This window comes from Stenotrophomonas sp., assembly GCF_032099025.1.
Lineage (GTDB): Bacteria > Pseudomonadota > Gammaproteobacteria > Xanthomonadales > Xanthomonadaceae > Stenotrophomonas.
This window is the reverse complement of record NZ_DAMCID010000003.1, coordinates 71248-125730: the sequence shown is the minus strand read 5'-3', so window position 1 is coordinate 125730 and position 54483 is coordinate 71248. Positions and strand designations below refer to the sequence as shown.

Sequence of the window (54483 nt, the reverse complement as noted above, 5' to 3'; positions counted from 1 at the left end):
CTTGCCGTTGCCCTTGCCGTTGCCCTTGCCGTTGCCCTTGCCGTTGCCCTTGCCGTTGCCCTTGCCGCTGCCGTTGCCGTTGTTTTATCGAATCGAACCGTTCAAGGCAGCGCGCAGCGCGGCCACGGTGTCGGCGTCGGTCTGCGTCCAATCGTTTTCCAGGCCACGCAGGTTGGCATTGCGGTACCGCATGCCAGAGGCGCGAACCGACTTCGCCGACGCGTGCAGCTCGTGGCAACCCGTGACTGTTGCGATATTGGCAATGTTGCCTGGCGTGATGCCCGCGCCAGCCATCACCGACAGGCGCTGCCCGGCCTGCGCGACCAGCTGCGCCAGCATCGCACTGCCCGCCTCCGCACTGGCCTGGCCGCCGGAGCTCAGCACGCGCTCGCAACCGAGTGCGATCACCTGCTCCAGTGCGGCCGGCAGGTCACGCGCCGCGTCGAAGGCGCGGTGGAAGGTGATGCCCAACGGGCCCGCGGCGGAAACCAGTTGCTGGCAGAGCGGGATGTCGATCTCGCCATGCGCGTCCAGCGCACCGATCACCACCCCATCGCAGCCCAGCTGCCGGCAGTTCTGGATGTCGCGCAGCATCAGCTCCGCTTCCAGCGTGTCGTAGTGGAAATCCCCCGGCCGCGGCCGGATCAGCACGAACAGCGGAATGCGCAGCCGCTCGCGCGCCACCGCGATGCTTGCGTATGAAGGCGTCGTACCGCCTTCAGCGAGGTTGTCGAACAGTTCGATCCGGTTCGCACCGCCCTGCTGTGCGGCAAGGGCCGAGGCGACCGAGTTCGATGCGATTTCCAGCACGTGGCGTGACGCGCTCATGTCTGTTCGCTGGTGTAGACCGACGCCGAATCGCGCAGGTCGTCCTGGCGGTCCTTGTCGCATACCGCGTACACGAAGCCACGGTGCAGCGCGTAGGCGCCGACCTCGCCATTGCGGTCCAGCGCCAGGAAGCAGACCTGCAGGGTCCTGCTCGCCTCGGGCCGCTTGCGCACGACCCGCGCGATCGCCTCACGGCAGGCCTCCGCCGGTGAGCGCCCCTGGCGCATCAGCTCCACCACCAGGAACGACGCCGCGTTGCGGATCATCTCCTCGCCCACGCCGGATGCGGTCGCCGCGCCCACTTCGTTGTCCACGTAGAGACCCGCACCGATGATCGGGCTGTCGCCCACCCGTCCGTGCAGTTTCCAGGCCATGCCGCTGGTGGTGCACGCACCGGCCAGCCGGCCCTGCGTGTCGATGGCGAGCATGCCCAGCGTGTCGTGGTTGGTGCTGTCGCCGGGCCGACCGCGTCGCTCTGCGTTGATCTCGGGCGTGTACTGCGCGGTCTTCAGCCATTCCCGCCAGGCCTTCTCGGCGGCGGGGGTGAGCAGCTTCTCGCGCGGGAAGCCCTGCTGCTTCGCGAACTGCCGGGCGCCCTCGCCCACCAGCATCACGTGCGGTGTCTTTTCCATCACCTTCCGTGCCACCGACACCGGGTGCAGGATGTCGGTCAGCGCCGCGACGGAGCCGCAGCGGCCGTCGCCATCCATGATGCTGGCATCCAGGCTCAGCACGCCATCGCGGTCCGGGTTGCCGCAGCGCCCCACCGTGGGATTGCACAGCTCGCTTTCCGCCCAGCGTGCCCCGGCTTCCACTGCATCCAGCGCGGTGCCGCCGCTGCCCAATACGCTCCACGCGGCCTGGTTGGCGCCGACGCCGAAGTCCCAGGTCGAGACCACCCGCGCGTGCGCATCACCGCGCGCCTGCAGCCGTGGAAACGCCATCACTCCGGCGGCCAGCGCACCGGCCTGGAGGAACTGCCTGCGATCACTCACTCGTTGCTCTCCCAACGCCATGAACCGGCCCCGGGAGGGCCGGGAAAAGAATGCCTATGCGGCCGCGCGCCGGTGCTCGGCGTACCACACCGCCGCGCCGATCACGCCCAGCTCGCCATGCTCCACGCGCCACACCGGCACCTGCTCCAGCACGCGTCGCATGACGCCCTTGGCCAGGAAGCGCGTGCGGAAATGACCATCGTCCAGGAACCGCGCGACATGACTGGAAATACCGCCGGCCAGGTACACCGAGCGCGCCCCGAAGGTCACTGCCAGGTCGCCCGCCAGGCTGCCCAACCAGCCACAGAACACCTCCAGCGTTTCAACCGCCAACGCGTCGTCGCCCGCATGGGCCGCGGCGATCAGCGCTTCCGGCGAGCTCCAGCGCGGAGTCACGCCACGGATCGCACACAGCGACGGATACAGGTTCATCAGGCCGCTGCCGGACAGGATGCGTTCGTTGTCCACGTGCTCCCAGCGCTGCAGCATCTGCGCCAGGACCTGCAGCTCCAGCGCGGTGCCCGCGCCCAGCGCGGCATGCCCGGCTTCGCTGGCGAGCACGGCACGCGAGCCCGCCTCGAAACGCAGCGCGCCGCCCAGGCCCGTTCCCGGGCCCAGCACCAGCGCCGGCCAGCGCCCGTCTCCGCGCGTGTCGCCATTCATGGCCACCAGCGTGTCGGGCGCCACATGCGGAATCGCGTAGGCGACCGCCTCGAAGTCGTTGATCAGCTCAAGCGTGGCCAGCTGCGCGTCGCGCCGCGTGGCGTCCACCGAGACGTCCCACGGCAGGTTGGTGTTGACCAGATGGTCGCCTTCCAGCAGTCCGGCAATGGCCACCACCGCTGTCGACGGCGGTGTAGCGAGGGTCGCGCTGAACCCGGCCAGGATCGCGGCCAGGCTGGGGAATTCGGCACAGGCATAGCGACGCAGCGCGCTGATGCGCGGCGGCTGGCCGGCGGACACGTCCGCCAGGGCCAGGCGCGCATAGGTGCCGCCGACGTCGGCGACGATCAGGGTGTCGCCATGAAGACCGGGGCGGGGCGCCGGGGCGCTCGACACGTCAGGGTGGACCGGAACTGCATCCGGAAACGGTGTCGCAACGCTCACTCGAAGGCCTTGGGTTGATTCGATTCCATTGCCGGGGAGTTTGGGTGATCGACCCGGCTTTGCAAAGCAGCGCGTGCCGTACAGGGGCGTACTGCGCCCGCCCACGGCACGCCCCGCATCAGGGTTTGGCGACCTGCAGGCGATAGCTCGTACTGGCCATGGCCGTCGGGCCATCGGCGTGCACCGCGCGCACCTCCACCTTGTGTTCGCCAACAGACAGGTCGGTGGGCAGCGCGCCGCGCCACAGGTGCGGCGACGGGGTGGCTTCCGGCGAACGGTCGAAACCGCGCAGGCGCTCGGCGGTGTCGTCGGCGACGTTCTCCACCACCAGGCGGGGGTCCGGCTGCTCCACGCGCTTCATGGTCTGCCATGCGCCCTCGTCCACGCGGTACTCCACCAGCGTATCGGCCTGGCCCATGAACACGTTGGCGTACACGCCCCACGCCGGATAGGCGTCCTTGCGCAGCACCTTGGGCGCATGCAGCGCGATCTGGTAGTCGTCCGGGGCGCGCGCCACGTAGTAGCGCAACCCGTACTCACCGCCCGGCTGGACCGACAGCACGGCATAGCCATTGGGCGTGCCATCGCTCATGGTCGCGTCCGGAATGCCGGTGCTGTCCTTCACGCCCGACCAGAATGCGCCGCAGGCCGCGCCCACGTTGTACTCGTGCAGCGGCTGCCGGCCCTGCCAGCCCTCGGCCGCACCGTGGTAGTAGTGCTGCTGGGTGTGGCTGTGGCCGCTGAGCACCAGCACGTGCGGGAAGTCCTTGAGCAGCGCGAACAGGCGCGCACGGTCGGCATGGCGGAAGGTCTCGCGGCCAGGCGCGGCGTCGAACAGCGGGATGTGCATGCCCAGCACGAGCAGGCGGTCACGCGGCAGGCCCTTGACGTAGTTGGCCAGGAAGGTGAACTGGTCCGGGCGCAGGCCACCCACGTACTTCGGCTTGGCGGTGGGGTCGTACACCACGTCATCGAGGAACACGAAGCTGGCACCGCCCTCCTCCACCGCGTAGGTGTCCGGCCCGTACACCGCGCGCCAGCTGTCGAGCGAATGGCGGTCATCGCCGGCATCCATGTCCAGGTCGTGGTTGCCCGGTACGTGGAACCACGGCACCTGCAGCTGCGCGGTCGCCTTGTTGATCTCCGGGTACAGCGACAGGTCGTCGTTGACGATGTCGCCCAGCGTGGTGCCCAGCCGCGCCGGGTGCTTGCCGATGATCGGTTCGACGATGGCACGCTGGTAGTAGCCCACGTCCTGGCGGCTGGCGGTCTGCGAGTCGGTGAACACCAGCATGTCGAAGCCCGCGCGCGTGGCATCGGCATTCTGGTCGGGTTCAAGCGCGAAATCCCAGTTGCGCGGGTTGCTGCCCGTCGCCGCGATACCGGCGTACTTCAGCCGCGGCGAGCCCTGCGGTGCGTAGTGCCGCCAGTACGCCGGCAGGCCGTTGGCCGCTGCGGGGAAGCGGTACTCCTCGGGCTTGATCACGAACACCGTCTGGCCCTGGCGTACCGGAAGGCTGTAGCTGCCGTCGGCGGCGGTGCGCACGATGGCCTCGCCATTGGAGACCTGCACACCGGCCAGGCCCGGATCGGTCGGCCCGCGCCCGGGTTTGCCGTCGCGCTCCTGATAGACCTTGCCGGTCACGGTGGCCTCGTTGGCCCAGGCAGGTGCGGACGTCAACAGCAGGCAGGCCAGCCAGGCAGCAGTGCGGCTCATCAGGGGGTTCCGTTCGGGGTAGGCGATTGTAAAGCGGGACATCATCGCCTGCCGCGCGTTTCAGCGACGTTAAACGGAACGCCGCTGCCTCATCCCGCGTGCCGCGCCACCAGCACCCCGACCGCATCCTGCAACGACAGCCCGCGTGCGCGCAGCAGCACGGTCAGGTGGAACAGCAGGTCGGCCGACTCGCCGAGCAATGCCGCGTCGTCCTGTACCACCCCGGCCAGGGCCGTTTCCACGCCTTCCTCGCCGACCTTCTGTGCAATGCGGCGGATGCCCTGTTCGAACAGGCGCGTGGTGTAGCTGTCGTCCGGGCGCTGCTGCTCGCGTTCCCGCACCAGTGCATCCAGCCGGCCCAGAAAGTTGCCCGGCGCCTGCTCGAAGCAGCTTTCGCTGCCGGTATGGCAGGTCGGGCCGGCCGGCCGCGCGCTCACCAGGAGCGTGTCGCGATCGCAGTCGATCCGCACCGCGACCACCGCCAGCACGTTGCCGGACGACTCACCCTTGGTCCACAGCCGCTGCTTGCTGCGGCTGTAGAAGGTCATGTGCCCGGTTTCCAGGGTCCGCGCCAGCGACTCGGCGTTGGCGTAGCCCAGCATCAACACCGCCAGGGTGTCGGTGTCCTGCACCACCACCGGCAACAGACCGTCGCCCTTGGCCCAGTCCAGCTGCGCCAGCGCATCGCGCGATGGAAAGACTTCAATAGACATCTCGTACCTCGATCTGCTGCTCGCGCAGGAACTGCTTGAGCGCGGGAATGGCGATGGCGCCACTGTGGAAGACACTGGCGGCCAACGCACCGTCGACATCGGCCCGGTCGAACACGTCCGCGAAGTGCTGCATCTCGCCGGCACCCCCCGAGGCGATCAACGGCACCTGGCACAGGGCGCGCGCCTGCTGCAGCTGGGTCACGTCATAGCCGCGGCGGACGCCGTCGCTGTCCATGCAGTTGAGCACGATCTCGCCGGCACCCCGGCGCTGCGCCTCGACCAGCCAGTCCAGGGTGCGCACCGGCACCGCCTCGGTCTTGTCCGGATCGCCGCTGAAACGGCGCACGCGCCATTCGCCATCGGCCTCACGCACCGAATCGATGCCGACCACCACGCACTGCACGCCGAAGGCGTCGGCCAGCTCCTCGATCAGCGCCGGGCGGCCGAGCGCCGGCGAATTGATCGAAATCTTGTCGGCCCCGGCGTACAGCACGCGGCGTGCGGTCTCCACGTCGCTGATGCCGCCGGCCACGCAGAAGGGAATGTCGATGAGGCGCGCGATGCGCTCGATCCAGGCCACGTCGACCGCGCGGCCCTCCGGGCTGGCCCCGATGTCGTAGAACACCAGCTCGTCAGCGCCCTGGTCACGGTAGCGCAGCGCCAGGTCAGCGATGTCGCCCATGTCCACGTGGTCGCGGAAGCGCACGCCCTTGACCACGCGGCCGTCGCGCACGTCCAGGCAGGGAATCAGGCGGCGGCTCAGCATGCGAGCGCCTCCTGCAGGGTCATGCGCCCTTCCAGCAGCGCCTTGCCCAGGATCGCCCCGCCGCAGCCCACCGCCTTGGCGTCGGCAACGTCGCCGGCACTGCGCACCCCGCCCGAGGCCTGTACCGCCACGCCGGGCAACAGCGCCGACAGGTGCCGGTACAGGTCGATGTTCGGTCCGGTCAGCATGCCGTCGCGGGCGATGTCGGTGCACAGGAGGTGGCGCATGCCCGCCTCGGCGTAGCGTTGGGCGAGCGCATCCAGTGTCACGTCGGCGGTCTCGGTCCAGCCGTGCACCGGCAGCAGCCAGCGACCATCATCGGACTGTCGGGCGTCCAGGGCGATGGTCAGCCGCTCCGGACCAAACTCGCCCAACCACTCGATCACGGTGTCCGGCGCGCGCACCGAGACCGAGCCGACCACCACACGGGCGGCGCCGGCCTGCAGGATGCGAGCGACATCATCGCGTGAGCGCACGCCGCCGCCGGTCTGTACCTGCAGGCCCGTCTGCGCGGCGATCGCCGACAACAGGGGCGCCAGGGTATAGCCACCGGCACGCGCGGCGTCGAGATCGACCAGGTGCATCCAACGGGCACCCGCGTCGGCAAACGCCTGCGCGCGCGGCAGCGGATCATCGCCATAGGTGGTCTGCTGGTTGTAGTCGCCCTGCAGCAGGCGCACCACGCGGCCGTCGCGGATGTCCAGCGCGGGATAGACGATGAAGCTCATGTGGGTTCGTTCTCGATGAAGTTGCGCAGGATCCGTGCGCCGGTGGCGGCGGATCGCTCGGGATGGAACTGCGCGCCGCTATGGCGGCCGCGCTGCACCACCGCCGCGAACAGGCCGCCGTGGTCACATGCCGCCACGGTGTGTTCGTTCAATGGCGCGGCGTAGCTGTGCACGAAGTAGGCGCTGGCACGGTCGGCCACGCCCTCCATCAATGCCGTGGGGTGCAGCGGCAGCAAGCGGTTCCAGCCCATGTGGGGCACCCGGATGCCGGTCGCCGGACGCAGGTGGCGCACCACCCCGGGCAGCAGCCCCAGGCATTCGACATCGCCTTCCTCCGACCCTTCGAACAGCAGCTGCATGCCCAGGCAGATGCCCAGCAGCGGCACCTCCAGCTCACGCAGGGGTTCCACCAGACCCTGCGCATGCAGGCGCGCCATGCCGTGCGGGGCGGCGCCCACGCCGGGCAGGATCACCCGTGAGACGCCGCGCAGCCCGGCCGCATCGCGCACCAGCCGCACGCGCGCGCCGAGCCGTTCCAACGCGTAGCGCACCGAACCGAGATTGGCACCGCCGGCATCGATCAGCGCGACCTCGCTCACAGCGCCCCCTTGGTACTGGGCAGCGCCGTGCCCTGGCGCGGCAGTGCCTGGCGCAGTGCACGCGCCATCGCCTTGAAGCACGCTTCCACCTTGTGGTGGTCGTTGTCGCCGCGCACGCTGAGGTTGAGGTTCAAGCCGGCCGCATCACACAGCGAACGGAAGAAGTGCGGCACCAGCTCGGTCGGCATGTCGCCCACGCGCTCGCGCTTGAATTCGCCGTCGAACACGAAGTACGGCCGGCCGCTGAAGTCCAGCGCGGCGCTGGCCAGCGTCTCGTCCATGGGCAGGGTGAAACCGTAGCGGCCGATGCCGCGCTTGTCGCCCAGCGCCTCGCGCAACGCCTGGCCCAGCGCCAGGCCGGTGTCTTCGATGGTGTGGTGCTCGTCGATGTGCAGGTCGCCCTCGGCCTGCACGCTCAGCGCGAAGCCGCCGTGCTTGCCGATCTGCTCCAGCATGTGGTCGAAGAACGGGAGGCCGGTGTGGGTCTGCGGTTCGGCGACGCGGTCGAGGTCGACCTCGACGCGGATGCGGGTTTCCTTGGTATTGCGCTGCACGACGGCGCGGCGCGGGGCGTCGGCCAGCTCGTGGGCGATGCCGTTCCAGTCCCACTCGCCGCCGAACTGCGCGGTGCGCAACTGGAAGCCACGGATGTTCATGTTCTGTGCGAACTGGATATCGGTCGGGCGGTCGCCGACCATCGCCGAACGCGCCCAGTCGATGCTGCGATCCTGCAGGTACGGCAGCATCATGCCGATGCCCGGCTTGCGCGTCGGCGCATTGTCATGCGGCCAGGTACCGTCGATCAGCACGTCACGGAAAACGATGCCCTGGCTGGCGAAGATCTGCAGCATCAGGTCGTTCGGCCCATCGAAGGCCGCCTGGGGGTAGCCCTCGCTGCCCAGGCCGTCCTGGTTGCTGACGATGACGAAGTGGTAGCCGGCATCGCGCAGCTTCAGCATGGCCGGGATGACATCGCGCACGAAGCGGATCTTCTCGTACGCGTCGATCTGGAAATCGGCCGGCTCTTCGATCAGGGTGCCGTCGCGGTCGACGAACAGAATGGGGGTCATGCGGCGGCCCTCCGGGCGCTGAGTGCCTGCAGCACGCGGTCGTTCTCCGCCGGGCTGCCAATGGTGATGCGCAGTGCATCGTGCAGTTGCGGCGCGGCACGCTGGTCACGCACCACGACACCGGCCGCCAGCAGCGCATCGAACGCGCCCTGTGCGTCGGCAAACCGCACCAGCAGGTAGTTGCCCTGCGAGGGGTAGGCGCGCAGTACGCCTGGCAGCTGCGGCAGCGCCTGCAGCACGCGTTCGCGTTCGGCCTTGACCTGGGCCACACGGCCTGCGGTCACCGCCAATGCCTCCGGCGCCAGCGCGGCCACCGCCAATGCGGCGCATGGCGCCGGCACCGGATAGGGCGCCTGGCAGCGGCGCAGCACCTGGATCAGGGCAGGATCGGCGATCAGGCTGCCGATCCGGGCGGCGGCAAGTGCATGCGCCTTGGACAAGGTGCGCAGCACGGCGACGTTGTCATACTGCGCAAGCAGCGTGGTGGCCGAGGGCTGATCGGCGAACTCGCCATAGGCTTCGTCCACCACCACCAGCGCCCTGCCCTGCATGGCCTGGGCGACCCGTTCGACGTCGGCCAGTGCGATCACACTGCCGGCCGGGTTCGACGGCGTGCATAGGAACACCAGCTTGGCATTGCCCGCCAGCGCAGCGGCGATGATGGCGTCGATGTCGGCCACCAGCGCAGCGCCGGTGTCGCGCAGCGGAACCTCCAGCAGCGGTGCGTTCTGCAGCCGCGCGCACACGGCGTACATGCCGAACACCGGCGGCGTCACCAGCACGGCATCGCGGCCCGGCTCGCACAATGCACGAACCAGCAGGTCGATGGCTTCATCGCTGCCGCGGCCGATCAGCAGCTGCTGTTCATCGCAGTCATACAGCGCTGCCAGCCTTGCGCGCAGCACTGAAGGCTGCGGTTCGGGATAACGGCGCGCGATACCCTGTGCATCGGCGGGATTGGCCCAGGCCGACTCATTGGCATTGAGCCACACCTCCCCGACCAGCGCGCTGCTGCGCGCCGAGGAATACCCGGCGAATGCGCGAAGATCCTCGCGCACGAGTGATAGCACGGCGGTGGCGCTCATGCGGCCGACCCCATGCGCAGCGCCACGGCATTTTCGTGTGCATCCAGTCCTTCGGCACGCGCCAGCACGCGGGCACAGTGACCGATGGCGGCGATGCCCTGCGCGGTGGCCGCCTGCACGCTGATCTGGTTCTGGAAGCTGGCCACGCTCACGCCGCTGTAGGCGCGCGCCGCGCCCGCGGTAGGCAGCACGTGGTTGGTGCCGCTGCAGTAGTCGCCCAGCGCTTCGGGCGTGTAATCGCCGAGGAACACCGAGCCGGCTGCCTCGACCTGCGCCAGCCAGTCGCGCGGTTCGCGCAGGGCCAGGATCAGGTGCTCGGGCGCGTAGCGGTTGCTGATCTGGAACGCCTGCACCAGCGAATCCACCAGGATCAGGCGCGAGGACTGCAACGCCTGCGCGGCGATATCGGCGCGCGACAACCGCGCCAGCTGCGCCTGCACCTGCGCTTCCACCTGGTCCAGCATCGCCGCATCATCGGTGAGCAGCAGCACCTGCGAATCCGGGCCGTGTTCCGCCTGCGAGAGCAGGTCAGCGGCGACGAAGGCCGGGTTGGCACCGGCATCGGCGATCACCAGCACTTCGGACGGACCGGCCGGCATGTCGATGGCGGCGGCCCCGTCCTGTGCGACCTGCTGCTTGGCCTCGGTCACGTAGCTGTTGCCCGGGCCGTACAACTTGTCGCAGGCCGGCACGCTGGTGGTGCCATAGGCCATGGCGGCAATCGCCTGCGCTCCCCCCAGCTTGAACACCCGGTGCACGCCGGTCAGCCGCGCGGCGACCAGTACCGCTGGATCGGCGCTGCCATCACGGCGCGGCGGCGTGCACAGCACCACTTCGCGGCAGCCGGCCAGCTGCGCCGGCACGCCGAGCATCAGCGCAGTGGACGGCAGCGGCGCGCTGCCCGCAGGCACATATAGACCGACCCGGCCGATGGGCCGCACCATGCGCTCGCAGCGGACGCCGGGCGCGGTTTCCACCGCGTAGCCCTGGCTCATGCCGGCCTTGTGGAACAGGCGGATACGGTCGGCCGCCTCGATCATCGCCTGGCGCAGTTCGGCGGGCACGGCGCGTTCGGCGGCAGCGAATTCCTCATCATTCACTTCAAAGGACGCGGGGGCCACGCCGTCGAAGCGCAGGCTGATTTCACGCAGCGCGGCATCGCCATCATCGCGTACCGCGGTAATCAACGCCGCGACCGATTCGCGCGTGCGCGCCGCCACGGCCTGCACCGGGCGCTGCAACGCCTGGGCCTGGGCGGCGTCATCCAGTTGGGACCATTGCAGACGATTCATGCCAGCGACCGCTCCACGCTCAGGACCATCAACCCCTGGGCGCCAGCGCGCTCCAGCTCTTCAAGGCGCTGCCAGGTCAACGCGCCGTGGCACATGGTCTGCAGGCGCAGGTGGCCACCGTCGTCCGGCAGTTGCACCAGCGGATCGGCATCGGGCAGCAGGCGTGCCAGCTCGGACACGCGATCCAGCGCGGCGCGGAACATCAGCAGCTTGCTGTCCTGCACCTTCACCACCCCGTCGAGGCGACGCAGCAGCATGGCCATCAGGCCGGCACGTGCGTCATCCGGCGTACGCACCGGACCGGCCAGCACCGCTTCGCTTTCCAGCAGGGTTTCCACCGGCTTGAGCTGATTGGCCGCCAATGTGGCGCCGCTGGAGACCAGGTCGCAGATCAGGTCGGCGGTGCCCAGGCGCGGGGCGATCTCGACCGAACCGGACAGTTCCACCACCTGCGCGTCCACACCGCGCTGGGCCAGCCAGTCGGCCAGGATCGCCGGGTAGCTGGTGGCGATACGCTTGCCGGCCAGCTGCTCGATACCCTGCCAGTCCCATTCCTCGGGCACCGCCAGCATGAGCCGGCACTGGCCAAAGTTCAGCCCACGCAACGCCTGGTACGCGTCGGGCAAGCCAAGCCGGCGGCGCGCGGCGCCTTGTTCGTCCAGCTCGTTGCGGCCCACGATGCCGAAGTCGCAGACGCCGTCGGCGATCAAGCCGGGGATGTCATCGTCGCGGACCAGCAGCAGGTCCACCGGCAGCGATTCGCCGTAGCAGAACAGCTTGTCACGGCTCTGCCGCCAGCTCAGTCCGCAGGCGGTGAGCAGGCTGCGCGCCGGCTCGGCCAACCGCCCGCTCTTCTGGATGGCGATACGCAGCCGGTCGCGTGCCGGGGCGGTCTGGGTTGCACTCATGGGGAAAGTCTCTACTCGGATGCGGGGGAGGCAGGCGTGGCGGTCGCGGCAATGGCGGCGGCATAGCCGCCGTGGCCATGGTCCAGCGAGCGCGCCACGCGCCCGGTGGTCGTCACGCTGACACCGGTCAACTCATGGATTTCGCGATACGGCACGCCCTGCCGCAGCAGCGGCACCACCTTCCAACGGTCGGACAGCGCCTCCAGCTCGGCCGGCGTACACAGATCGCGCAGGAACGCGGTGACCTGCTCCGGCGCGGACAGGCCAGCAAAGGCGCCGGCAAGGCTGTCCAAGTCGGCCTGGGGGTCTTTCTCACGGGGGACGGGGCGGATTTTCATCGTATCAATGTAATAGCGTGTTATTACATTAGCGCACAATTGCCTCCATGCCAATTGGGTGAACCTAGTTCGAAGCCTTCGTTCAGGTTAAGGCCGTGGTTCTCCCCGCGAGCGAGCATTCCGGCCTGTCGCCGGGCGTTGCCCGGCTGGCGTTGGTTCGGAGCGAACAGCCGTTGGGCACCACCGAGGTGGGTCGGCGCGTGCGGGCATGCGGGACACGCCGTGAATACGTCCTTGTAGGCTCGTAGAAAACATCCATGTTTTCTACGGTCCCGCATACCCGCCCCCGCCGACCCTCGACGGTGTGTTGGTGGCCATGGAAGTTCAAAGCCGGCTTAGGTGTAGTCCATGCGTTACCGGGCGTTGGGTTGTTCAGAGCAGTCGACTGGGGACCGCGCCTACCCATTCCGATCGCAAATCCCGTTCCGACGCGGATGTCGATACCGGCGTCGACGCACTCCGACACCGGCCCCAAGGCTGCGACCGCTGACAGGTCGGTCGCCAGACGACTGCCGTGAAACCACAAACACGCGTTAACGCATGACCCCATAACGAAAACGCTGTTGCTGTTGCTGTTGATGTTGCTTTCCGTGGAGCCGGCCAGCGGCCGGCACTACGGGGGCGGACGGCCGTCAGAACCCGTGTTGCTTTTACTCATGGCCACCAACCACCTGTCGAAGGTGGGACGGGGTGGGTTTGCGGGACCGTAGAAAACATGGATGTTTTCTACGAGCCCCCATGGACGGGTTCACGGCGTGTCCCGTAAACCCACACCGTCCCGCCAAACCAGGAATCAAGTGCGAAAGGGCTGTTCGCCTGAATGCATGAAGCACCGGGCAACGCCCGGTGCCCAGTGAAAACGTGCAATCAAGCAATCAAGCAATCAAGCAATGAAGCAATGAAGCAACCATAAACAACAACGGCACCCGAAGGTGCCGTTGTAGTCATCCACAGAAGGAAGCGAAACTCACGCCATGGCGCGGGTCTGCTCCAGCTCAACCTGCAACGCACTCGCCAGCTCATCGCGGGCAACTTCGAACTGCTGCTCGCGCAACAGATCCTTGACCGCCACCACGCCGCGCGCCAGCTCGTCTTCACCGGCCAGCACCACGAAGCGGATACCGGCCTTGGCCGCGTACTGGAACTGCTTGCCGATCTTCTTCGGCTCCATCTGCACCTCGGCGTTGATCCCGCCCACGCGCAGGCGACGCGCGATATCGAGCGACTCGGACAGACCGTTGTCATCCATCAGTGCCACCAGCGCATGCACGCTGCTGTCCTCGATACCCGCGATCAGGCCCGCTTCGCGCAGCTGCCAGAACAGACGGGTCAGACCGATCGAAATACCCACGCCCGGCAGCTTGGACTTGCTGTAGTGGCTGGCCAGGTCCTCGTAACGGCCGCCCGAACAGATCGAACCGATCTGCGGGTGGTCCGTCAGCGTGGTTTCGTACACCGTGCCGGTGTAGTAATCCAACCCACGCGCGATCGAGAAGTTCAGGCAGTACGCGTTTTCCGGCACGCCCAGCGCCTTGACCAGCTGCAGCACCTCGCGCAGCTCCGCCACGCCCAGCGTCAACGTCTCGCTCGCCGTGCCGTCGGCCACCAGCGCGTCCAGCTGCGCCAGCGCGTCGGCATGGCTGCTTGAACGCACCGCCACGAACGCCAGGATCCGCTCGACCTGCTCGGCCGGAATGGCGAAGCCTTCCCCGGTCAGCGTCTCGCGCACATAGTCTGGACCGCGCTTGTCGAGCTTGTCGACTTCACGCAGCACCGCCATCTGGCGCTCACCATCGGCCACGCCCAGGCTCTCGAAGAAGCCGCGCATCAGCTTGCGGTTGTTCAACTGTACCGAGAAGTCGCCAATGCGCAGCTCCGCGAACACCGCGTGGATCACCGCAAGCACTTCCGCGTCATACCGCGTGCTCAGCGCATCCTTGCCGATCACGTCGATGTCGCACTGGTAGAACTCACGGAACCGCCCGCGCTGCGCGCGCTCACCGCGGTAGACGCGCTGCATCTGGTAGCGGCGGAACGGGAAGGTCAGGTCGTGCTCGTGCTCGGCCACGTAACGCGCCAGCGGCACCGTGAGGTCGAAACGCAGCGCCAGTTCCGGCAGGCTCTTGTCGCCCGCCTCGGCCGCATTGGCCAGCGCACCGGTGGACTGCACGAAATACACCTGGCGCTCGGTCTCGCCGCCGGACTTGGTCAGCAGCACATCGGACAGCTCGAACACCGGCGTTTCCACCGGCAGGAACCCGAACCGCTCGTAGTTGCGGCGGATGACGTCCAGCATGCGCTGAAACGCGATCTGCTCGCGCGGCAGCAATTCCATGATGCCGGGCGGCGTACGGGGCTTGATCACTTGCGGGACTCCTGCGGAACGGGGGATGAGCGAGCTGCATATTCTAGCCGCAGCCGCGCCGAACGGCCGTAACGGCCGTCGAACGCCGGCCCGCCAGCGGCATTGGCGTATCATAGTCAGGCCCCGCTCCCTGGCACGACATGACCCGGCCCCACCCCGCACTTGCCACTGTAGAGGACCCCGCCCCCGGGTGTTCGCCGCTGCGCGACTGCCTGCACTGCTCGGTGCGTCACCTGGCCGTGTGCTCGGCGCTGTCGCCCGACGAGGTGCAGGCGCTGGAACGCGTCACCGTCTCCCAGCCCCTGGTGCTGGGCGCCACCCTGGCCCGTGCCGGCGAGCCGCGCCAACATGTCTATACCTTGACCCGCGGCGCCCTGCGCCTGGTCCGCACCCTCGCCGACGGGCGTCGCCAGATCAGCGGATTCGTGCTGCCTGGCGACTACCTGGGCTTGAGCGGCAGCGACCACCACCGCTACGACATCGAGGCCATTGCCGACAGTCGCGTGTGCCGCGTGGCCCTGCCCCAGATGAAGGATCTTCGCGCACGTTTCCCGCACCTGGAGCGCAAGCTGCTGCAGCGTGCCTGCCAGGCGCTGGATGACGCAGCCGACGCCGCGATGGCGTTGGGCCGGCTGCAACCGGCCGAGAAACTGGCCGATTTCCTGCTGCGCCTGGCCGCGCGCGAGGCCCGACTGGGCGGCGACGGGCTGCGCGTGACCCTGCCGATGGGCCGCAGTGATATCGCCGATCACCTCGGGCTGACCATGGAAACGGTCAGCCGCACCTTCACCAAGCTGCGCCAGCAGGGCCTGATCGCCCTGCCCCACCTCAGTACCGTCGAGATTCTGGACGAGGCCGGGCTGCAGGTCCTGTCCGCAGCCTGATCGGCGGCGTCGTTCACCGCTGAACGTCGGTCAGGACAGCAGCACCTCACGCAACGCCGCATAGTCCGGCGCGCACGGTTCCGCGTGTGCGGGCCGCTTCAACAGCGCCGCCAGCGCCGGCGGAACGTCGAGGGGACGGCCGATCAGCGGTTCCACCACCGATTCGAATTTGGCCGGATGCGCGGTTGCGGCGACCGCCCAGTCGCCCTGCACGCCCTCGCTTCGCAACTGTTCAAGCAGCTTCACCGCCGTGGCGGTGTGCGGGCAGAACACCTCGCCCGCCTGCGCGTGACGCCGCGCGATGAGCTCGCCGATCGCCGCATCGTCGACGGCCTCCGCGCGGAAGCCCAGGCGCAACGCCGCCTCGTCATCGGCGTACATCCAGCGCAGCCGTTCGAAATTGCTCGGCGCGCCCACATCCATCGCATTGGCCAGCGTCGCCACGCTCTGCGCCGGCTGGTAGGCCTGCCCGTGGAAGAAGCGCGGCAGCACGTCATTGGCATTGGTGGCCAGCGCGATGCGTCCAAGTGGCAGGCCCATCGCCCGCGCCAGCACCGCCGCCATCGCATTCCCGAGGTTGCCGGTGGGTACTACCAGGTTGAGTAACTGGCCGCTGGCCGCCTGATGGGTCAGCGCCGCATGCGCGTAGTAGCTCATCTGCGGCAGCCAACGCCCCAGGCTGATGCTGTTGGCCGAGCTCAATGGCAGCTGCGCCTGCAGCTCGCGATCACCCAGCGCCTGCTTCACCATCGCCTGGCAGTCGTCGAACGAGCCGGCCACGCGCAGCGCCTGGATGTTGTCGCCGAAGCAACCGAGCTGGTGCGCCTGACGAGGAGATACGCGACCGTCCGGGTACAGCACCACCACGCGGATACCCGGCTGCCGATGGAACGCGGCGGCCACCGCCGCACCGGTATCGCCGGAGGTCGCCACCACGATCGTCAGCGGCCGCGCGCGGTCGCGCTGCAGCCGGGCCAGGCTGGCTGCAAGGAAGCGCGCGCCGAAGTCCTTGAAGGCCGCCGTGGGTCCGTGGAACAGCTCCAGCACATGGTCGCCCGGCGTTGACAGCGCCCGCAACGGCGCCGGAAAGTCGAACGCCTCCGCGCACAGCTCGGCCAGGTGAGGCGCCAACGCGTCGCCGGCAAAGAACGGTGCCAGCACCGCTCCCGCGTCGCCGGCCAGGCTGCCACGCCCGGTCCACCGCTGCGGCAGGGGGCGCTGCGCGGGCACGTACAGACCGCCATCGGGCGCCAGGCCGGCGGCGACGGCCGCACTGAGCGACACGGCCGGTGCCGCACCTCGGGTCGAAACGAAATTCATGGAAAGTCCTGGCAGATGAGGGGAAACCGCACTCACAACAATTGCGCGCCGGGCGCATCCAACGGCGACACCCAGGCCTGGCTGTCGAAACCGGCCCGGGCAAAGGCCTGCTGCACACCCGCCTGCGCGGCCTGCGCGGCGGCCTGGCTGTCGAACCACGCGAATACACTGGGCCCGGCGCCGGAAATACTGGCGCCCATCGCGCCGGCCGCGAGCGCGGCGTCGCGCGCCGCATCGAAGCCTACGATCAGCCCGGCGCGACGCGGCTCCACCAGCACGTCGCGCAGACCGGCACGTACCAGCGCCGCATCGCCGCTGAAGCAGCCGCTCAATACCAGCGCCAGGTTCGCGCTCTGCTCGACGAACGCGGACAGCGCGTAGCTGCCCTGCAGTGCGGCTCGGGCGCGCCGCGTTTCCAGCACCGCCTCCGGGTGCACCAGCAGGCTGTGCCAGGCCGACGGTACCGGAATGCGCACCAGCCGGTCGGCGGTGCTCAGGACCAGCCCGCCGAGCAGCATCGGCCCCAGGTTGTCGCCGTGGCGCCCGCCGCTGGCCACGGCCTCGCCGGTCAGCGCGAACGGATACAGCGCCTCACGCGGCAACGGGGTGTCGAGCAGCGCGTTGGCCGCGATCAGTGCGGCCACGCACGACGCCGCCGAACCGCCCATGCCCGAGCCCAGCGCGATGCCCTTGTCGATCTCCAGCTCGAAGCCGAACGGCAACGCCAGTGCCTCGCGGAGCGCGATCAAGGCCGCGCCCGCCGTGTTGTCGGCCGCGTCCAGCGGCAGGTCCACGGTGGTGCCGCGGATCGCCACGATGCGTACCTGCGGCGACGCGATGCGTCGCACCGTGACCGTATCGCCAACACCGGCGATGGCGTGGCCCAGGATGTCGAACCCCACGGCGGCGTTGCCGACCGATGCCGGCGAGAATGCGCGCGCGGCGGTGATATGACCGGCCTCACTCACAGACGCGCTCCCTCACCGGCGGCGACCCGCAGCACATCGGCGAACACGCCGGCGGCCGTCACTTCCGGTCCCGCCCCCGGTCCCTGCACCACCAGCGGATTATCGCAATAGCGGCGCGTGGTGAACTGCACCACGTTGTCGGTGAGGCGCAGATTCGCGAAGGCATGGCTGGCCGGCAACTCGACCAGCCCGACCTGCGCCGCATCCGCCGACAGACGCGCCACGTAGCGCAGCACCGCACCACGCGAACGCGCCTGCGCCAGGCGCTCGGCAAACACCGCATCCACGGCATCCAGGCCGCCCATGAAGTCATCGACACTGGCATCGCGCAGCGCCTCTGGTACCAAGCTCTCCACCGACACCTGCTCCAGGCTCAGCTCGCGCCCGGCCTCACGCGCCAGGATCACCAGCTTGCGCGCGACATCCACGCCCGACAGATCGTCGCGCGGATCCGGCTCGGTATAGCCCATGCCACGCGCCTGCGCGACCAGCTGCGAGAATGGCACCTCACCGTCATATTTGTTGAACAGCCAGGCCAACGTGCCGGAGAAGATGCCGTCGATGGCCAGCACCTCGTCACCGGTATCGACCAGATCGCGCAGGGTGGTGATCACCGGCAGGCCCGCACCCACCGTCGCCTCATAGCGGAAGCGCGCGCCGCTGGCGGCCGCCGCGTCGCGGATCGCGTGGTAGCGCGGCAACGGGCCGGCACCGGCCTGCTTGTTCGGGGTCACCACGTGGATGCCTGCCTGCAACCAGGCCGCGTAGCGGTCGGCCACGTCGGCACTGCCGCTGCAATCCACGATCAGTGCATGCGGCAGATGCGCGGACAGCAGGTGTTCGGTGAATGCATCCAGGTCGGTCGCCTGCGCCTGCCCGGCCAATGCGGCGCGCCAGTCGCCCTGCACGCCGCGTGCATCCAGCCGCATGCGGCTGCGCGATGCGACCGCACGCAGGCGCAGATCCACGTTCGCGCGCGTCAGCAACGTGGGCTGCGCGGCCAGCAGCTGGTCCAGCAGCGCCGCCCCGACATTGCCCGGGCCGATCACCCCAACGGAGAACGTCTGCGGCGACAGCCAGAAGCCGGCATGCGCCGCGCGCAGTGCCTTGGTCGCATGCCCGCTGTCGACCGCCACGGAGATGTTGCGCTCCGATGAACCCTGCGCGATCGCCAGGATGTTCACCTGCGCCCGTCCCAGCGATTCGAACAGCCGCGCGGCCACGCCGGGCTGCCCGGCCATGCCATCGCCCACCGCCGCGAGCACGCTCACGTTGTCGGTGAGTTGCACGCGCTGCACCTGGCCCAGGCCCAGCTCATGCGCGAAGGCCTGCAGCAGGGCATCACGCGCCTGCCGCGCCACGGCCTGCGGCACCACGCAGCAGATCGAATGTTCCGACGAGCCCTGCGAGATCATCACCACCGACACATGCGCGTTGCGCAGCGCCGCGAACACCCGTTCGGCGGTACCGGGCACGCCGATCAGGCCCGTGCCCTCCAGGTTCAGCAGGGCCAGGTCCGGGCTCAGCGTGAGGCCTTTGATGGGGCCGGACGTGGTCCGCTCGGCCGTGATCCGCGTGCCGGGATGATCGGGGCGGAAGGTATTGCGGATGATGATCGGCAGGCCGCGCTCGATGGCCGGTGACATGGTCTGCGGGTGCACGACCTTGGCGCCGAAATACGCCAGCTCGCAGGCTTCGTCATAGCTGAGCGCGTCCAGCTGGACCGCTTCGGGCACCACCCGCGGGTCGGCCGACAGCACACCGTCCACATCGGTCCAGATATGCAGTTCATCGGCATGGAACAGCGCGGCGAAGATCGCACCGGAGTAATCACTGCCGTTGCGGCCCAGCGTGGTCACGCGGTTGCGGCGGTCGCGGGCGACGAACCCGGTGGCGACCACGCGGGCCTGGGGGTGGCGCTCCCGCCACTCCGCGAGGCGTTGCGCGCTCTGCGCCCAGTCGACGTCCACACCGAGCTCGCCACGGTCCACCACGAGTACATCGCGCGCGTCGAGCACCGCGCAGTCGTCGCCCACGCTCTGCAGGTACTGTCCCAGCAACTGTGCCGAGTAGACCTCGCCCAGGCCCTGCACGCGGTCGAGCACCTCGCTGGGCAGCTCGCCGATCACCGCCAGTGCCGCCAGCACATCGGACAGCTGGTCGAAGCGCGCATCCAGCCATTCGACGGTGGCGCCGGCATGTTCGCCAAGCAGCGCCACTGCGGCACCGCGGTGCCGGGCCCGCAGCGCATGCCAGTCATCGCGCCATTGCGGCGCATCCAGCGACGCCCGCTCGGCCAGGGCGATCAACGCGTCGGTCACGCCCTTCATCGCCGACACCACGGTGACCTGCACGGCCTCGTCGCGGGCCAGCAGCAGCTGCGCCACGTGACGGTAGCGGTCCGCGTCGGCGACAGAGGTGCCGCCGAACTTGTGCACGATGGTGGCCGTGGCGGCCCGCAGCGGGGAGGAAGAGCCTGGCGATGCGGCGGCATCGGGTGAAGCGGCGACAGAAGACATGCTGACCTCGATTCGAGGCCCCGCGTCAGTCAGATGGAAGGAGAGTCCCCGCCACCTGGTCTGGTGCGGGGCCGTTGTTTTCGGAAATTACGCGAAGACGACGGGCCGCACCGGGCGAGTGGTGACGGTGGTAATGGTGGTGGTACCGATGCCGAGGCCAGACACGTGCGTGCCGCCCGAAGAGGCGGTGGAGCGCAGCGTGGCGGTGGCGGCGGGAAGGACCATGGGTCAAGAAAACTACGCCGCACCCCCGCCTGTCAAGTGCTGCAGTGCAAAAACCCGCCGGCGTCGATCAGCGTGGAACGTCGGCAAAAAAGTTGCGAATGTGACTATCCAGGCGCGGCAACGCCATCAGCCGACGTGCTCGGCCACCGCCCGTGGCGGGCGGTGCGCGTGGGCGCACAGCAGCACCCCCGAGACCAGGCAGAGGATCGCGAGCGTCTCCATCAACGTCGGCCAGCGTCGCTGCCAGGCGAAGCCGTAGAGCAGCGCGAACAGCGTCTCGAACACGATCATCTGCCCCGTCAGGGTCAGCGGCAGGTTGCGGCTGGCGCGGTTCCAGCAGGCGTTGCCCAGCACCGATGCCACCACCGCCACGCCGGCGCTGGTCGCCCAGAACCACATCCAGTCGATGGGGGGATGCACAGCGCGAGACATGACGAACGCACTCGGCACCAGCAGCAGGGCCAGCGCTCCGGTGGTCACCCCGGTGAGCAGCGACCAGTCGTGGCCACTCAGGTCAGGCCGCCGCGCCAGCCAGCGACTGTTGCCAATCGAGTACAGCGCCCACGACAGCAGCGCGCCGACCGCACACAGCAGACCCAGCACGCGGCGGCTCGCCGAGCCCTGCGCATGTCCCGCCTGCAGCGCTTCGTAGCCCACCAGCCCGACCCCGAGCAGGCACAGCGCCAACGCCGGAGCAAGCCGGCGCAGCGGCACCGCGCCCTCCTCGCGCGCGCCCGCCACGGTCACCACCACCGGGATCAAACCCACGATCAGCGACGCCGCCGCGCCACCGGCCCACTGCACCGCATTGGCCAGCAGCACGAAGTACACCAGGTTGCCTGCCAGGCTCAGCCACAGCAGCCCCCGCCATTCGGCACTGCCGATGCGCTGGCGCAGTTCACGCCAGCGCGGTGCCAGCAGCACCACGGCAATCAGCCCGTAGACCAGGTAGCGGCCCGCCGACAACTGCACGGCACTGAACTGCACCAGCATCGCCGGTGCCAGGAAGACCACACCCCACAACGCACCGGCGGCGATGCCGTTGGCGATTCCGACTCCCATCGAACGATTCATCTGCGAGCACGCATCCAGCAGCGGAAAGACCGCGCCAGTGTAGGCGCGGACATCGCGCCGATCTTGACCCAGGCTACTGCGCGGGGCGGTAGCGGCGTCGGTACTCGGCGGGCGTCATGCCCCAGTCGCGGCGCAGTGCCCGGGTCAGCGCACTCTGCTCGGAGTATCCGGCGTGCTGCGCGATGTCGGCGATGGACAGCCCCGTATCCGCCAGCCGACCCCGCGCCCAGCGCAACCGGCTCGCACTGAGCCAGGCCTGCGGAGTGAGCGAAAAGGCCTCACGGAACAGCACGTGCAGCCGGCTGCTGCTCACCCCCACCTCGCTGGCAATGCGCTCCACCGGCCACGCCTGCCCGGGGGACTGCGCGATGCGTGCGCACACCGCCTGCAGGCGGGTGGAACTACCGGCCAGCGAAAATGCCTGCAACAACGCCGGAAGTTCGCGCTGCACGACATCCCCATGGATGCGCGCAGGCGCCAGCCCTGCCACGCACTGCGCCATGGCACGCACGGCGGCGGGCAGCGCAAGCAGCGGCTGGCGCTGCAACCGCGCCAGGGTGTCATCGTCGATCAGCGTGGCCGGACAGTCGACGATCAGGAACCGGTCGTCCTCGCCGGCCGACTGCGCGTGGCCTGCGGCAGGAGCCACGAACGCACCCTGCAACCCGTCCAGTCGTGCGCCGTGTCCGTCGAGCTCGAACGCAAGCTCTCCGCGCACGGGAATGACCCATTGCGCGAAGTCGTGGCGATCCACGTCCGACGACGGGCCGTAGCGGCGAAGGTTGAAGGCGGGTGCACTCATGTCGAGCCCATGGTAGCCGGTGCTATAGTCGGCCGTGTCCTGTCAGCAGGGAGTGCGCACTGTGACGTACATCAAAAATTCGGCCCGCCGCCTGCGTTTGCGCCCGTCCGCGCTGCTGGCCCTGGCCCCCGTCTGCCCGCCATTGGCGGCACAGAGCGGACCCGCCCCTTCCCCCTGATCCGCGTCCCTGCTGCGGGTCGTCGCGCTGTTCCGCTTCCGGGAGCCGACATGCAGTTCATTGCACTCAGTGAAGCACCGCGTCTGCTGCCGCAGGTGGCGCGCTGGTACTTCGACACGTGGGGCCGACATGTGCCCGGCATGACCCTGGACGACGAGCAGGTGCGGCTTGAAGTCTTCCTTCAGCAGGACGAGCTGCCGCTGCTGCTGTTGGCGGTGCACGACCATGAACCGGTCGCCGCCGCGCAGCTCAAGTTCCACGAGCGCACCGAGCGCCCTGAACGCCTGCATTGGCTGGGCGGCGTCTACGTGGACCAGTCACAGCGTGGCCAAGGGCTGGCCGCGCGGCTGATCGAGGATCTGATGGCACGCGGACGCGCCTTCGGCGTACGCGACGTCTACCTGCAGACCGAACGGAACGACGGCGGCCTGTATCGACGGCTGGGCTGGAAACCCCTTGAAATGCAGATGCACGCGAGTGGCGTGCCGGTGCGGATCATGCAGCGGACGCTGTCCGCCGCCGAGTGAAGGCTGCGCCCGCGCTCAGCGGAATCGCACGGGCTGCGGTGCCGGACGATCGGCCAGCGAGCCCAGCGTAAACGTGTAGCCGGCTTCTTCCAGCAGCTTGCGCATGCGCAGTTCGGCACGCTTGGGATACGCCAGCGACGTGGGCGCATGCAGTGCGTATGAGGTGGAGCGACCGGCCTGGTTGTCACGCGTGACCGACGACTGGTTGGTCTCGCACGCGTTCGACCACAGGTCCAACAGCACCTTGGGTCCAATGGACTGGTTGTTGCCAAGACGAAGCGTAAGCCAACGCATGTGTTCCATGACGAATCCCAACCCTACCTGTGACCGAGTATGCACCATATCCCGAGGCGCCGTACGCCGGGGTCTGGAATCGCGCGGGGCGTTGATACGCAAACGCCCCGGCTGAACCGGGGCGCTTGCTGACCTGCCCGTCGGCGACGCGGACGTCGCCGTGGTGATCAATGCTTCAGTGCATGCTTGCGGGTGCGCATCACTTCATGCGTTTCCTGCACGATCGGCAGCAGTCGGGTGACTTCCTGACGCGCCGCCGGCGAGGTGTCGCTGTCGGTCAGCGTGTCCTTGAACGCCTTCAGCAGGCGATCCTCGGACTCTTCCAGTTCGGCCACGTAGCCGTACTGCGTGTCGCCCAGGGTGGCGCGCACCTTGCCGTAGAACTGCTGCATGGAACCCACCATCGTGCCGTGTTCGGCAGGCTTGCCACCGGCAGCCAGCACGGTGCTGCTAAGCGAATTGACGATGTCGGCCTTGACGCCCGCGATGCGGGTGAACAGTGCGGACAGCTCGGCATCCTTCACCTTGCCGGCGGCTTCGGTGTAGAAGTCCTTGCCGTCGCGGGCGATTTCGATCAGGTCATTGAGGCTGTGGGCGGTATTCGATTCGGTGCTCACTGTTGTCTACTCCTGGTAATTCATTGGATTGCCCGTGCTTGGGTGACCCCACCTTTCCGCATCGGGAATGAAGTCGGCGTGACCTCCGCAGCGGACCGTTAAGCGATGTGTGAGGCGTGAAAAAACCGTGTCTGCAGCGAGTGTTTTCCGCGTCACGGTGCAGTTCGCACGAGCATCGCATCACGTAAACGATGCGCATCGTGCGTCGTGGAGTGCACTCACTCCTGCACCGGTTCGCGCGGGGGAACCGGCGCCTCCAGCGGCGGCTCCGCCGGCGGTGGATCGCGTTCGGGCGGCACTTCGCGAGGCGGATCCTGCACCGGCGGATCCTGCGCAGGCGGTGCTTCCACCGGTGTGGGCGGTGCCTCGGGTACTGGGCCGGGTGGCGGCACCTGCCCGGCTGCATGGATCATCGATGCGGAGGAAAAATGGACTGACATGCATGCACTCCTGAACGTGTGTAATCAGGACCGTCGCACGAGAGAAGTAAACACTTTGCCAATGCATCCGTCAGACCCGGCTGCCCGCTGCGCCAAGGGCAGCCAGGCGGCGCACGGTGACGCACTCAGTTGAAGAGTTCACGCACGTCGGTGACCCTTCCCTCACGGAACGTCACCTGGATCGTCTTGCGCTGCTGGTAGTACTCCCAGCGTTCGCCAATATTGCCGCTGTATTCGCTTTCCAACTGGATGACCCGGTCCGGCTTGCCCGCCACCTGCGTCACCTTGCCCGCCGAGTCGCCGGAGTTCACCAGCTGGTTGCCAAACCGCACGCTGCCGCCCGCCATCGCCGCACCGGCGGCCAGGCAGAGCACCAACGCCGACAAAGTCCTGTTCATCGCCCTCTCCTTCATCATGGGTGGGTATCCCGCCCAGCAACTTTGCCACAGGGGGCAGGTGCTGCGCATGTGAGCGGGTGGCACTCGGCGCAAGCCAGAAGGAGTAGCGCGGATGTGGTGACCCCGGCCCGATTCGAACGGGCGACCTTCCCCTTAGGAGGGGGACGCTCTATCCAGCTGAGCTACGGGGCCAAGTGCGGGTCCGGCATGGCCGGATCCCTGGCCGCACCCACATTGCATGGGTGCAGCCGTGAAGGATACCTACATTCGGCGAACGGACCAAGGCCGATTCCGCCGTTGCGGCACGTCCCGGCTCAGCGGATGTCCAGTTCCGGGAAGCCCTTGACCAGCTCGTCCAGCGCCTTGATCTGGGTCAGGAACGGCTCCAGCGCGCTCAGCGGGAGGGCGCTGGGGCCGTCGCAGCGGGCGTGGTCCGGGTCGCGGTGCGCTTCCAGGAACAGGCCGGCCAGGCCCAGCGCCATGCCCGAACGGGCCAGTTCGGCCACCTGGCGGCGGCGGCCACCGGAGGCTTCGCTGCCGGCGTCGCGTCGCTGCAGGCTGTGGGTGACATCGAAGATCGCCGGCAGGCCGCCGGTGGATTCGATCATTTCGCGGAAGCCCAGCATGTCCACGACCAGATTGTCGTAGCCGAACTGCGAGCCGCGCTCACACAGGATGATGTTCTCGTTGCCCGCTTCGCGGATCTTGGACACGATGTGCTTGATCTGCGTGGGGCTCAGGAACTGCGGCTTCTTGATGTTGACCGCACGGCCGGTTTCGGCGATGGCCTTGACCAGGTCGGTCTGGCGGGCCAGGAAGGCCGGAATCTGCAGCACGTCGACCACTTCGGCCACCGGCGCGGCCTGGGCGACTTCGTGCACGTCGGTGATCACCGGAATGCCGAAACGACGCTTGACCTCTTCGAAGATGCGCAGCCCTTCGTCCAGACCCACGCCACGGTACGAACTGATCGACGAGCGGTTGGCCTTGTCGAACGACGCCTTGAAGACATAGGGAATGCCCAGCTTGCCGGTCACCGTGGTGAAGTGCTCGGCCGCACGCAGGGTCGAATCCAGATCTTCGAGCACGTTCAGGCCACCAAACAGCACGAACGGGAGACGGTTCCCGACGACCACACCTTCTGCAACGGTAACGTTCATTCAGATTCCTGGGGGCGAACAATGGTGGCCATTCTAGCGGGTTGGCGGCGGCCCCCGCCCGACCCACGGTCGGACGCCACCACCGGCAGGTGCCGACCGTTGTGCGGTACCGGCGAACCGTGACGGGGTAGAATTGGCGTTCTGCATGCCGCACCCCCACCCTGCCAGCGGCTGCACCCTTTTTTGATTCGCAACAGGAGTTTGCATGTCCTCTGACCTGCTCAAGGCGCTCGGCCTCGACGCGACCAACGCTGGCACCTACCTCGGCAACGGCGAGTGGTCCACGGCCACCGACGCCGGTGTGATCACCCCGGTCAATCCGACCACCGGTGAGGCCATCGCCCAGGTGTACGCCACCACCGACGCCGACTACGAAACCATCGTGGCGCGCGCCCAGGACGCCTTCAAGGTCTGGCGTACCACCCCGGCACCGCGCCGTGGCGAAGCCGTGCGCCTGTGCGGCGAAGCGCTGCGCGCCCACAAGGATGCGCTGGGTTCGCTGGTCGCGCTGGAAATGGGCAAGAGCAAGCCCGAGGGCGATGGCGAAGTGCAGGAGATGATCGACATCGCCGACTTCGCCGTGGGCCAGAGCCGCATGCTGTACGGCTACACCATGCACTCCGAGCGCCCGGGCCACCGCATGTACGAGCAGTACCAGCCGCTGGGCCTGGTCGGCATCATCAGCGCGTTCAACTTCCCGGTGGCGGTGTGGGCCTGGAATTCGTTCCTGGCCGCGATCTGCGGCGATGTGTGCCTGTGGAAGCCGTCCAACAAGACCCCGCTGACCGCGATCGCGTCGATGAAGATCTGCAACGACGCCCTGCGCGGCGCCGGTTTCCCGGACATCTTCTTCCTGATCAACGATGCCGGCACCGAGCTGTCGCAGAAGATGGTGGCCGACAAGCGCGTGCCGCTGATCAGCTTCACCGGTTCGACCCAGGTCGGCCGCCAGGTCGCCGAAAAAGTGGCCCACCGACTGGGCCGCTGCCTGCTGGAACTGGGCGGCAACAACGCCATCATCCTGGACGAAACCGCCGATCTGAAGCTGGCCATCCCCGGCATCGTGTTCGGTGCGGTCGGCACCGCCGGCCAGCGCTGCACCACCACGCGCCGCCTGATCGTGCACGCATCGGTCTACGACGACGTGCTGGCCACGCTGATCAAGGCGTACAAGCAGGTGGAAGGCAAGATCGGCGATCCGACCGACCCGGCCAACCTGATGGGCCCGCTCAACAGCGACCACGCCGTGCAGCAGTTCCTGGCCTCCATCGAGAAGGCCAAGGCCAGCGGCGGCACCATTGAAACCGGCGGCACGCGCATCGACCGCGCCGGCAACTTCGTGCTGCCGGCGATCGTGACCGGCCTGAAGAACAGCGACGAAGTGGTGCAGCACGAAACCTTCGCGCCGATCCTGTACGTCATGAAGTACAGCACGCTGGACGAAGCCATCGACCTGCAGAACGGCGTGCCGCAGGGCCTGTCCTCGTCGATCTTCACCACCAACCTGAAGACCGCCGAACGCTTCCTGTCGGCGGCCGGTTCGGACTGCGGCATCGCCAACGTCAACATCGGCACCTCCGGCGCCGAGATCGGCGGTGCGTTCGGTGGCGAGAAGGACACCGGCGGTGGTCGCGAGTCCGGCTCGGATGCATGGAAGGTCTACATGCGCCGCCAGACCAACACCATCAACTACTCCGACTCGCTGCCGCTGGCACAGGGCATCAAGTTCGACCTGTGATGGTCGAAGCGGACGAGGCACTGCCGACCCACGGTCGGCACCCATCGGGTGAGGCGGCATTGCGCCGCCCCACCCTCGATTTCAGCGGGCGCCGGGTGCTGGTGGCCGGTGGCAGCAAGGGCATTGGCCGGGCCATGGCACTCGCCTTTGCCGCTGCGGGTGCGCGTGTCTCGGTGTGCGCACGCGGCGCAGCCGGCCTGGCCGCGCTGAGCGATGACGCCACTGCACAGGGACAGCCGCTGCACACCTGCGTCGCCGACCTTTCGCGCCTGGACGATATCGAACACTGGTTGACCCAGGCGGCCGACGCGCTGGGTGGCATCGATGTGCTGATCAACAATGCCACCGGCTACGGGATGACCGACGATGAGGCCGGCTGGGACGCCAGCCTCGGCGTCGATCTCATGTCAGCGGTGCGCGCCTCCCGGCTCGCCCTGCCCTGGCTGACGCAGTCGAAGGATGCCTGCATCCTCAACCTGGCCTCGATTGCCGCCCAGCAACCGCGCCCCGGCGCCGCCCCCTACGGCGCGGCCAAGGCGGCGCTGATGCACTACACCACCTCGCAGGCACTGGCACTGGCCCCGCACCGTATCCGGGTGAACGCCATTGCCCCCGGCTCGATCGAGTTCGAGGACGGGCTGTGGGCACGCCGACGCGAGCAGGACCCGGCGCTGTACCACGGCACGCTGGCCAAAATCCCGTTCGGCCGGTTCGGCGAGCCGCAGGAAATTGCCAATGCCGCGCTGTTCCTGTGCTCGCCGCTGGCGCGCTGGATCACCGGGCACACCTTGAACGTCGATGGCGGACAGGTGCTGATGGGATGAGGGCTCCTCCGCTGCCGGGCCGATCCGGCGCCGGAAGCGCCGGTGGGCCAAACCGACCTATACGCTCTATCATGAGCAGCCCGCAACGGAGGACCCGATGAACCTGCCCCCCCGTCAAACCAGCGCCATGGCGCTGATCAGCCTGATCGCCGGCATCCTGGGCTGGACCGCCCTGCCGTTCCTGGGCAGCGTGGTGGCGATCTTCACCGGGCACATGGCCCGCGCCGAGATCCGCCGCCGCCCGCATGAACTGGAAGGCGACGGCCTGGCATTGGCCGGCCTGATCATGGGCTGGGTGGTGGTGATCGGCAGCCTGCTGGCGCTGCTGGCCATCGTGATGTTCTTCGGTGGCCTGGCCTGGTTCGTTTCCCTGCAATCGTGAGGTGCCCATGAGCGGATCGGACGCAACCGAACGTTTCAGCAACCGTGTCGCGGATTACGTCCGCTACCGGCCCGACTATCCGCCGGCGCTGCTGGACTGGGTGCATCGCGAGATTGGCGTGGCGACCGAAACCCTGGTGGCCGATATCGGTGCCGGTACCGGTATTTCCACGCGGCTGTTCCTGGCCAGCGGCCATCCGGTGATCGCGGTGGAACCCAATGCGGCCATGCGCGATGCGGCAGAGGCCCTGCTGGCCAAGGAATACCTGCGCCTGAAACTCGTGGATGGCACCGCCGAGGCGACCACCCTGGCCGATGACAGCGTCGGCCTGGTCACAGCGGCACAGGCGTTCCACTGGTTCGACACCGCGGCAGTGCGCCAGGAATGGGCGCGCATCCTGCACCCGGGCGGCCTGGCGCTGGTGTTCTGGAACTCGCGCCTGCTGGATGCCTCGCCGTTCCTGATCGGCTACGAACAGCTGCTGCTGGAATTCGGCACCGACTACACCGAGGTGGCCGAGCGCTACCAGGACGATGACACCATGCGCGCGTGGTTCGGCGCCGGCCTGCGCGGCATTGCCCAGTTTCCCAACACCCAGTGGATGGACGCCGACGGCCTGCGCGGCCGCCTGCTGTCCTCCTCCTACGCACCGCCTCCGGGACATCCGCGCCATGCGCCGATGCTGGAGGCGCTGCAGCAGCTGTTCGACGCGCATGCGGTGGACGGCAGGATCGCTTTTGAATACCACACCCGTGCCTTCATCGGCACGCTGGACTGACCGGACGCCATGTACTCGCTTGCACGACCCTTCCTGTTTTCCCTGGATGCCGAGCGCGCGCATGGCCTGGGCCTGAGTGCGCTCGAGCTCGCCTACCGCACCGGCACCACGCCGCTGGTGGCACGACGCCCTGCCCCGCTGCCCACCAATGCGTTCGGCCTGACTTTCCCCAATCCGGTCGGCCTGGCCGCCGGACTGGACAAGAACGGCGAGCACATCGATGCACTGTTCGCGCTGGGCTTTGGCTTTGTCGAGATCGGCACCGTCACGCCACGCCCGCAGGAAGGGAATGCCAAACCGCGTCTGTTCCGGCTGCCATCGCACCAGGCCATCATCAACCGCATGGGCTTCAACAACCTGGGCGTGGATGCGCTGGTGCGCAATGTTGAGCGCTCCAAGCGTCGCGGCGGGCTGCTCGGGATCAACATCGGCAAGAACAAGGACACCCCCAACGAACAGGCGTTCGACGATTACCAGCACTGCCTGCAGAAGGTGTACCCGCTGGCCGACTACATCACCGTCAACATCTCCTCGCCCAACACCGCCGGCCTGCGTGAACTGCAGGAAGAGACGGCGTTGCGCCAGCTGATCTCGCAACTGCGCGACAGCCAGGAGGCGCTTGCGGCCCAACACGGCAAGCGCGTACCGATGCTGGTCAAGGTGGCGCCGGACCTCAGCGACCGCGACATCGACGCGGCCGCGCGCGTCCTGGGCGAGTTGAAGGTGGACGGCGTGATTGCCACCAACACCACCATCGACCGCAGTGCGGTGGCCAACGATCCGCTGGCCGGAGAAGCCGGCGGCCTGTCCGGCGCGCCGCTGCTGGGCCAGTCCACCCTGGTGCTGCGCCGCCTGCGCGCGCGCCTTCCCGAATCCATGCCGCTGATCGGCGTTGGCGGTATCCAGTCCGGTGCCGACGCCGTCGCCAAGATGGCCGCCGGCGCTGCACTGGTGCAGTGCTACAGCGGGCTGATCTTCCGCGGCCCGGCCCTCGTGCATGACTGCGTCGAAGCAATCCGCCGCCGCCGCGAAGCCCCCAGCCGCGGCGCGGTGGCTCCCCTATGAGTACCGCAATGCCCGCCTGGATCCTGACTGAAAACGCCTCGCTGAAGGACCTCAACACCTTCCACGTCGACGCCAACGCCGCGCAGCTGCTCGAGCTGCACGACCCGTCCCTGCTGCCGGATGTGCTGGCCCTGCCCCAGGTGGCCGGCACCCCGCTGCTGGTACTGGGCAGCGGCAGCAACGTGCTCATCGCCGACGACGTGCCCGGCACCGTGCTGGTATTCGCCAACCGCGACATCGAGGAACTGGAACACCGCGCCGACCACACGGTGGTGCGCGCGGGCGCCGGCGTGAGCTGGCACGGCCTGGTGATGTGGTCGCTGCAGAACGGCCTGTCCGGGCTGGAAAACCTGGCCCTGATTCCCGGCACGTGCGGCGCGGCGCCGATCCAGAACATCGGCGCGTACGGCGTCCAGGTCGACGAGTTCATCCAGGCGGTGGACGCCTGGGATCGTGACACCGGCGAATGGGTGCGGTTCGACGCCGAGGCCTGTGCATTCGGTTACCGCGACAGCGTGTTCAAGCACGCCCCGGACCGTTACCTGATCACGGCCATCGAATTGCGCCTGCCGCTGCTGCACGACCTGCGCCTGGGGTATGCGGGCATTGCCGAGGAAATGCAGGCGATGGGCGTGGAACTGCCGGTGGCCGCCGACGTGGCCAACGCGGTGATCGCCATCCGGCGCCGCAAACTGCCCGACCCGGACGTGCTCGGCAACGCCGGCAGTTTCTTCAAGAATCCGATCCTGCCGCTGGAACAGGTGGAGGTGCTGCAGCAGCACTTCCCCGACCTGCCGGTGTATCCCGCCGACCAGGACAACCGACGCAAGCTGTCGGCCGCGTGGATGATCGAAGCGTGCGGCTGGAAGGGCTTCCGCGACGGCGATGCCGGCGTGGCGCCCAGCCATGCGCTGGTCCTGGTCAACCATGGCACTGCCAGCGGTGCCGAACTGCTGGCGCTGGCGCGCCGCATCTCCGCCTCCGTGCTGGAGAAGTTCGGGGTACCGATCGAACCGGAGCCGCGCCTGATCGGCGCGCAGTGGTGAACCCACCGCTTGCGTTGCCCGCGCCGACGCCGATGCGCGCGGCGCTGCTGATGCTTGGCAGCACACTGGCATTCGGGTTGATGGCCGTGGCCATCCGCTATGCCACCCGGTATGTGCCCACCCAGGAAGTGGCCTTCTTCCGCAACGCGTTCGGGTTGCTGGCGCTGCTGCCGGTGCTGTTCCGGCCGGGCAGCTCGCCGTTCCGCACGCAGCAGCTGCCGCGCTACTTCGTGCGCAGCCTGATCGGGCTGGCCTCGATGCTGTGCGCGTTCTGGGCGATCGGCCACCTGCCGATGTCGCAGGCGATCTCGCTGTCCTATTCCACCCCGTTGTTCGTCACCATCGCCGCCGTGCTGTTCCTCGGCGAGACCGTGCGGGTGCGACGCTGGGCGGCGGTCGTGTGCGGTTTCATCGGGGTATTGATCATCGTGCGCCCGGGGGCGGCCACGTTCAGCCCGGGGGCGCTGGTGGCCGTGCTGGCAGCCGTGCTCAGTTCGCTGGTGGCCATCCAGATCAAGCAGCTCACCCGTGTGGACGGCGCCGACACCGTGGTGTTCTACACCTACGTGTTCTGGGTGCCCCTGTCCCTGGTGCCGGCGTTGTTCGGCTGGGTCCAGCCCAGCGGCATGGCCTGGCTGTGGCTGGCCGCCACCGGCGTGCTGGGGACGCTGGGGCAGCTGCTGTGGACGCGTGCACTCCGGCTTGGCGAGGTGTCCGCGTTGACCCCGATCAGCTTCATGCAGCTGCCGCTGGTCAGCCTGCTGGGCTGGCTGCTCTTCGATGAACAGCTGGATCGCTGGACGGTGATCGGCGCCGGCATCATCCTGGCCGCCAATGCGTACATCGCCCATCGCGAGGCGGTTCTGGTACGCCGCGCCGCGTCGGAAGCGGCCACTGCAGGCGCAAAGCCGGGCGAGTAAACGCCAATCTTGGCCATTTAATAGGATTTCTGGCTATTAATGGCCAATATTGACGCTTTATGGCTGTTCAATACCAATGTCGTAAAGCGCCATTCTTGACACAATGTGTTCGTTATGAGACATAAGGTGCCAGGAGGGTCACCTTATGAACATATCGAACCTGAGCACTGATGACGCCGTTTTGCTGGAGCTGGGCCAACGCCTGGCGCGCCTGCGCCTGGCGCGCGGCTCCACCCAGGAACAGCTGGCCAATGCCGCCGGAGTTTCCAAGCGCACCGTGCAACGCCTGGAAGACGGCACGCCGGGACAGCTGACCAACCTGATCCGCTGCCTGCGCGCACTGGAACGGCTGGATGCACTGGAGGTCCTGCTGCCGGCCGACGGCCCGAGCCCGATCGATCTGCTCGAACGCCGCGGCCAACCGCGCCAGCGTGCCCGGCCGGGGGTTGCCGAACCCGCCGCGCGGCCCTGGACCTGGGGCGATGAGCAGTGAACACCACCGCAGAAGTCCGCCTGTGGGGCAGCCGTATCGGCGCGGTCAACCTGGCCGAAGGTGATCGCGTGGCCACCTTCGCCTACGACGCGGACTTCGCCCGCTCCGGCATCGAGCTGGCGCCCTTGACCATGCCGCTGGCAGCCGGCCAGGTCTTCAGTTTCCCGGCGCTGAACCCCACCAGCTTCCACGGCCTGCCCGGACTGCTGGCCGACGCACTGCCGGACAAGTACGGCAACACCCTGATCAATGCCTGGCTGGCCACGCAGGGCCGTACCCCGGACAGTTTCAATGCGGTCGAACGACTGTGCTACACCGGCAGTCGTGGCATGGGGGCACTGGAGTTCGCCCCGGTGCATGGACCCCGCGTGCGAACCGCGCACAAGATCCAGATCGACGCCCTGGTGGCGTTGGCCGGCGAGGTGCTCAGCCACCGCCACGACCTGCGTGGCTCGTTCGGCGATGAAACACGCGCCGACGCCCTGCGCGACATCCTGCGCGTGGGCACCTCCGCCGGCGGCGCGAGGGCCAAGGCGGTCATCGCCTGGAATGAAGCCACCGGTGAGGTACGCTCGGGTCAGTCCACCGCCGCACCGGCGTTCGGCTACTGGCTGCTCAAGTTCGATGGCGTGCGCAACAACCGCGACAAGGAGCTGGCCGACCCCAAGGGCTATGGCGCGGTCGAATACGCGTACTTCCAGATGGCACGGGCGGCCGGCATCACCATCAGCGATTGCCGCCTGCTGGAGGAAGGGGGCCGGCGCCACTTCATGACGCGCCGCTTCGATCGCGACGCGCAGGGTGGCAAGCAGCACATGCAGTCGCTGGCGGCGATGGCGCACTTCGATTTCAACACCCCCGACGCGTGGTCCTACGAACAGGCGCTGCTGGTGATGCGTCAGCTGCGCCTGCCGATGGCGCAGCTGGAGGAGCAGTACCGGCGCATGGTCTTCAACGTGATCGGTCGCAACCAGGACGACCACGTCAAGAACATCGCCTACCTGATGGACCGCCAGGGCCGCTGGTCGCTGTCGCCGGCGTTCGATATCACCTGGGCTTACAACCCGGACGGCGACTGGACCGCGCGCCATCAGATGTCCATCAACGGCAAGCGCGAAGGCTTCGGGCTGGACGACCTGGCCGCCTGCGCCGCGACCGCATCGATCAATGCCAGCCGTGCGCGCGACATCATCGAGCAGGTGCGCGCCAGCGTACTGCAGTGGCCAGGGTTCGCCGACAGCGCGGGCGTGGACGCTGCCTGGCGCGACCAGATCGGCGCCACCCTGCGCACCGACCTGCGTTGAACAAGGGCTAGGCCAAGTCGGCCCAGCTGCGGGTGGCGGCGTCAACCACGTTCCCCGGCGCGAACTGCTCGTCCATGTAGCGCAGCGCCTGCCGACGCTGGCTGGGCGGCCGCGCCGCCGCGCCGGGCTCGAGCAGCAGGTCATGGAACTCCTGCAGGTCATGCAGGATGCGCCAATGGCGGTAGTACGCCAGGCGCGCGGGATCGACTGCCAACGCACCGTAGCCCTCGTGGAAACCCGGCGGATCGTCGCGGCCCCAACGCCCGCCCACGGCGGCACCGATGAACATCAGGTCGCGCTCACGTGGCGCCAGCAGCATGTCGTCCCAGTCGATCAGGCACAGCCCGCCATCGTCGCGCAGCAGCAGGTTGCCTGCGTGCAGGTCGCCATGACAGAGCACGCGCGACCAGGGTTGCCCGGACAGCTGTCCGCGCAGCGCCACGCAGCGCTGCAGCACTTCGGCGATGCGCGGGCGGTGCCGGCGCCAAGCGCGCAGGTAGTCTTCGGCCAGCCCATCCAGCAACGGCCATTGGCCGTCGCCGCGCTGCAGCCACGCCCCTACCCGCTCCACGGCGGTGTCGTCATCAAACCCAGGTTGCGCCAGGCCCGTGGCCAGCTCCGCGGGCAGCACGGTTTCATGCACGCGGCGCAGCACCTGGCCCAGACGATGCCACTGTGCCTGCGACAACGCTGCCTCGAAACCCGACTGACCTTCGACGTAGGCGAACAGCGTCCACTGCAACCCGTCGGCCTGGACCGCCGGTGCACCGGCGAAGGTGGACTGCGGCGCGCTCACATCGGCCGGTCCCAGCGAACCTCGAAGGTGCTGCAGCACGTTCCAGACCGCATCGCCCACCGCATAGCGCCGGCACTTCAGCCACCAGCGCGTGCCGTCCTCGGCGGTCACCTGGTAGACCGTGGCGCCGGCATCGGCACCGGCCGGCCGCTGCACCACGTGGTGGGCGCGCACGCCATAGGCCTGGGCCAGCACCGCGCCAATCTGCAACGAAGACAATTCCTGTGGATGCAGCATTACTCCGCCATGGCGCACGAACATCGCGCCACTATCTCAGAATCGCATGCACACACACTGGGCAAAGCGTCACGAAGATGCGCAGATGACGCCTGCAGCCAGGTGGATTACGTCAGTGAAGCGTCGTCGTCGCCAGCGCCTGCAGCTCGCGCTGCAGCAGCGCCTGCACTTCTTCCAACTGGAACTGGGTGGTGAAGACCGGTACCGCGAACACATAGGGCAACCCGTCCGCATCGCGACGGACCACATACGCCAGCTGCAGCCGCGCCAGCGCGCGCCGCAGCTGCTCCGGATCCAGTACGACGCCCGCGCCATCGAAGGCGGCCAGCAGCTCCACCAGCGGGATGCCGCGCTCGCCACTGCCACGCAGCTGCGCGCAGGCGACCTGGTACACCACGATGCGGTCGATCCGGCAGGCCACCGGATCGGGACTGAGCCGCGCCCAGCCGGCCAGCGCATCGAACACGGGCTCGGACACCAGCGCGGCATGTACCTGCGTGGCGTCGATCACCCGCTGGCCACGGCCCAGCTGGGCCAGCAGCTGCTGGCACACGATGGCCACCAGGTTGGCCCGCCGGCCGCATGCGGCCACCAGCCGCTGCGGGAGATCGGGACTGGCGAAATGCACGCCAAGCCGCGCCATCGGCTCGGTTGCCAGCGCCTGGCAGGCATCTTCCTCCAGTCCCCCCACATGGATGACCTCGCCGAAGTTGCGTAGCGGCGAGGCAAAGTCCAGGGTGACCGCTTCGTACAGATCCCAGAACCCGGCGAGCATGAAGTGGCAGCGGCCCTCTTCGCTCAGCGCGCGCAGCGCTGCCAGTTGCGGATAGCCCTGCGCCGCCTCGGCACGCAGGAACAGGTCGGTCTCGTCGATGAGCAGCAGCACGCCGCGCCCTTCCGCGCGTGCCGACAGCGCTGCCACCAGGGCATCGATCCCGGTGTCTTCGGCCAAGCCCAGCTCCAGTGCAAGTCGCACGGTGAGGCGATGATCACGCAACGACAGGTACACGCAGTGCACGCGCGGATGGCCGGCGAAGCGGCGTTCAATCGCCTTCATCAGGCTGGTCTTGCCAAGCTGCCGCCCACCCACCAGCAGGTAGTTGCCCGGCTCGCGATTGAGCACGCGCGCCAGCAACGATTCGCGCCCGAAGAATGCCGCGGGACGGGTGATGCCGCCGTGGGTCTGGTACGGCGATATCCGGGTTACCTTCAACTGGCGCGCCAACAGCCCGGCCAGCCCATCCAGCGCGCCGGGCTGCAGCAGCCAGCGGGTCTGCGCGACCTGGTCCAGGCACACGCACAGGTTGGCCGGGTCGTCGGCGTAGGCCGCCAGCGCAGGCTCGACCGCCAGCGACGGGCTGACCACCAGCACCACGTCCTGGCCATTGGGCATGCCACGCAGCTGCTGCACGATGGCGTCGCCGGTCATCGCGGGATCCGGTTGGTACAGCCAGAGCCGTTCCAGCGCCAGCGGCAGGTTGCCTGGCAAGGTCCACTCACGCACCAGCCCGGTCAATGCCCACTCACGTGCAGGGGCATCGACCGCTCCGATGCGCGCGGCCAACTGCAGCGCGCGCGTGGTCGGCGTTGCCTGGAGATGGCGCAGCGCCTCGCCCCAACGCACCGTGGCCACGCCAGCACCGGCCAGCACCCGATCGCGCAGCCGCAACCAGCCCAGCTGGCGGTCGATGGCCGGCAAGCCTTCCAGCGGCTGTACGAACAACTGCCGCGGCTCGCGCACGATCTCGGCCACCGCCGGCCGTACCCGGTACCAGAGCAGGCCCAACGCAGCCAGCCCCAGCGCCGCCAGCCCGAGCAGCATCGACAACCACTGGACCACCGTCCACGGCGCCTGCGCATGGCAGTTCGCCGGCAACCAGCGTGACGGCGGCGCGGGGTCGCCCGGCACGCATCGCCAGTACTGGGTGCGCGGCTCCAGCGTCTGCTCGATCACGGTACCGCGCAGTCCGCTGCTGGCGGGGAAGCGGTCGGTGAAGCGCAGGCGCAGCACGTTCGGTGCGGGCAGTTCAGCCTCCACCAGCGTTTCCGCAGGATCGTGCACGCCGGGCACGCTGACATGGTCCGGCCAGGTTTCGTGCTGCAACCAGTACGACAACGCCTCCTCGCGAAGGAACATCATGTCGATGTTGGCGCGCTGCATGAGCATCATGCTTTCACCATCGCGCTTCATCCGCCACAGCTGCACGGGGTTGAGCCAAGGCACGAACAGAAAGCTGCCCACGAACCAGGCCAGTCCGGCGACCAGCACCAGCTGCAAGCCAAGGCGCGCCGAGATGCGGGCAGGCGCACTCATGCCGGCAGCGCCTCCAGACCGTCGATTACCTGGCGTACGGCTCGTCGTATCGCCTCGCAGCGCCATTCCAGCCCTACCCCGTTCGCACGGGCACGCGGTGCCAGCAGGTTGCTCCAGTACAACTGTCGCAGCAGCGGGTCCATCAGGTACGGGCGCGCGGGCGCGATCGGCGATCGCTCCAGCCAGCCCCGTACTGCTGCGCGGGCCGTTGGCTCGCGCAGCATCGGCAACAGCGATTCCCACAGGCGTGGATGCGTCGACAGCGCTTCGATCACCGCTTCGTCGTCCAGCGCCGCGTCGGCCAGCAGCACCAGCGCGGCCTGGGCCAGCAGCGGATGGCCACCGGAAAGATCCAGCGCGCGCGCCAGGGTGTCGTCGGCAATGCCGGGGGCACTACGACGCAGGTCGTCCAGCCCAAGCTCGGGCCAGCTTTCGCTGGCCGCGATATTGAGCAGCGACAGATCGCCGCCTTGATATTTAAGATCGGCCAGCGCCGCGCCGCCGCAGATCAGCAGGTGCAGCTTGCCGCTGTACATCTCGCTGAGGCTGCGCAGGATACCGGCCAGGACATCGCGCGGACCGGCCGCGCCCTGTTCGAAGCGGCTCACCAGACAGAACAGTGCACCCGGCTGCTGCAACCGCCGCGCCAGCGCCATTTCGAAGCCGGCGTCCGACGTCACCCCTTCCAGCCCGCACTGCGCCGCCAGCAGCGCGAAGTAGTCCTGATCGCCCTCGCCCGCGCGGAACGGCGGCTGCAGGTGCAACACCCGCTCCTGGCCGTAGCGTGCGGTTGCCTCGGCCAGGATCGCCTCGCGTTCGGGCGGCTGCCCCCAATGCGCCTGGGTCAGCAGCAGGCTCACCGGGTAAGGTCGCAGCGCCTGCAGGCGGTCGAACAGCCGTGTCACCGTGGCCGGCACGTTGCCAGCGGTGACGGCCTCGGCGATGGGCAAACCCCCTTCAGGTTCCACCGGAAACTCCGGCTCGAAACCCACCGACTGCAGCAGCGCATTGCATTCGGTCTCGGTCAGGCGCAGGTAGTTGGCGCAGGCCAGCACCCGGTCGCGGTGCCGCCGGCTGGGCCGGGAGGTTCCCGCCCGCCAGTTGTTGACGGCCTCGCGGCTGATCCCGATTTCAGCGGCTACTCCACCTGCGCTGGCGCGGATCCGCCGCATGTGTCGAGACAGCAGGTCCGCGAACTCCGGGGCAGGCATGGGAAACGACCAGAACGGAAGAGAGTCGCACACCCTACCGTGGCCGGATCGGCTGTCAACCTCGTACGCACGCTCCACGCCCGCGCTCCCGCTCAGGCCGCGGAGGCGGCAGGGGTCTGCCGCACGAACAACTTGCGGGTCAGCAGCAGGTGCACGACGAAGACCAGGAGGGCCAGCATGCCCAGGGCCACCACCACGCGGCCCAGTACCGCTCCCAGCCCCTTCTGGCTTTCCAGCCGCTCCAGGCGATCGAACTGCGACGGGTCGGCACGGGAATAGGCCACGGCTACGTACGGCTCCTCACCCAGGTAAGGGGTGGCGTTGTCTTCGGACGTGGAGAACTCGCCCGTGTGCGCCACGCCATTGACCTCGAAGTCGTAGCGGAAATGGTACTGGTAAGAGACGCGGCCTTTGCGGCGCTTTTCTTCGATATGGTCGACCTGCACCGGCGCCTGCACGGTCACCGCATCCTTGAGAATCGCTTCGGCCTGGCGGTGACCGCTGAGCGCCGACGACGCGAAGATCACGGCGAGCACGGCATAGCCGATGCAGCACACCCAGCGCGAAGCGCGGGACAGGCGGGCGTGTGACGTGTCTGAAACAGGAATGCTGATCATGTGCTGGTTTTCCCCGGTACTGGTGTGTGGTGGTCGGCGGCAGGTGCGCCGCGACCTCGGAAACCAGTGTGGGGAAAGCGCGAGGTGCGTTGAACCAGCACCCCGTCAAGTCGCACGGTGCGCCGGTTGACGATGCGTCAACCCGCGGGTCGTCCGGTCGCGTCCAGCGTGGCAGGCAGCAGGCGCTGCCCCCTCCTTGGCCACGAATGTCGCCCACCCTCCCCTCCAGGTGTGTCGCCTGATCCTGCGCCGCGATATTGCGATGCGTCATGTAACCGGTTACACCCCCTGTTAGCGTGTGGCCGCCTCAATGGGAGGCTGCATGAAGTGAGGATGCATCGATGGTGTTGCCCGTTGATCGCCGTACGGCTTCGCGACGTCCCCGCCGCAGGGCCTTCGCGCTGCTCCTCCCTGCCCTGACCCTGGCCGCCGGTTGTTTCGCCCAGCAACTGCCGCCTCGCAGCCAGTGGCAGGCCAGCAGTTCGTCGCAGCAGGTGCCGGCCATGGCGGTCAGCCACCTCATCGATGGCGACCCCAAGACCGTTACCGGCGGCGCCTTCAGCCCCGGCCACTGGTTCCAGATCGATCTCGGCAGCGCCGCCACGTTGGCCGGCGCGCGCCTCACCTGGGACGTCTCCAATCCCGAGGGATACAGCCTGCAGACCTCGCTGGACGGCGCGCACTGGCAGACCGCGTACACCATGGGCGACTCGCTCGGCGGCATCGAGACGCTGTACTTCGCGCCCCGGCAGGTACGCTACCTGCGCCTGGCCAGTCCTGCGCGCACCTCGGACTGGGGCGTGTCCATCTTCGAGCTGGAGCCGTTGGACGCTGGCGCAGGCGCACGCATTTCCGGGTTGGATGCGACCCAGGCAGCGACGCTGTGGCAAGGCGGTCCTCCGGTAGCGGTTCCCCCCGGCACCGGCACCTCCCACACCCTCGATATCGCGCTGTTGCATGCCCAGCCCACCACCGGCCTGGCCGTGGAGTGGGCGGGTGCGCATGGCGCGGCCCGCCTGCAGGTGCAGGACGGCCAGGGTCACTGGACCGAGCTGGCGCGCGACCCGCAGGCCGGCAGCCGCAGTCAGAGCTGGTTGGCAGGTGCGGTGCCGATCACCGCGCACGCGCTGCGGCTCACGGTCGACGGCGGCAGCCCGCAGATCGCCCGGCTGCGCCTGCTTGGCCCAGCGGCGGTGATGACGCCGATGAAGCGCTACCAGATCGCCGCCACGGGGGCGCAGCACGCACTGTTCCCGGCCTCGCTGCATATGCAGCAGACCTATTGGACCGCCGTGGGTGTGCATGGCGGCCTGCAGAAATCCATCTTCGACGAGTACGGCAACATCGAAGCCTTCAAGGGCGCACCGCTGGTCCAGCCGATCTGGCGCAATGCCGATGGCACTACCGCCGCGGCGTCCGACAAGCGGGTTCGCCACGCACTGCGCGATGGCTGGAAGCCGATGCCTTCGGCCACATGGTCGCCGCAACCGGGGCTGGAACTGGAGAGCGACGCCTTCGCGGTGGAGATCGGCGGACAGCCGGTGACTTTGGTGCGCCATCGCCTGCACAACACCGGCACCACCCCGGTGGAAGGCAACCTCACCCTCGCCGTGCGGCCCATGCAGATGAATCCGCCATGGCAGAACGGGGGTCTCTCACCGATCCGCGCGGTGGAGGTGGACGGAACGTCGGTGCGCGTCAATGGCCGCACGCTGCTGCAGTCGCTGACCCCCATCGATGCTTCGGGAGCCGCCCCCTTCGGCACCGACGGCAGCAGCGAGATCACGGCCGCGATCGCCGCCGGCGTGCTGCCCACTACGCAGCACGCAGAGGATCCGGACGGCATGGCGGCGGCGGCGCTCGCCTATCGCGTCCAGCTCGCGCCGGGGGCCAGCCGCTCGGTGGTCGTCGCCTTCCCGCTCGGCAAGGCGGCGGCAGACGCGCACGGCGTGCTGCCCGAGGCGCCGCCGCTCGCACTCGGCAACAGCGCGCATGATCCAAACGCCCTCTTCGAGGCCTTGGCCAGCCGCGTCTCCAACGACTGGCAGCAGCGACTCGGCCAGGTCGGGCTGCGCTTTCCCGACCCCTCGCTGGTGGACATGTTGCGCGCCCAGGCGGCGTACATGCTGATCAACCAGACCGGCCCGGCGATGCAGCCCGGCCCGCGCAATTACAACCGCTCCTTCATCCGCGATGGCATGGCCACCTCGGCGGTGCTGCTGCGCATGGGCGAATCCAAGGTGGCGCGCGACTACCTCGCCTGGTACAGCGAACACGGCGTGCACGCCAACGGACTGGTCTCGCCCATCCTCAACAACGACGGCAGCGTCAACACCGGGTTCGGCTCGGACATCGAATACGACAGCCAAGGCCAGTACATCGCCCTGGTCGCCGATGTCGCGCGCCTGGATGGCGGGCCGGAATCGGTGCGCGCCTACCTGCCCAAGGTGAAGGCCGCCATGCGCTTCCTGCAGGAACTGCGCGAGCGCACGCTGGTGCCCGGCTACATGGCCGACCGGCCGTCGCCGGAACGGTTTGCCGGCATTCTTGCGCCTTCGATCAGCCATGAAGGCTATCCCTCGCCCACCCACAGCTACTGGGATGACTACTGGGGCCTGAAGGGCTGGCACGACGGCGCCTGGCTGGCCGAGTCGCTGGGCGATCACCAAACCGCGGCGTGGGCGCGCGAACAGTACCGCCTCCTGCACGACGCGCTGGCGGCGTCGATCCGCGCCACCATGGCGTGGAAGGGCATCGACTTCATTCCCTCGTCCGCCGATCTGGGCGATGGTGACCCCACCGGCGTGTCCATTGCACTGGACCCCACCGGCGCGCAGGACGTGCTGCCGGCGCAGGCACTGCGCACCACCTTCGCGCGCTATCTGGACGACGTACGCAAGCGCAGCCAGCCGGGTGATCTATACGCCTACACGCCCTATGAAATCCGCAACGTGCTCAGCTACGTGCATCTTGACCAACCCGAGGCGGCCGACGAACTGCTGCAGGGCCTGCTGAAGGACCGTCGCCCGCTCGAGTGGCAGGTGCTGGCCGAGGTGGTGCATTCACGGCTGCGCTTCCCGCGTTACCTGGGCGACATGCCGCATACGTGGATCGGCGCGGAGTATGGCCGCACCCTGTTCGGCATGCTGATGCGCGAGGACGATGACGCGCTGTCGCTGCTGCCGGGGACGCCGCCGTCATGGCTCTTGGGCGATGGGCTGGCCGTGGAGCGGTTGCCCACCGCCTTCGGCACGCTGCAGATGCAGGCCGCGCAGCGCGATGGCACGCTCACGCTTACGCTGGGCAAGGGCCTGCGCGCCGGCACGGCGGTGCGGGTGTGGTGGCCGAACCGGGCATTGCCCAAAACCGTACGCGTCGATGGCCGCGCGGTGAAGGATTTCGATGCGCAGGGCGTGTTGCTGGGCAAGCCGTTCCGGACGCTTGAGGCCACCTGGTGATCGTTTGAACCGGGCAGTCCAGCCAGGCATGGCCGGGCTCTACAGGTCGGGTAATCCCGGCTGGGCGGTGGGACGCCTGTGCGCGCGGGGAGTCCCGCTCCTCGTGAGGCGCGGACCCCCAGCCGCCGGCAGGTACTTGCACGCATGCCTCGCGCTGGGAGATAGTGCCGAAAATGGACTGGGGAGTGGGCAATGCAAACCTCCATGGACGCGCCGGCCCGCCCCACCATACTCGCTGTCGACGACTCCCCCGAGAATCTCTGGCTTATCTCCGGCCTGCTGAAGAGCAAGTACCGGATCAAAATGGCCAGCTCCGGCGAGGCCGCCCTGGAAACCATACGGTCGGGCCCGCTTCCCGATCTGATCCTGCTCGATGTGATGATGCCCGGCCTGTCCGGGCACGATGTCTGCAGGGCGCTGAAGGCTTCACCGGGTACCCGGCATATACCCATCATCTTTCTGACCGCCATGGCCGGAACCGAGGACGAGAGAAAGGGGCTGGAACTCGGCGCGGCGGATTTCATTACAAAACCCATCAACCCTCCCCTGCTGGTCGCCCGGGTCGCCACGCAGCTGCAGGCCAAGGCGGGGGCGGACTTTCTGCGCGACCAGAACCAGTTCCTGGAGGCCGAGGTGCAACGGCGGACGCGCGAGATCACCGCGATCCAGGACGTCACCATCCATGCCATGGCCTCGCTCGCAGAAACGCGCGACAACGAAACCGGCAACCATATCCGCCGCACCCAGCATTATGTCCGTGCACTGGCGATCGCGCTGCGTGAGCACCCGCGCTTCCGCGCGCAGCTGGACGACGCCACCATCGACATCCTGTTCAAGTCCGCGCCCCTGCATGACATCGGCAAGGTCGGCATCCCGGACAGCATCCTGCTCAAACCCGGGCGCTTCGAGCCGCACGAGTTCGAGATCATGAAAACGCACACCACGCTGGGGCGCGACACGATCCAGCATGCCGAAGATGCGCTGGGCATGCCGGTGCCCTTCCTGGCCTATGCCAAGGAGATCGCCTACGGACATCAGGAGAAGTGGGACGGCAGCGGCTACCCGCAAGGCCTGGCTGGCGAGGCGATCCCGCTGTCAGCGCGGATCATGGCCGTTGCCGATGTGTATGACGCGCTGCTCAGCCGCCGCGTCTATAAAACGGCGATGCCCCACGACGAAGCGGTGGCCCTCATGCGCGAGGGCCGCGGCACCCACTTCGATCCGGACATCCTCGACGCCTTCCTGCAACTCCTTCCGGAATTCCAGCGCATTTCCGCTCAGTTCGAAGACAAGGCGGCTGAGGCATGAACATGCTGACCCGCTACCTCCAGCGGGCGTCACTGGGCAACAAGCTGGCGACCGCGTTTTCGGTGATGCTGTTGCTGGCCATCGCGCTGGGCATCCTTGGTGTCCAAGCGCTGGGCAGGCTCGGCACGGAAATCCAGGTCATGTATGAAAAGGACCTGCAGGGCGTCTCCAACGCACGCGCGGTGCAGTTCCACTACGCAACGATGGGGCGCCATCTGCGCCAGGCGCTGCTCACCGCCGATCCCGCGTTGCAGCGTTTGGCCACGCAGGAGATAGAGAACGAGCATACGCATCTGCAGCGCGAGCTGGACGCCCTCGAGGGGCGCATCTTCCGCGACAGCAACCGCCAGCATCTGGCCAGCTTCAGGCGAGGCTATGCCGCCTACCGCCAGAACGTGGCCCAGGTTTTGGAGACAGCCGCTCAAGGCAGGCTTGAGGAAGCGCGGGAACGGGTGTCGAGCCGTGAGTTCGCGCGCATGGGCGACGCAGTGGCCAGCGCCATGGAAGCGGTCGTCATCACCAAGGAAGAAGGCGCGCGCGCCTCGCTGCAGCAGGTGCAGAACCTGGCCGCCCGGACCAAACTGTGGGTACTGGGCATCCTGGTGCTGGGCGGCCTGTTCAGCACGTTGTTCGCGTGGCTGATCACGCGTTCCATCGGCATCCCCGCCATCGAGCTGCGCAAGGCGGTGGAGCGGATCGCGGCAGGCGACCTGCAGCACGAAGTACCGCATACCGCGTACCCGAACGACATCGGTGCCCTGGCCCGCGCGGTGGCCGTCCTGCAGGTAGGTGCGCGCGAGCTGGACGAGCAGCGCTGGGTCAAGGCGTCATCGGCATCACTCTCCACCGAACTGCAGGTTGCCACCACGAGCGAAGAACTCGCCAGCATCTTCTTCGCCTTCATGGCCCCCCTGCTGGGCATCGGCCGCGGAGCCCTGTACATCCACGAGCCTGCAAACCAAAGGCTGCGCCTGCTGTCGGGGTTCGCCACGCTTGACCACGCCGCACCCGGGCACTACATCGGTCTGGGCGAAGGCCTCGCCGGGCAATGCGCCGTCACTCGTGCGCCGACCGTGCTGACCGAACCGCCTGCCGACTACCTGCGCATCGGCTCCGCACTGGGTCAATCAGCGGCACGATCGGTGAGCATCACTCCCCTGCTGCGCGGTGACCGCCTGATCGGCGTGCTGGAGATCGCCAGCCTGGAACTGCCGACGCGCGCGCGGCAGGCATTGCTGGACGCGGCGTTGCCGGTGCTTGCAGGCAACCTGGAAATCATCGAACGCGGCGAAGCCACCCGACTGCTGCTCGAGGAAACCCGCGAACAGGCGACGGAACTGGAAACCCAGGCCACCGAACTGGCCGCGCAGAAGGATGCGATCGAGGCCACCGAGGCGTGGTACCGCGGCATCTTCGACTCATCGCCTGACGGCATGCTGGTGGCGGGTCCGGATGGACGGATCACCATGGTCAACCCGCAACTGGAGGCCATGTTCGGCTACGACAGTGGTGAGCTGCACGGACGCTTCATCGAGCAGCTGGTGCCGGACGCAGTGCGCGCCGCCCACCCCAAGCTGCGCGAAGGATTCATGCATGCCGGTGGCGCGCGCTCCATGGCCGTGCGCAGCACTGCGCTGACCGGCCGCCGCAGGGACGGCAGCGAGTTCCCCATCGACGTGGGTCTGTCGCGGCTGCCCGATCTTGGCGGCACCGGCGTCTGCGTGTGCGCGGCGGTGCGCGATGTCACCCGCCTGCGCGCCACCGAACAGCGGCTTGGCTTCGCGCTGCGCGGCGGCAACCTGGGGCTGTGGGACTGGGATGTGGCCAGCGCCACCAGCGAGGTCAACGCCATCTGGGCCGAGATGCTGGGCTACACCCTGGAGGAACTCATCGCGGCCGGCGGTGCCGCCCGCGCGTGGAACGACATGCTGCATCCGCAGGACAGCGTCGAGGTCCACCGGCAGTTCGAGGACTACATCAACGACCCGCACGCGCCCGACTTCGACGCGCAGTTCCGGCTGAAGGCACGCTCCGGCGAGTGGCGCTGGATCCATTCGCTGGGTCGCGCCACCGAGCGCGATGCCAGTGGCCGCGCATTGCGCCTGGTGGGCATCCACCAGGACGTCACCGGGCGCAGGCAGCTGGAGGATGAAACGCACCTGGCCAAGGAGGCTGCCGAAGAGGCCACGCAGGCCAAGAGCGAGTTCCTGGCCAACATGAGCCATGAGATCCGCACCCCCATGAACGCCATCATCGGGATGTCGCACCTGGCATTGCAGACCGAGCTGGCACCCCGGCAGCGCAACTACATCGAAAAGGTGAACCGCTCGGCGGAAGCACTGCTCGGGATCATCAACGACATCCTCGATTTCTCCAAGATCGAGGCTGGCAAGATGGGCATGGAACAGGTCGACTTCCGGTTGGAGGAAGTGCTCGACCACGTGGCCAACCTGGTCTCGATGAAGGCCGAGGACAGAGGCCTGGAGCTGCTGTTCAGCTGTGCCGCCGATGTGCCCACCGCGTTGGTGGGCGACGCGCTGCGCCTGGGCCAGGTCCTGCTCAACCTGTGCAGCAATGCCATCAAGTTCACCGAGCACGGCGAGGTGATTCTTGGCATTGAGACCGTTGCTCAGGCCCCCGACCGCACCGAGCTGCATTTCTGGGTCAAGGACACCGGCATCGGCATGACGCCCGAGCAGTGCGCGCGGATGTTCCAGTCCTTCAGCCAGGCCGACGGTTCCACCACCCGCAAGTACGGCGGGACGGGCCTGGGGCTGGCGATCTCGCGCACACTGGTGGAGTTGATGGGCGGCAGGATCTGGGTGGAGAGCGCCCCGGGCGAGGGCTCGACCTTCCACTTTCATGCCCACTTCGGCCTGCAGGCCAACCCTGCCCCGCGCCGCGTGTTCCGTGCCGAAGAGCTGCAGGGACTGCGGGTGCTGGTGGTGGACGACAATGCGGCGGCACGCGAGATCCTGTCGACCATGGCCAGGCAGTTCGGGCTGGAGGTCCAGACCGCGCGCAACGGTGCGCAGGGGTTGCGGATGGTGCGCCAGGCGCACGCCAAGCGCATCGCCTACGACCTGGTACTGATGGACTGGAAGATGCCGGCGATGGACGGCGTGGAAGTCGTTCGCCAGCTGCAGTCGCTCAACGCGGGCGATGCGCCGGCAGTCATCATGGTGACCGCGTTCGGGCGTGACGAGGCGATGGCCGAAGCGGAGGCCACGGGCGCGCGCCTGAAGGGCACGCTGACCAAGCCGGTCACCTCCTCGACGCTGCTGGAGGCCATTGGCCAGGCACTGGGCGCGGGCAGCTTCGCCGACAGCCGCGCGGAGGTGAGAGCATCGCAGCCGTCCACCCACGTCGAGCATCTGCGGGGTTCGCGCGTGCTGTTGGTGGAAGACAACGAACTGAACCAGGAAGTCGCGCTGGAGTTCCTGCGCCAGGCCGGCATCGAGGTCGTACTGGCGGTCAACGGCCAGGAGGCCTTGGACATCCTCGCGCGCGACCCGTCCTTCGATGGCGTGCTGATGGACTGCCAGATGCCGGTGATGGACGGCTACGAAGCAACGCGCCGGCTGCGCGCGCAGCCGGCATTCCAGCACCTGCCCATCATCGCGATGACCGCCAACGCGATGGCCGGTGACCGCGAGAAGGTGCTTGCCGCCGGCATGGTCGACCATATCGCCAAGCCGCTGCGCGTGGAGGTGATGTTCGCCTGCATGGCAAAGTGGATCCGCGCGGCGGCACCTCCGAAGGGCGTGACTGCCCCGCGCGCCAGCGCTCAGCCAGTGGCGGACTTCCCCGCCATCAGCGGAATCGACGTGGTCTCGACGCTGTCGAGCATCGATAACGACGTCACCTTCTACCGTCGCCTGCTGGGTCTGTTCCACACCGAGAACGCCAGTTTCACGGACCGGTTTGCGAAGGCGCGGCACGAACATGATGCCGAGGCCGTGATGCGCCATGCGCACACCCTGCGCGGATCGGCGGGTACCGTTGGCGCCCACGACGTTGCGGAAGCGGCAGGCCGGTTGGAAGAGGCATGCGTGGACAACGCCGGCGATGATCAGATCGACGCGCTCCTGGCCGAGACCGTGGCTGGTTTGCAGCCGGTCCTCGACGCCATCCATGCTGCGGGGCTCGACGGAAGCAGCAGCGCGCCCGTCCTGGCCAAGGCCGGCGACCGCGAGGCAGCCGACCCGCCCAGCCCTGCGGCGGCCGAGCTGCTGGCGGGGTTGCGCAGCCTGCTGGTGGAAAACGATGCCGACGCGCAGGACGTGTTCGAACGTCTCCGTGATCAGCTGCAAGCAGACGGCAACCCATTGGCCGCTGCACTGACCCCGGTGGCCCGCCTGGTCGACGCGATTCGTTTCAGCGACGCGCTGGAGCGCCTGGATGCGTTGACGCGTCCGGCTGCGCCGTGACGGTCCGGATGAATCAAAGCAACTTGCGCGTGTTGCGTGTGTGGATCATCCAACTCTGCACGGCGAAACAGATGAGGAAAACGACGAAGCAACCCAGCAGCGTCTGCAGCACTACTGGCGCCATCGGCGCGGCGGCCAGCGGGTGCGAAACCGGGAGTCGGGTCAGCGATTCGTTGACCGCAGGCACCAGGCCGAGCAGGAAGCTGAAGGAAAGCGCGAAGGCGGAAAGGTACGGCCGAAGCAGGCCAAGAAATCCGATCCGGTTCACCAGTACCCCACCGAACGCCACCAGCAGCACCACGATGCCAAAGGCATGGCCAGGATTGAGGCCGCCGGTGCTGGAGACGGTGAACGAGGTCGCCACCGCCAGCACCAGGCCGACCAGATAGAGCTTGCCGGCCCCGTTGGCGGGGTCAATCTTCCGGTGGCGCACGAAGCCGTACAGACCGGCAAGCACGGGGATGAGGCTGATGGCGGTGTGCAGTACACCGAGTGCCGAGAGCGGATGTGTCATGGGAGGAATCCTCGATGTAACCTACTAGTAGGTAGGCGCGATGGTCATGAAAAAGCCCGCGCGACGCGGGCTTACGAAAAACGATTCAATGCCGTGCAGTCACCCGGGCAACCGACAGCCGCGCAAGGGCCACGAACGTCTGCGCATCCCCAAACCCGCGCGCAGCCAGCATGGCCCCATGCACCGACGCCATGAAGGCCTTGGCCTCATCCGACGCGGCGCCCTGCAGCTGGAACTGCCCCTGCGCGACGCCTTTCTCCAACGTAGCGGTCAACCAGCCACTGAGATCCTCGAAGTGGCCGCGCACTTCGTCGGCAATCTCCGCCGGAATCATCGGCGACTCTGCCGCCAGCATGGCGCAGATGCAGAACGACGCCGTGCCGCCGGTGATGCAGCTGGACCAGTAGCCGACGTAGGCATTGAGTTCCTTCAGCGGGTCGCCCAGCTGCCTGTCCAGCATCGCCAGGCCCTCGCGGGCCTCCGCGCGGTACAGCGCCACCACGGTGCGCACCAGCTCGGCCTTGCTCGGAAAGTGATGGTGGATGCTGGCCTTGCTGATGTTCACCCTGGCCGAGATATCGGCATAGCTGAAGCCGTTGTAGCCGCCCGCCTCCAGCAAGGTGCGGGCGTGGGCGACGATTTCGGCCGCTTTGGGGGAGAGGTCAGGCTGCATGAATTACACTCTACTAGTAGGTAGGCAGATCGTCAACTGTAAAGGGCTTGAGGCACACGGCGATGGAAACACGGAAGCGGCGGGCGTCGAAGTCCGCGACGGTAGCGCTTGTCCGAGGCTACGGAAGATTGAGAAGACCCATGATTACCGATCTGCGCGCCAACCCGGATGCCGGTGATGCTGAGGCTCATTCCAACGCGCAGATAGCCGGACCACGCGCACTCGACATCCGATACGAAATGCAAAGCCATCTGAACTTGATGGCGGACGCACGCGCGGGGTTGGCTGACGTGTCTGCTGGTCGGACCAAAGATGCGCGGGCGGCACTTGCCCTTCTCAAGTGCAGTCGAACGATTAGGCGCTCATAAGCAAACAAGGGCGCCCTTTGGCGCCCTTGTCGGCCAGCATCAGCGGGGCAACGCCCCGCTCTACCGGGTGGGATTCATTCCCACTCGATCGTGGCCGGCGGCTTGCCCGAGATGTCATACACCACGCGCGACACCCCCCGCAGCTCATTGATGATCCGGTTGCTCACCGTGCCCAGGAAGTCATACGGCAGGTGCGCCCAATGCGCGGTCATGAAGTCGATGGTTTCCACCGCGCGCAGCGCGATCACCCACTCGTACGCACGTGCATCGCCCACGACGCCCACCGACTTCACCGGCAGGAACACCGCGAAAGCCTGGCTGGTCTTGTCGTACAGGTCGGCCTTGCGCAGTTCGTCGATGAAGATCGCATCGGCCTTGGCCAGCAGTTCGGCGTATTCGCGCTTCACTTCGCCGAGGATGCGCACGCCCAGGCCCGGGCCCGGGAACGGGTGGCGATAGACCATGCTGCGCGGGAGGCCGAGTTCGACGCCGAGGCGGCGCACTTCGTCCTTGAACAGTTCGCGCAGCGGCTCCACCAGACCCAGCTTCATGTGCTCCGGCAGGCCGCCCACATTGTGGTGGCTCTTGATCACGTGGGCCTTGCCGGTCTTGCTGCCGGCCGACTCGATCACGTCGGGGTAGATGGTGCCCTGCGCCAGCCACTTGGCGTTCTTCAGCTTGGTGGATTCTTCATCGAAGATGTCCACGAACAGGTTGCCGATGATCTTGCGCTTGGCTTCCGGATCGCTCACGCCTTCGAGCTTGCTGAAGTAGCGGTCGGCCGCGTTGACACGGATCACCTTGACGCCCATGTGCTCGGCGAACATCGCCATCACCTGGTCGCCTTCCTGCCAGCGCAGCAGGCCGGTGTCGACGAACACGCAGGTCAGCTTGTCGCCGATCGCCTTGTGCAGCAGCGCGGCCACCACCGACGAATCGACGCCGCCGGACAGCCCCAGGATCACTTCGTCATCGCCCACCAGCTCGCGCACGCGGGCAATCTGGTCGTCGATGATGTTGGCCGCGGTCCACAGCGTCTGGCAGCCGCACACGTCCACCACGAACCGGCGCAGCAGCGCCTGGCCCTGCAGGGTGTGGGTCACTTCCGGGTGGAACTGCACGCCGTACCAGCGCTTCTCCTCGTTGGCCATCGCAGCCACCGGAATGCGGTCGGTGGTGGCGGTGATGGTGAAGCCCGGGGGCGCGACGGAAACGTGGTCGCCGTGGCTCATCCACACGTTCAACTTCGGCTCGCCGCCGTGGTCGCTGAGGCCCTTGAACAGCGCATCGGGGTGCACGACGTTGACTTCGGCATGGCCGAATTCGCGCTGGTCGGCGGCTTCCGTTGCGCCACCGAGCTGAGCGGCCAGGGTCTGCATGCCGTAGCAGATCCCGAAGATCGGCAGGCCGCTGTCGAACACTTCCTGCGGCGCGGCGGGCGCGTCCGGCAGCGTGGTCGATTCCGGGCCACCGGACAGGATGATGCCCTTGGCACCGAACGCGGCAATCTCGGCCGGGTTGTGGTCCCACGCCCAGATTTCGCAGTACACGCCGAGCTCGCGGATGCGGCGCGCGATCAGCTGGGTGTACTGCGCGCCGAAATCGAGGATGAGGATCTTGTCGTTATGGATGTTGGTCATGGCGCCCAGGCAAAGCAGGAATGAAAACGGGATGACAGAAAGCAGCGGCAGATAAAGAAAGAGGAACGGGAATCAGCTTCCTCGTTCCTCTTTGCTCATGCCGCATCAGGCGCGGTAGTTCGGCGGCTCTTTGGTGATCTGCACGTCATGGACGTGACTCTCACGCTGGCCGGCGCCGCTGATCTTGACGAACTTCGGCTTGCTGCGCATGTCCTCGATGGTGCCGCAGCCCACGTAACCCATGGTGGCGCGCAGGCCGCCCATCAGCTGGTGGATGATGCCGCCGACCGGCCCGCGATACGGCACGCGACCTTCGATGCCTTCGGGGACCAGCTTGTCGGCGCTGGAGGCGTCCTGGAAATAGCGGTCCTTGGACCCCTTCTCCATCGCCGCCAGCGAGCCCATGCCGCGGTAGCTCTTGTACGAACGGCCCTGGAACAGCTCGGTCTCACCGGGCGATTCCTCGGTACCGGCCAGCAGGCCGCCGATCATGATGGTGGACGCACCGGCGGCCAGCGCCTTGCCGATGTCACCCGAATAGCGGATGCCACCGTCGGCGATGAGCGGGATGCGGTCCTGCAGCGCTTCGGCGACCAGATCGATCGCGGTGATCTGCGGCACGCCGACTCCGGCGACCACGCGCGTGGTGCAGATCGAGCCCGGACCGATGCCGACCTTGACCGCGTCCGCGCCGCTGTCCAGCAGCGCCAATGCCGCTTCGCCGGTGCAGATGTTGCCGCCAACGACCTGCACCTGCGGGAAGTGCTTCTTGACCCAGCTGACGCGGTCCAGCACACCCTGCGAGTGGCCGTGCGCGGTGTCCACCACCAGCACGTCCACGCCGGCCGCGACCAGTGCTTCGACGCGGCGATCGGTATCGCCACCGACGCCTACCGCGGCACCGACCAGCAGGCGGGTCGAGATGTCCTTGGCAGCGTTCGGGTAATCGGTGTTCTTCTGGATGTCCTTGACGGTGATCAGGCCACGCAGGGCGAAATCATCGTTGACCACCAGGATCTTCTCGATGCGGTTGCGGTGCAGCAGCTGCAGCACTTCGTCCGATGCGGCGCCTTCCTTGACCGTGATCAGGCGATCCTTCTTGGTCATGATGTGGCGGACCGGATCGTCCAGCTCGGTCTCGAAACGCATGTCACGGTGGGTGACGATGCCGACCAGCTGGCCACCGCCGTCCACCACCGGCACGCCGGAGATGTTGCGCGCCTGGGTCAGGGCGAGCACGTCGCGGATGGTGGTTTCCGGACCGACCGTGATCGGGTCGCGGATGACGCCGGCCTCGAACTTCTTGACCTTGGCCACTTCGGCGGCCTGCTGCTCCACGCTCAGGTTCTTGTGGATGATGCCCATGCCGCCGAGCTGGGCCATGGCGATGGCCAGGCGCGCTTCGGTGACGGTATCCATGGCAGCCGACAGGATCGGAAGCTTCAACCGCAGGTCGCGCGTGAGCCGCGTTTCCAGGGTGACATCCTTGGGCAGGATGATGGAATGGGCGGGGACGAGCGAGACGTCGTCGTAAGTAAGCGCTTCAGCCTGGATGCGCAGCATCGGCATACCCGAGATGTGGGGAAGCGCGACATTTTACCCTGATTCCGCCCCGATGGGCAGGGGGCGGATGCGACGCTGTGTCGCGCCGCGACCGCCCGTTCACGTACCGAAGATTAAAGCCCCCGAAGTTCGGGGGCGGCCGCGAAGCGGCGGGGGCGTGGGGGCTGGTGAGTGGGGGCCCGCGCTTTGCGAAGCAAACCGCGGGAGCGTCAGCGCGATTGCGCTGATGCGTCCGCCGCCTCGATCGTGTTCTGCATCAGGGTCGCCACCGTCATCGGCCCTACCCCGCCCGGAACCGGGGTGATCCAGCTGGCGCGTTCGGCGGCGGCCTCGAAGCCCACGTCGCCGACCAGGCGGCCATCGTCCAGGCGGTTGATGCCCACGTCGATCACCACCGCGCCGGGCTTGACCCACTCGCCGGGCACGATGCCCGGGCGGCCCACGGCCACCACCAGGATGTCGGCGTTGCGCACGGCCTGTTCCAGCACGTCCTTGGGGGTGAACTTGTGGCAGCTGGTCACGGTGCACCCGGCGATCAGCAGCTCCAGGCCCATCGGCCGGCCTACATGGTTGCTGACCCCGACGATGGTGGCGTTGCGGCCGCGCACCGGCTGGTCGGTATGGCCCAGCAGCGTGGTGATGCCGCGCGGGGTGCACGGGCGCAGGCCGAATTCACGCAGGGCCAGGTGGCCGACGTTTTCCGGGTGGAAACCGTCCACGTCCTTGCGCGGGTCGATGCGGTGGATGAGCCGGTTGGCGTCGGGAATGCCCGGCAGCGGCAGCTGCACCAGGATGCCGTGGATCTTCGGGTCGGCGTTGAGCTGGTCGATCAGGGTCAACAGCTGGGCTTCCGTGGTGCCCGCCGGCAGATCGTAGTCGAACGCCTC

48 protein-coding genes and 1 tRNA gene are annotated in these 54483 nt (G+C 67.8%); 15 read left to right on the top strand and 34 right to left on the bottom strand.

The genetic code is table 11. The features are described from left to right. Positions 1 to 84 precede the first annotated feature (84 nt). From RT456_RS03850 to hisS, 14 genes are all read right to left on the bottom strand, one after another. Entirely contained in the window at positions 85 to 828 is a 744-nt protein-coding gene (locus RT456_RS03850; protein ID WP_313342734.1) for a copper homeostasis protein CutC, read from the bottom strand. Beyond that, positions 825 to 1823 carry a N(4)-(beta-N-acetylglucosaminyl)-L-asparaginase gene (locus RT456_RS03845; protein ID WP_313342731.1) on the bottom strand — a complete coding sequence of 333 codons (999 nt, stop codon included), beginning with the start codon at positions 1821 to 1823 and terminating at the stop codon, positions 825 to 827. The genes RT456_RS03850 and RT456_RS03845 overlap by 4 nt, the downstream gene beginning before the upstream one ends. 54 nt (positions 1824 to 1877) lie before the next feature. Next, entirely contained in the window at positions 1878 to 2882 is a 1005-nt protein-coding gene (locus tag RT456_RS03840) for a glucokinase (protein WP_313342728.1), read from the bottom strand. 166 nt (positions 2883 to 3048) lie between these two features. Next, a complete protein-coding gene (locus RT456_RS03835) occupies positions 3049 to 4647 on the bottom strand; it encodes a calcineurin-like phosphoesterase family protein (RefSeq protein WP_313342726.1) in 1599 nt (532 codons plus the stop codon). Positions 4648 to 4736: 89 nt separating this feature from the next. After that, positions 4737 to 5360, bottom strand: a complete 624-nt coding sequence (gene hisIE, locus RT456_RS03830; RefSeq protein ID WP_313342723.1) for a bifunctional phosphoribosyl-AMP cyclohydrolase/phosphoribosyl-ATP diphosphatase HisIE — start codon at positions 5358 to 5360, stop codon at positions 4737 to 4739. Beyond that, complete coding sequence (gene hisF, locus RT456_RS03825) at positions 5350 to 6126, bottom strand: imidazole glycerol phosphate synthase subunit HisF (protein WP_313342720.1); 777 nt, start codon at positions 6124 to 6126, stop codon at positions 5350 to 5352. Before hisF ends, hisIE begins: the two co-directional genes overlap by 11 nt. Then, positions 6120 to 6854: a 1-(5-phosphoribosyl)-5-[(5-phosphoribosylamino)methylideneamino]imidazole-4-carboxamide isomerase gene (gene hisA / locus RT456_RS03820; protein WP_313342718.1), complete on the bottom strand. Its 735-nt coding sequence runs from the start codon at positions 6852 to 6854 to the stop codon at positions 6120 to 6122. Before hisA ends, hisF begins: the two co-directional genes overlap by 7 nt. Continuing rightward, complete coding sequence (gene hisH / locus RT456_RS03815) at positions 6851 to 7453, bottom strand: imidazole glycerol phosphate synthase subunit HisH (RefSeq protein ID WP_313342716.1); 603 nt, start codon at positions 7451 to 7453, stop codon at positions 6851 to 6853. Before hisH ends, hisA begins: the two co-directional genes overlap by 4 nt. Beyond that, entirely contained in the window at positions 7450 to 8523 is a 1074-nt protein-coding gene (gene hisB, locus RT456_RS03810; protein WP_313342713.1) for a bifunctional histidinol-phosphatase/imidazoleglycerol-phosphate dehydratase HisB, read from the bottom strand. Before hisB ends, hisH begins: the two co-directional genes overlap by 4 nt. After that, the gene (gene hisC / locus RT456_RS03805; RefSeq protein ID WP_313342710.1) at positions 8520 to 9608 is read right to left on the bottom strand and encodes a histidinol-phosphate transaminase; all 1089 of its coding nucleotides are present in this window, start codon (positions 9606 to 9608) and stop codon (positions 8520 to 8522) included. The genes hisB and hisC overlap by 4 nt, the downstream gene beginning before the upstream one ends. After that, positions 9605 to 10900: a histidinol dehydrogenase gene (gene hisD, locus RT456_RS03800; protein WP_313342707.1), complete on the bottom strand. Its 1296-nt coding sequence runs from the start codon at positions 10898 to 10900 to the stop codon at positions 9605 to 9607. The genes hisC and hisD overlap by 4 nt, the downstream gene beginning before the upstream one ends. Beyond that, positions 10897 to 11808, bottom strand: coding sequence for an ATP phosphoribosyltransferase (gene hisG / locus RT456_RS03795; RefSeq protein WP_313342704.1), 912 nt, complete (start codon positions 11806 to 11808; stop codon positions 10897 to 10899). The genes hisD and hisG overlap by 4 nt, the downstream gene beginning before the upstream one ends. A gap of 11 nt (positions 11809 to 11819) precedes the next feature. Continuing rightward, the gene (locus tag RT456_RS03790; protein WP_313342701.1) at positions 11820 to 12146 is read right to left on the bottom strand and encodes a YerC/YecD family TrpR-related protein; all 327 of its coding nucleotides are present in this window, start codon (positions 12144 to 12146) and stop codon (positions 11820 to 11822) included. Positions 12147 to 13113: 967 nt separating this feature from the next. Further along, positions 13114 to 14511, bottom strand: coding sequence for a histidine--tRNA ligase (gene hisS, locus RT456_RS03785; RefSeq protein WP_313342698.1), 1398 nt, complete (start codon positions 14509 to 14511; stop codon positions 13114 to 13116). A 140-nt stretch (positions 14512 to 14651) separates the two neighbouring features. Here hisS and RT456_RS03780 point away from each other — a divergent pair, with 140 nt between their 5' ends. Then, on the top strand, positions 14652 to 15395 hold the full coding sequence (locus RT456_RS03780; RefSeq protein ID WP_313342695.1) for a helix-turn-helix domain-containing protein: 744 nt from the start codon (positions 14652 to 14654) through the stop codon (positions 15393 to 15395). Positions 15396 to 15425: 30 nt separating this feature from the next. Here RT456_RS03780 and thrC read toward each other — a convergent pair whose 3' ends face one another. The 5 genes from thrC to RT456_RS03755 all read right to left on the bottom strand — a co-directional run bounded on the left by thrC (position 15426) and on the right by RT456_RS03755 (position 22303). After that, complete coding sequence (gene thrC / locus RT456_RS03775) at positions 15426 to 16715, bottom strand: threonine synthase (protein WP_313342692.1); 1290 nt, start codon at positions 16713 to 16715, stop codon at positions 15426 to 15428. Between the two features lie 32 nt (positions 16716 to 16747). Continuing rightward, positions 16748 to 17683, bottom strand: coding sequence for a homoserine kinase (locus tag RT456_RS03770; RefSeq protein WP_313342689.1), 936 nt, complete (start codon positions 17681 to 17683; stop codon positions 16748 to 16750). Continuing rightward, complete coding sequence (thrA, locus tag RT456_RS03765; protein ID WP_313342686.1) at positions 17680 to 20202, bottom strand: bifunctional aspartate kinase/homoserine dehydrogenase I; 2523 nt, start codon at positions 20200 to 20202, stop codon at positions 17680 to 17682. Before thrA ends, RT456_RS03770 begins: the two co-directional genes overlap by 4 nt. 351 nt (positions 20203 to 20553) lie before the next feature. Then, positions 20554 to 21501 carry a DMT family transporter gene (locus tag RT456_RS03760; protein WP_313342683.1) on the bottom strand — a complete coding sequence of 316 codons (948 nt, stop codon included), beginning with the start codon at positions 21499 to 21501 and terminating at the stop codon, positions 20554 to 20556. A 73-nt stretch (positions 21502 to 21574) separates the two neighbouring features. After that, positions 21575 to 22303: an AraC family transcriptional regulator gene (locus RT456_RS03755; protein ID WP_313342682.1), complete on the bottom strand. Its 729-nt coding sequence runs from the start codon at positions 22301 to 22303 to the stop codon at positions 21575 to 21577. A 228-nt stretch (positions 22304 to 22531) separates the two neighbouring features. Between RT456_RS03755 and RT456_RS03750 the strand changes: the two genes are divergently transcribed. Continuing rightward, on the top strand, positions 22532 to 23008 hold the full coding sequence (locus RT456_RS03750) for a GNAT family N-acetyltransferase (RefSeq protein WP_313342680.1): 477 nt from the start codon (positions 22532 to 22534) through the stop codon (positions 23006 to 23008). Positions 23009 to 23023: 15 nt separating this feature from the next. Here RT456_RS03750 and RT456_RS03745 read toward each other — a convergent pair whose 3' ends face one another. The 6 genes from RT456_RS03745 to kdsA all read right to left on the bottom strand — a co-directional run bounded on the left by RT456_RS03745 (position 23024) and on the right by kdsA (position 25917). Beyond that, on the bottom strand, positions 23024 to 23311 hold the full coding sequence (locus tag RT456_RS03745; protein WP_313342678.1) for a hypothetical protein: 288 nt from the start codon (positions 23309 to 23311) through the stop codon (positions 23024 to 23026). Positions 23312 to 23469: 158 nt separating this feature from the next. After that, positions 23470 to 23919 (bottom strand): PA2169 family four-helix-bundle protein, encoded by a 450-nt coding sequence (locus RT456_RS03740; protein WP_313342676.1) that lies wholly within the window; start codon positions 23917 to 23919, stop codon positions 23470 to 23472. A 218-nt stretch (positions 23920 to 24137) separates the two neighbouring features. Further along, positions 24138 to 24359 (bottom strand): hypothetical protein, encoded by a 222-nt coding sequence (locus RT456_RS03735; RefSeq protein WP_313342673.1) that lies wholly within the window; start codon positions 24357 to 24359, stop codon positions 24138 to 24140. A gap of 125 nt (positions 24360 to 24484) precedes the next feature. After that, positions 24485 to 24757 carry a DUF2845 domain-containing protein gene (locus RT456_RS03730; protein WP_313342671.1) on the bottom strand — a complete coding sequence of 91 codons (273 nt, stop codon included), beginning with the start codon at positions 24755 to 24757 and terminating at the stop codon, positions 24485 to 24487. A 115-nt stretch (positions 24758 to 24872) separates the two neighbouring features. Further along, positions 24873 to 24949: transfer RNA gene (locus tag RT456_RS03725), tRNA-Arg, on the bottom strand. Between the two features lie 122 nt (positions 24950 to 25071). After that, entirely contained in the window at positions 25072 to 25917 is an 846-nt protein-coding gene (gene kdsA, locus RT456_RS03720) for a 3-deoxy-8-phosphooctulonate synthase (RefSeq protein WP_313342669.1), read from the bottom strand. Positions 25918 to 26122: 205 nt separating this feature from the next. Between kdsA and RT456_RS03715 the strand changes: the two genes are divergently transcribed. The 9 genes from RT456_RS03715 to RT456_RS03675 all read left to right on the top strand — a co-directional run bounded on the left by RT456_RS03715 (position 26123) and on the right by RT456_RS03675 (position 34467). Beyond that, positions 26123 to 27655: an aldehyde dehydrogenase family protein gene (locus tag RT456_RS03715; protein WP_313342666.1), complete on the top strand. Its 1533-nt coding sequence runs from the start codon at positions 26123 to 26125 to the stop codon at positions 27653 to 27655. After that, on the top strand, positions 27655 to 28479 hold the full coding sequence (locus RT456_RS03710) for an SDR family oxidoreductase (protein ID WP_313342907.1): 825 nt from the start codon (positions 27655 to 27657) through the stop codon (positions 28477 to 28479). Before RT456_RS03715 ends, RT456_RS03710 begins: the two co-directional genes overlap by 1 nt. A gap of 97 nt (positions 28480 to 28576) precedes the next feature. Next, a complete protein-coding gene (locus RT456_RS03705) occupies positions 28577 to 28861 on the top strand; it encodes a DUF4190 domain-containing protein (protein WP_313342664.1) in 285 nt (94 codons plus the stop codon). A gap of 7 nt (positions 28862 to 28868) precedes the next feature. Beyond that, a complete protein-coding gene (locus tag RT456_RS03700; protein WP_313342662.1) occupies positions 28869 to 29639 on the top strand; it encodes a class I SAM-dependent methyltransferase in 771 nt (256 codons plus the stop codon). A 9-nt stretch (positions 29640 to 29648) separates the two neighbouring features. Beyond that, on the top strand, positions 29649 to 30704 hold the full coding sequence (locus RT456_RS03695) for a quinone-dependent dihydroorotate dehydrogenase (RefSeq protein WP_313342660.1): 1056 nt from the start codon (positions 29649 to 29651) through the stop codon (positions 30702 to 30704). Beyond that, entirely contained in the window at positions 30701 to 31750 is a 1050-nt protein-coding gene (gene murB, locus RT456_RS03690) for a UDP-N-acetylmuramate dehydrogenase (RefSeq protein WP_313342658.1), read from the top strand. The genes RT456_RS03695 and murB overlap by 4 nt, the downstream gene beginning before the upstream one ends. Before the next feature lie 32 nt (positions 31751 to 31782). Continuing rightward, positions 31783 to 32670, top strand: a complete 888-nt coding sequence (locus RT456_RS03685) for a DMT family transporter (RefSeq protein WP_313342905.1) — start codon at positions 31783 to 31785, stop codon at positions 32668 to 32670. 145 nt (positions 32671 to 32815) lie between these two features. Next, positions 32816 to 33163, top strand: coding sequence for a helix-turn-helix transcriptional regulator (locus tag RT456_RS03680; RefSeq protein ID WP_313342655.1), 348 nt, complete (start codon positions 32816 to 32818; stop codon positions 33161 to 33163). Beyond that, the gene (locus RT456_RS03675) at positions 33160 to 34467 is read left to right on the top strand and encodes a HipA domain-containing protein (RefSeq protein ID WP_313342653.1); all 1308 of its coding nucleotides are present in this window, start codon (positions 33160 to 33162) and stop codon (positions 34465 to 34467) included. Before RT456_RS03680 ends, RT456_RS03675 begins: the two co-directional genes overlap by 4 nt. A gap of 7 nt (positions 34468 to 34474) precedes the next feature. Here RT456_RS03675 and RT456_RS03670 read toward each other — a convergent pair whose 3' ends face one another. The 4 genes from RT456_RS03670 to RT456_RS03655 form a co-directional block, all read right to left on the bottom strand. Continuing rightward, positions 34475 to 35500 carry an aminoglycoside phosphotransferase family protein gene (locus RT456_RS03670; protein ID WP_313342650.1) on the bottom strand — a complete coding sequence of 342 codons (1026 nt, stop codon included), beginning with the start codon at positions 35498 to 35500 and terminating at the stop codon, positions 34475 to 34477. Between the two features lie 112 nt (positions 35501 to 35612). Then, positions 35613 to 37814: a hypothetical protein gene (locus RT456_RS03665; protein WP_313342647.1), complete on the bottom strand. Its 2202-nt coding sequence runs from the start codon at positions 37812 to 37814 to the stop codon at positions 35613 to 35615. After that, positions 37811 to 39025, bottom strand: coding sequence for a hypothetical protein (locus RT456_RS03660; protein ID WP_313342644.1), 1215 nt, complete (start codon positions 39023 to 39025; stop codon positions 37811 to 37813). Before RT456_RS03660 ends, RT456_RS03665 begins: the two co-directional genes overlap by 4 nt. Positions 39026 to 39117: 92 nt before the next feature. Next, the gene (locus RT456_RS03655) at positions 39118 to 39642 is read right to left on the bottom strand and encodes a hypothetical protein (RefSeq protein WP_313342641.1); all 525 of its coding nucleotides are present in this window, start codon (positions 39640 to 39642) and stop codon (positions 39118 to 39120) included. A gap of 341 nt (positions 39643 to 39983) precedes the next feature. Here RT456_RS03655 and RT456_RS03650 point away from each other — a divergent pair, with 341 nt between their 5' ends. The 3 genes from RT456_RS03650 to RT456_RS03640 all read left to right on the top strand — a co-directional run bounded on the left by RT456_RS03650 (position 39984) and on the right by RT456_RS03640 (position 48838). Continuing rightward, entirely contained in the window at positions 39984 to 43100 is a 3117-nt protein-coding gene (locus RT456_RS03650) for a discoidin domain-containing protein (RefSeq protein ID WP_313342639.1), read from the top strand. A 192-nt stretch (positions 43101 to 43292) separates the two neighbouring features. Further along, positions 43293 to 44408 carry a two-component system response regulator gene (locus RT456_RS03645; RefSeq protein WP_313342636.1) on the top strand — a complete coding sequence of 372 codons (1116 nt, stop codon included), beginning with the start codon at positions 43293 to 43295 and terminating at the stop codon, positions 44406 to 44408. Next, a complete protein-coding gene (locus RT456_RS03640) occupies positions 44405 to 48838 on the top strand; it encodes a response regulator (protein WP_313342634.1) in 4434 nt (1477 codons plus the stop codon). Before RT456_RS03645 ends, RT456_RS03640 begins: the two co-directional genes overlap by 4 nt. Positions 48839 to 48851: 13 nt before the next feature. On the opposite strand, the gene RT456_RS03635 is transcribed toward RT456_RS03640, so the two are convergent. Continuing rightward, the gene (locus RT456_RS03635) at positions 48852 to 49352 is read right to left on the bottom strand and encodes a hypothetical protein (RefSeq protein ID WP_313342631.1); all 501 of its coding nucleotides are present in this window, start codon (positions 49350 to 49352) and stop codon (positions 48852 to 48854) included. 85 nt (positions 49353 to 49437) lie between these two features. Then, a complete protein-coding gene (locus tag RT456_RS03630; RefSeq protein WP_313342629.1) occupies positions 49438 to 50025 on the bottom strand; it encodes a TetR/AcrR family transcriptional regulator in 588 nt (195 codons plus the stop codon). Between the two features lie 140 nt (positions 50026 to 50165). Here RT456_RS03630 and RT456_RS03625 point away from each other — a divergent pair, with 140 nt between their 5' ends. Further along, entirely contained in the window at positions 50166 to 50393 is a 228-nt protein-coding gene (locus RT456_RS03625) for a hypothetical protein (protein ID WP_313342626.1), read from the top strand. Between the two features lie 74 nt (positions 50394 to 50467). Here RT456_RS03625 and guaA read toward each other — a convergent pair whose 3' ends face one another. The 3 genes from guaA to folD all read right to left on the bottom strand — a co-directional run. Then, positions 50468 to 52033, bottom strand: coding sequence for a glutamine-hydrolyzing GMP synthase (gene guaA / locus RT456_RS03620; protein WP_313342624.1), 1566 nt, complete (start codon positions 52031 to 52033; stop codon positions 50468 to 50470). A 105-nt stretch (positions 52034 to 52138) separates the two neighbouring features. Further along, entirely contained in the window at positions 52139 to 53596 is a 1458-nt protein-coding gene (gene guaB / locus RT456_RS03615) for an IMP dehydrogenase (RefSeq protein ID WP_313342621.1), read from the bottom strand. A gap of 209 nt (positions 53597 to 53805) precedes the next feature. Then, a partial coding sequence (gene folD / locus RT456_RS03610) for a bifunctional methylenetetrahydrofolate dehydrogenase/methenyltetrahydrofolate cyclohydrolase FolD (protein WP_313342618.1) occupies positions 53806 to 54483 on the bottom strand: 678 nt, incomplete at its 5' end.

Excerpts from the sequence above, each read along its gene's own strand:
- RT456_RS03850 (WP_313342734.1), bottom strand. The coding sequence starts at position 828 with ATGAGCGCGTCACGCCACGTGCTGGAAATCGCATCGAACTCGGTCGCC.
- RT456_RS03835 (WP_313342726.1), bottom strand. The coding sequence starts at position 4,647 with ATGAGCCGCACTGCTGCCTGGCTGGCCTGCCTGCTGTTGACGTCCGCA.
- hisIE (WP_313342723.1), bottom strand. The coding sequence starts at position 5,360 with ATGTCTATTGAAGTCTTTCCATCGCGCGATGCGCTGGCGCAGCTGGAC.
- hisF (WP_313342720.1), bottom strand. The coding sequence starts at position 6,126 with ATGCTGAGCCGCCGCCTGATTCCCTGCCTGGACGTGCGCGACGGCCGC.
- hisA (WP_313342718.1), bottom strand. The coding sequence starts at position 6,854 with ATGAGCTTCATCGTCTATCCCGCGCTGGACATCCGCGACGGCCGCGTG.
- hisB (WP_313342713.1), bottom strand. The coding sequence starts at position 8,523 with ATGACCCCCATTCTGTTCGTCGACCGCGACGGCACCCTGATCGAAGAG.
- hisC (WP_313342710.1), bottom strand. The coding sequence starts at position 9,608 with ATGAGCGCCACCGCCGTGCTATCACTCGTGCGCGAGGATCTTCGCGCA.
- hisD (WP_313342707.1), bottom strand. The coding sequence starts at position 10,900 with ATGAATCGTCTGCAATGGTCCCAACTGGATGACGCCGCCCAGGCCCAG.
- hisG (WP_313342704.1), bottom strand. The coding sequence starts at position 11,808 with ATGAGTGCAACCCAGACCGCCCCGGCACGCGACCGGCTGCGTATCGCC.
- RT456_RS03790 (WP_313342701.1), bottom strand. The coding sequence starts at position 12,146 with ATGAAAATCCGCCCCGTCCCCCGTGAGAAAGACCCCCAGGCCGACTTG.
- RT456_RS03780 (WP_313342695.1), top strand. The coding sequence starts at position 14,652 with ATGACCCGGCCCCACCCCGCACTTGCCACTGTAGAGGACCCCGCCCCC.
- thrC (WP_313342692.1), bottom strand. The coding sequence starts at position 16,715 with ATGAATTTCGTTTCGACCCGAGGTGCGGCACCGGCCGTGTCGCTCAGT.
- thrA (WP_313342686.1), bottom strand. The coding sequence starts at position 20,202 with ATGTCTTCTGTCGCCGCTTCACCCGATGCCGCCGCATCGCCAGGCTCT.
- RT456_RS03760 (WP_313342683.1), bottom strand. The coding sequence starts at position 21,501 with ATGAATCGTTCGATGGGAGTCGGAATCGCCAACGGCATCGCCGCCGGT.
- RT456_RS03755 (WP_313342682.1), bottom strand. The coding sequence starts at position 22,303 with ATGAGTGCACCCGCCTTCAACCTTCGCCGCTACGGCCCGTCGTCGGAC.
- RT456_RS03750 (WP_313342680.1), top strand. The coding sequence starts at position 22,532 with ATGCAGTTCATTGCACTCAGTGAAGCACCGCGTCTGCTGCCGCAGGTG.
- RT456_RS03745 (WP_313342678.1), bottom strand. The coding sequence starts at position 23,311 with ATGGAACACATGCGTTGGCTTACGCTTCGTCTTGGCAACAACCAGTCC.
- RT456_RS03735 (WP_313342673.1), bottom strand. The coding sequence starts at position 24,359 with ATGTCAGTCCATTTTTCCTCCGCATCGATGATCCATGCAGCCGGGCAG.
- RT456_RS03730 (WP_313342671.1), bottom strand. The coding sequence starts at position 24,757 with ATGAACAGGACTTTGTCGGCGTTGGTGCTCTGCCTGGCCGCCGGTGCG.
- kdsA (WP_313342669.1), bottom strand. The coding sequence starts at position 25,917 with ATGAACGTTACCGTTGCAGAAGGTGTGGTCGTCGGGAACCGTCTCCCG.
- RT456_RS03715 (WP_313342666.1), top strand. The coding sequence starts at position 26,123 with ATGTCCTCTGACCTGCTCAAGGCGCTCGGCCTCGACGCGACCAACGCT.
- RT456_RS03710 (WP_313342907.1), top strand. The coding sequence starts at position 27,655 with ATGGTCGAAGCGGACGAGGCACTGCCGACCCACGGTCGGCACCCATCG.
- RT456_RS03705 (WP_313342664.1), top strand. The coding sequence starts at position 28,577 with ATGAACCTGCCCCCCCGTCAAACCAGCGCCATGGCGCTGATCAGCCTG.
- RT456_RS03700 (WP_313342662.1), top strand. The coding sequence starts at position 28,869 with ATGAGCGGATCGGACGCAACCGAACGTTTCAGCAACCGTGTCGCGGAT.
- RT456_RS03695 (WP_313342660.1), top strand. The coding sequence starts at position 29,649 with ATGTACTCGCTTGCACGACCCTTCCTGTTTTCCCTGGATGCCGAGCGC.
- murB (WP_313342658.1), top strand. The coding sequence starts at position 30,701 with ATGAGTACCGCAATGCCCGCCTGGATCCTGACTGAAAACGCCTCGCTG.
- RT456_RS03685 (WP_313342905.1), top strand. The coding sequence starts at position 31,783 with ATGCGCGCGGCGCTGCTGATGCTTGGCAGCACACTGGCATTCGGGTTG.
- RT456_RS03680 (WP_313342655.1), top strand. The coding sequence starts at position 32,816 with ATGAACATATCGAACCTGAGCACTGATGACGCCGTTTTGCTGGAGCTG.
- RT456_RS03670 (WP_313342650.1), bottom strand. The coding sequence starts at position 35,500 with ATGCTGCATCCACAGGAATTGTCTTCGTTGCAGATTGGCGCGGTGCTG.
- RT456_RS03665 (WP_313342647.1), bottom strand. The coding sequence starts at position 37,814 with ATGAGTGCGCCTGCCCGCATCTCGGCGCGCCTTGGCTTGCAGCTGGTG.
- RT456_RS03660 (WP_313342644.1), bottom strand. The coding sequence starts at position 39,025 with ATGCCTGCCCCGGAGTTCGCGGACCTGCTGTCTCGACACATGCGGCGG.
- RT456_RS03655 (WP_313342641.1), bottom strand. The coding sequence starts at position 39,642 with ATGATCAGCATTCCTGTTTCAGACACGTCACACGCCCGCCTGTCCCGC.
- RT456_RS03650 (WP_313342639.1), top strand. The coding sequence starts at position 39,984 with ATGGTGTTGCCCGTTGATCGCCGTACGGCTTCGCGACGTCCCCGCCGC.
- RT456_RS03645 (WP_313342636.1), top strand. The coding sequence starts at position 43,293 with ATGCAAACCTCCATGGACGCGCCGGCCCGCCCCACCATACTCGCTGTC.
- RT456_RS03640 (WP_313342634.1), top strand. The coding sequence starts at position 44,405 with ATGAACATGCTGACCCGCTACCTCCAGCGGGCGTCACTGGGCAACAAG.
- RT456_RS03635 (WP_313342631.1), bottom strand. The coding sequence starts at position 49,352 with ATGACACATCCGCTCTCGGCACTCGGTGTACTGCACACCGCCATCAGC.
- RT456_RS03630 (WP_313342629.1), bottom strand. The coding sequence starts at position 50,025 with ATGCAGCCTGACCTCTCCCCCAAAGCGGCCGAAATCGTCGCCCACGCC.
- RT456_RS03625 (WP_313342626.1), top strand. The coding sequence starts at position 50,166 with ATGATTACCGATCTGCGCGCCAACCCGGATGCCGGTGATGCTGAGGCT.
- guaA (WP_313342624.1), bottom strand. The coding sequence starts at position 52,033 with ATGACCAACATCCATAACGACAAGATCCTCATCCTCGATTTCGGCGCG.
- guaB (WP_313342621.1), bottom strand. The coding sequence starts at position 53,596 with ATGCTGCGCATCCAGGCTGAAGCGCTTACTTACGACGACGTCTCGCTC.